Annotated in this window: 41 protein-coding genes and 4 tRNA genes; 31 read left to right on the plus strand and 14 right to left on the minus strand. The window is 69.9% G+C overall.

Annotated elements, in window-relative coordinates:
- The first annotated feature begins 18 nt into the window (after positions 1-18).
- The 8 genes from FNH09_RS16405 (at position 19) to htpX (ending at position 8,840) form a co-directional block, all read left to right on the plus strand.
- Positions 19-987 (plus strand): NADH-quinone oxidoreductase subunit H, encoded by a 969-nt coding sequence (locus FNH09_RS16405; RefSeq protein WP_162468675.1) that lies wholly within the window; start codon positions 19-21, stop codon positions 985-987.
- The gene (locus FNH09_RS16410; RefSeq protein WP_152888514.1) at positions 987-1,547 is read left to right on the plus strand and encodes a NuoI/complex I 23 kDa subunit family protein; all 561 of its coding nucleotides are present in this window, start codon (positions 987-989) and stop codon (positions 1,545-1,547) included. Before FNH09_RS16405 ends, FNH09_RS16410 begins: the two co-directional genes overlap by 1 nt.
- Positions 1,544-2,194, plus strand: coding sequence for an NADH-quinone oxidoreductase subunit J family protein (locus tag FNH09_RS16415; RefSeq protein ID WP_338017588.1), 651 nt, complete (start codon positions 1,544-1,546; stop codon positions 2,192-2,194). Before FNH09_RS16410 ends, FNH09_RS16415 begins: the two co-directional genes overlap by 4 nt.
- On the plus strand, positions 2,194-2,598 hold the full coding sequence (gene nuoK, locus FNH09_RS16420) for an NADH-quinone oxidoreductase subunit NuoK (protein ID WP_152888516.1): 405 nt from the start codon (positions 2,194-2,196) through the stop codon (positions 2,596-2,598). The genes FNH09_RS16415 and nuoK overlap by 1 nt, the downstream gene beginning before the upstream one ends.
- Positions 2,595-4,628, plus strand: coding sequence for an NADH-quinone oxidoreductase subunit L (locus FNH09_RS16425; protein WP_162468676.1), 2,034 nt, complete (start codon positions 2,595-2,597; stop codon positions 4,626-4,628). Before nuoK ends, FNH09_RS16425 begins: the two co-directional genes overlap by 4 nt.
- Positions 4,629-4,634: 6 nt before the next feature.
- Positions 4,635-6,218 carry an NADH-quinone oxidoreductase subunit M gene (locus tag FNH09_RS16430; protein WP_162468677.1) on the plus strand — a complete coding sequence of 528 codons (1,584 nt, stop codon included), beginning with the start codon at positions 4,635-4,637 and terminating at the stop codon, positions 6,216-6,218.
- The gene (locus tag FNH09_RS16435; RefSeq protein WP_152888518.1) at positions 6,215-7,786 is read left to right on the plus strand and encodes an NADH-quinone oxidoreductase subunit N; all 1,572 of its coding nucleotides are present in this window, start codon (positions 6,215-6,217) and stop codon (positions 7,784-7,786) included. The genes FNH09_RS16430 and FNH09_RS16435 overlap by 4 nt, the downstream gene beginning before the upstream one ends.
- 190 nt (positions 7,787-7,976) lie before the next feature.
- Positions 7,977-8,840 carry a zinc metalloprotease HtpX gene (gene htpX / locus FNH09_RS16440; protein ID WP_162468678.1) on the plus strand — a complete coding sequence of 288 codons (864 nt, stop codon included), beginning with the start codon at positions 7,977-7,979 and terminating at the stop codon, positions 8,838-8,840.
- Positions 8,841-8,873: 33 nt separating this feature from the next.
- Here htpX and FNH09_RS16445 read toward each other — a convergent pair whose 3' ends face one another.
- A complete protein-coding gene (locus FNH09_RS16445) occupies positions 8,874-9,275 on the minus strand; it encodes a YccF domain-containing protein (RefSeq protein WP_152888520.1) in 402 nt (133 codons plus the stop codon).
- Between the two features lie 187 nt (positions 9,276-9,462).
- Positions 9,463-10,701: an APC family permease gene (locus tag FNH09_RS16450; RefSeq protein ID WP_152888522.1), complete on the minus strand. Its 1,239-nt coding sequence runs from the start codon at positions 10,699-10,701 to the stop codon at positions 9,463-9,465.
- Between the two features lie 165 nt (positions 10,702-10,866).
- Here FNH09_RS16450 and FNH09_RS16455 point away from each other — a divergent pair, with 165 nt between their 5' ends.
- On the plus strand, positions 10,867-11,133 hold the full coding sequence (locus FNH09_RS16455; RefSeq protein WP_152888524.1) for a GlsB/YeaQ/YmgE family stress response membrane protein: 267 nt from the start codon (positions 10,867-10,869) through the stop codon (positions 11,131-11,133).
- 89 nt (positions 11,134-11,222) lie between these two features.
- Here the strand turns inward: FNH09_RS16455 and FNH09_RS16460 are convergent, their stop codons facing one another.
- The gene (locus FNH09_RS16460; protein ID WP_152888526.1) at positions 11,223-11,711 is read right to left on the minus strand and encodes a YajQ family cyclic di-GMP-binding protein; all 489 of its coding nucleotides are present in this window, start codon (positions 11,709-11,711) and stop codon (positions 11,223-11,225) included.
- A gap of 234 nt (positions 11,712-11,945) precedes the next feature.
- Between FNH09_RS16460 and FNH09_RS16465 the strand changes: the two genes are divergently transcribed.
- Positions 11,946-12,027 (plus strand) — tRNA-Tyr (locus FNH09_RS16465).
- Between the two features lie 174 nt (positions 12,028-12,201).
- On the opposite strand, the gene FNH09_RS48550 is transcribed toward FNH09_RS16465, so the two are convergent.
- From FNH09_RS48550 to FNH09_RS16485, 5 genes are all read right to left on the minus strand, one after another.
- Positions 12,202-12,369, minus strand: a complete 168-nt coding sequence (locus tag FNH09_RS48550; RefSeq protein ID WP_238426711.1) for a hypothetical protein — start codon at positions 12,367-12,369, stop codon at positions 12,202-12,204.
- 1 nt (position 12,370) lies between these two features.
- Positions 12,371-12,877, minus strand: a complete 507-nt coding sequence (locus FNH09_RS16470) for a hypothetical protein (protein ID WP_238426712.1) — start codon at positions 12,875-12,877, stop codon at positions 12,371-12,373.
- 1,476 nt (positions 12,878-14,353) lie between these two features.
- Positions 14,354-14,482 (minus strand): hypothetical protein, encoded by a 129-nt coding sequence (locus FNH09_RS49505; RefSeq protein ID WP_274390233.1) that lies wholly within the window; start codon positions 14,480-14,482, stop codon positions 14,354-14,356.
- A gap of 454 nt (positions 14,483-14,936) precedes the next feature.
- Positions 14,937-15,635, minus strand: a complete 699-nt coding sequence (locus FNH09_RS16480) for a hypothetical protein (RefSeq protein ID WP_152888530.1) — start codon at positions 15,633-15,635, stop codon at positions 14,937-14,939.
- Positions 15,636-16,162: 527 nt separating this feature from the next.
- Positions 16,163-16,477, minus strand: a complete 315-nt coding sequence (locus FNH09_RS16485) for a hypothetical protein (RefSeq protein WP_162468679.1) — start codon at positions 16,475-16,477, stop codon at positions 16,163-16,165.
- A 128-nt stretch (positions 16,478-16,605) separates the two neighbouring features.
- Here FNH09_RS16485 and FNH09_RS16490 point away from each other — a divergent pair, with 128 nt between their 5' ends.
- Complete coding sequence (locus FNH09_RS16490; RefSeq protein ID WP_152888533.1) at positions 16,606-16,818, plus strand: hypothetical protein; 213 nt, start codon at positions 16,606-16,608, stop codon at positions 16,816-16,818.
- A 95-nt stretch (positions 16,819-16,913) separates the two neighbouring features.
- On the opposite strand, the gene FNH09_RS16495 is transcribed toward FNH09_RS16490, so the two are convergent.
- Both FNH09_RS16495 and FNH09_RS16500 read right to left on the minus strand, forming a co-directional pair.
- On the minus strand, positions 16,914-17,570 hold the full coding sequence (locus FNH09_RS16495; RefSeq protein ID WP_152888535.1) for an NAD(P)H-binding protein: 657 nt from the start codon (positions 17,568-17,570) through the stop codon (positions 16,914-16,916).
- A 134-nt stretch (positions 17,571-17,704) separates the two neighbouring features.
- On the minus strand, positions 17,705-19,018 hold the full coding sequence (locus FNH09_RS16500; protein WP_152888537.1) for an amidohydrolase family protein: 1,314 nt from the start codon (positions 19,016-19,018) through the stop codon (positions 17,705-17,707).
- A 404-nt stretch (positions 19,019-19,422) separates the two neighbouring features.
- Here FNH09_RS16500 and FNH09_RS16505 point away from each other — a divergent pair.
- From FNH09_RS16505 to FNH09_RS16540, 8 genes are all read left to right on the plus strand, one after another.
- A tRNA-Thr gene (locus FNH09_RS16505) sits at positions 19,423-19,495 on the plus strand.
- A 46-nt stretch (positions 19,496-19,541) separates the two neighbouring features.
- Positions 19,542-19,614 (plus strand) — tRNA-Met (locus tag FNH09_RS16510).
- Between the two features lie 90 nt (positions 19,615-19,704).
- Positions 19,705-19,869, plus strand: a complete 165-nt coding sequence (gene rpmG, locus FNH09_RS16515) for a 50S ribosomal protein L33 (RefSeq protein ID WP_003948671.1) — start codon at positions 19,705-19,707, stop codon at positions 19,867-19,869.
- 129 nt (positions 19,870-19,998) lie between these two features.
- Entirely contained in the window at positions 19,999-20,451 is a 453-nt protein-coding gene (locus tag FNH09_RS16520; protein WP_152888539.1) for a MaoC family dehydratase N-terminal domain-containing protein, read from the plus strand.
- A 7-nt stretch (positions 20,452-20,458) separates the two neighbouring features.
- Complete coding sequence (locus FNH09_RS16525; RefSeq protein WP_152888541.1) at positions 20,459-20,887, plus strand: MaoC family dehydratase; 429 nt, start codon at positions 20,459-20,461, stop codon at positions 20,885-20,887.
- Between the two features lie 180 nt (positions 20,888-21,067).
- Positions 21,068-21,637: a TetR/AcrR family transcriptional regulator gene (locus FNH09_RS16530; protein WP_338017589.1), complete on the plus strand. Its 570-nt coding sequence runs from the start codon at positions 21,068-21,070 to the stop codon at positions 21,635-21,637.
- Positions 21,638-21,784: 147 nt separating this feature from the next.
- Positions 21,785-23,278, plus strand: a complete 1,494-nt coding sequence (locus FNH09_RS16535) for an MFS transporter (protein WP_152888545.1) — start codon at positions 21,785-21,787, stop codon at positions 23,276-23,278.
- Between the two features lie 168 nt (positions 23,279-23,446).
- A complete protein-coding gene (locus FNH09_RS16540) occupies positions 23,447-24,502 on the plus strand; it encodes a UDP-N-acetylmuramate dehydrogenase (RefSeq protein WP_162468680.1) in 1,056 nt (351 codons plus the stop codon).
- A 237-nt stretch (positions 24,503-24,739) separates the two neighbouring features.
- Here the strand turns inward: FNH09_RS16540 and FNH09_RS16545 are convergent, their stop codons facing one another.
- Complete coding sequence (locus FNH09_RS16545) at positions 24,740-25,372, minus strand: NAD(P)-dependent oxidoreductase (RefSeq protein WP_152888548.1); 633 nt, start codon at positions 25,370-25,372, stop codon at positions 24,740-24,742.
- Between the two features lie 136 nt (positions 25,373-25,508).
- Between FNH09_RS16545 and FNH09_RS16550 the strand changes: the two genes are divergently transcribed.
- Complete coding sequence (locus FNH09_RS16550) at positions 25,509-26,138, plus strand: TetR/AcrR family transcriptional regulator (protein ID WP_152888550.1); 630 nt, start codon at positions 25,509-25,511, stop codon at positions 26,136-26,138.
- Between the two features lie 114 nt (positions 26,139-26,252).
- On the opposite strand, the gene FNH09_RS16555 is transcribed toward FNH09_RS16550, so the two are convergent.
- Positions 26,253-27,284: an adenosine deaminase gene (locus FNH09_RS16555; RefSeq protein WP_152888552.1), complete on the minus strand. Its 1,032-nt coding sequence runs from the start codon at positions 27,282-27,284 to the stop codon at positions 26,253-26,255.
- 132 nt (positions 27,285-27,416) lie between these two features.
- Positions 27,417-28,643, minus strand: a complete 1,227-nt coding sequence (locus tag FNH09_RS16560; RefSeq protein ID WP_152888554.1) for a pyridoxal phosphate-dependent aminotransferase — start codon at positions 28,641-28,643, stop codon at positions 27,417-27,419.
- 282 nt (positions 28,644-28,925) lie between these two features.
- Between FNH09_RS16560 and FNH09_RS16565 the strand changes: the two genes are divergently transcribed.
- From FNH09_RS16565 to FNH09_RS16620, 11 genes are all read left to right on the plus strand, one after another.
- Positions 28,926-28,998 (plus strand) — tRNA-Trp (locus FNH09_RS16565).
- Positions 28,999-29,109: 111 nt separating this feature from the next.
- A complete protein-coding gene (gene secE / locus FNH09_RS16570; protein ID WP_152888556.1) occupies positions 29,110-29,397 on the plus strand; it encodes a preprotein translocase subunit SecE in 288 nt (95 codons plus the stop codon).
- Between the two features lie 81 nt (positions 29,398-29,478).
- Positions 29,479-30,357, plus strand: a complete 879-nt coding sequence (gene nusG, locus FNH09_RS16575; RefSeq protein ID WP_162468681.1) for a transcription termination/antitermination protein NusG — start codon at positions 29,479-29,481, stop codon at positions 30,355-30,357.
- A gap of 42 nt (positions 30,358-30,399) precedes the next feature.
- Complete coding sequence (locus tag FNH09_RS16580) at positions 30,400-30,915, plus strand: hypothetical protein (RefSeq protein WP_152888558.1); 516 nt, start codon at positions 30,400-30,402, stop codon at positions 30,913-30,915.
- A gap of 111 nt (positions 30,916-31,026) precedes the next feature.
- A complete protein-coding gene (rplK, locus tag FNH09_RS16585; protein WP_037627044.1) occupies positions 31,027-31,461 on the plus strand; it encodes a 50S ribosomal protein L11 in 435 nt (144 codons plus the stop codon).
- 86 nt (positions 31,462-31,547) lie between these two features.
- Positions 31,548-32,273, plus strand: coding sequence for a 50S ribosomal protein L1 (gene rplA, locus FNH09_RS16590; RefSeq protein ID WP_162468682.1), 726 nt, complete (start codon positions 31,548-31,550; stop codon positions 32,271-32,273).
- A gap of 138 nt (positions 32,274-32,411) precedes the next feature.
- Positions 32,412-33,284: an SCO4651 family lipoprotein gene (locus FNH09_RS16595; RefSeq protein WP_152888560.1), complete on the plus strand. Its 873-nt coding sequence runs from the start codon at positions 32,412-32,414 to the stop codon at positions 33,282-33,284.
- 304 nt (positions 33,285-33,588) lie between these two features.
- On the plus strand, positions 33,589-34,119 hold the full coding sequence (gene rplJ / locus FNH09_RS16600) for a 50S ribosomal protein L10 (protein ID WP_152888562.1): 531 nt from the start codon (positions 33,589-33,591) through the stop codon (positions 34,117-34,119).
- A 121-nt stretch (positions 34,120-34,240) separates the two neighbouring features.
- Positions 34,241-34,621, plus strand: a complete 381-nt coding sequence (gene rplL / locus FNH09_RS16605) for a 50S ribosomal protein L7/L12 (RefSeq protein ID WP_338017590.1) — start codon at positions 34,241-34,243, stop codon at positions 34,619-34,621.
- 608 nt (positions 34,622-35,229) lie between these two features.
- Positions 35,230-38,715 (plus strand): DNA-directed RNA polymerase subunit beta, encoded by a 3,486-nt coding sequence (gene rpoB, locus FNH09_RS16615; protein ID WP_152888566.1) that lies wholly within the window; start codon positions 35,230-35,232, stop codon positions 38,713-38,715.
- Between the two features lie 94 nt (positions 38,716-38,809).
- The gene (locus tag FNH09_RS16620; RefSeq protein ID WP_162468683.1) at positions 38,810-42,709 is read left to right on the plus strand and encodes a DNA-directed RNA polymerase subunit beta'; all 3,900 of its coding nucleotides are present in this window, start codon (positions 38,810-38,812) and stop codon (positions 42,707-42,709) included.
- 85 nt (positions 42,710-42,794) lie between these two features.
- Here FNH09_RS16620 and FNH09_RS16625 read toward each other — a convergent pair.
- Positions 42,795-43,799: M48 family metalloprotease (locus FNH09_RS16625; RefSeq protein WP_238426713.1), on the minus strand; the 1,005-nt coding region annotated here is incomplete at its 5' end.

The following is a 43,799-nucleotide window of genomic DNA, read 5'->3' on the forward strand; positions in this document are numbered from 1 at the left end:
CCCCCAAGGAGGCCCGCAGTGAACGACGCGCTGGATGTCGCCCTGCGACTCCTCGTCGTCTTCGGCGTCTTCCTCACCTTCCCGCTGATCGTCGGTCAGACCGAGCACAAGGTGATGGCCCACATGCAGGGCCGCCTCGGCCCGATGTACGCCGGTGGCTTCCACGGCTGGGCCCAGCTGGTCGCGGACGGCGTGAAGTTCGCGCAGAAGGAGGACGTGGTCCCGGCGGGCGCGGACCGCCGTGTCTTCCAGCTGGCCCCCGCCGTGGCCCTGCTGCCCTACCTCCTGGTGCTGCTCGCCATCCCGATCGGCCCGGGGGAGGGCGCGGTCGGCCAGGTCGTCGACGCGGGCATCTTCTTCGTGCTCGCCGTGATGGGCGTGGGCGTCCTCGGCTCCCTCATGGCCGGCTGGGCCTCCGCCAACAAGTTCTCCCTCCTCGGCGGCCTGCGCACCGCCGCCCAGCTCCTCGCCTACGAACTGCCGATGCTGCTCGCCGCCGCCTCGGTGGCGATGGCGGCCGGCACGGTCTCCCTGCCCGGCATCGTGGCCTCCTTCCACTGGTGGTGGCTGCCCTGGCAGCTCACCGGCGCGTTCGTCTTCTTCATCGCCGGCCTCGCCGAACTCCAGCGCCCGCCCTTCGACATGCCCGTCGCCGACTCGGAGATCATCTTCGGCGCGTACACCGAGTACACCGGTCTGCGGTTCGCCCTCTTCCTCCTCGCCGAGTACGCCGGAATCGTCGTCCTGTGCGCGCTGACCACCGTGCTCTTCCTGGGCGGCTGGCACGGCCCGTGGGGCGCCGAGGGCCTCGGCTGGGTCTGGACCCTGCTGAAGACCGCGCTGCTCGCCTTCGTCGTGATCTGGCTCCGCGTCACCTACCCCCGGCTGCGCGAGGACCAGCTCCAGAGGTTCTCCTGGACCCTCCTCGTCCCGCTCTCCCTCGCCCAGATCGCCCTCACCGGCATCGTCAAGGTGGTGATCTCCTAATGGCCCCCTTCCCCGGCTCCGGACTGGCCAAGGGCCTGGCCGTCACCCTGCGCACGATGACGAGGAAGACGGTCACCGAGCAGTACCCGGACGTCCAGCCCGACCTCCCGCCCCGCACCCGCGGTGTGATCGGCCTGTTCGAGGAGAACTGCACGGTCTGCATGCTGTGCGCCCGTGAGTGCCCCGACTGGTGCATCTACATCGACTCCCACAAGGAGACGGTCCCGCCCGCGGCCCCCGGCGGCCGCGAGCGCAGCCGCAACGTCCTCGACCGCTTCGCCATCGACTTCTCCCTGTGCATGTACTGCGGTATCTGCATCGAGGTGTGTCCTTTCGACGCCCTTTTCTGGTCACCGGAGTTCGAGTACGCCGAGACCGACATCCGTGAACTCACCCACGAACGCGACAAGCTCCGCGAGTGGATGTGGACGGTCCCGGCGCCGCCGGCCCTCGACCCGGCGGCGGAGGAACCCAAGGAGATCGCCGCCGCCCGCAAGACCGCCGAGAAACTGGCCGCCGCCCAGGACCGGCCGGACGAGCGGCAGGGGGAGCAGCCGTGACCCTCGCCGCCGCCGTCCCGCACGGCTTCCTCTCCCCGACGGGCGTGGAGATCGCCTTCCTCCTGGTCGGTCTGGTCACCTTCGGCGCCGCGCTCGTCACCGTCACCACCCGGCAACTGGTGCACGCCGCCCTGTGGCTCGTGGTGACCCTCGGCGGTCTGGCCGTCGAGTACCTTCTGCTGACCGCCGAGTTCATCGCCTGGGTGCAGGTCCTCATCTACGTCGGTTCCGTCGTCGTCCTCCTGCTGTTCGGTCTGATGCTCACCAGGGCTCCGATCGGCCGCTCCCCGGACGCCGACTCCGGCAACCGCTGGGCCGCCCTCACGGTGGCCGTTGCCGCGGCGGCCGCTCTGGTCTGGGTCGTCGTCGACGCCTTCCGCGCCACCTGGATCGACCTGGACGGAGAACCTGCCGGCACCACCCGCGTCACCGGCGAGAGCCTCTTCCAGAACTGGGTCCTCCCCTTCGAGGCCCTCTCCGTCCTCCTTCTCGCCGCGCTGGTCGGCGCGATCGTCCTGTCCCGCAAGGCGAAGGCGGACGCGACGGCGGCCGCCTCCCCGCGCACCCCCGGCCCTCGCCCGGACGGTGGCGGCAGCCCGGACCGGGCCCGCGGGGCCGCCGGGGCCGACCAGGAAGGCGCCCGCTGATGCACCTCGTCTATCCCGCCGTGCTCTCCGCCCTCCTCTTCTGCACCGGCCTCTACGGCGTCCTCGCCCGCCGCAACGCGATCCTGGTCCTGATGTCGGTCGAGCTGATGCTCAACGCCGTCAACCTCAACCTGGTCGCCTTCGACGTCTGGCTCAGCAGGACCGCCGAGGAGACCCTGCACTCCGGCCAGGCCCTGACCCTGTTCACCATCGCCATCGCGGCCGCCGAGATCGGCATCGGCCTGGCGATCGTCCTCGCCGTCCACCGCAACCGCGGCACCTCGGACATCGACAAGCTCCGCGACACCGCCGAGGGCCCCGACAAGGACGGCCCCGACAGCGGCGCCCTCGCGGCACGGAAGGCCGACGACCAGGCCGGCGAGAAGGCTGAGGCCACCGCGTGACCACGACAACCCTTGCCGCGCTCGTCCCCCTCCTTCCCTTCCTGGGCGCCGCGGCCGGACTGCTCCTGGGCCGCACGGCCCCCGGCCTCGTCCGCCCGCTCGCCGTGCTGCCGACGCTCGGGGCGCTCGTCCTGGCCGTACTGGTCGCGGTGCGCCAGGGCGGCGGCCCGGCGATCGACGCCGCCACCGAACTCACGCCCACCGGCTCGGTGCCCATCGAACTCGCCCTGCACATCGACGGCTTCGCCGCCCTCGTCGCCATCCTGGTCGGCGTCGTCGCCACCTGCGTGCAGATCTATTCGACGGGCTATCTGCACAACGACCCGCGCTACCCCTCCTACGCCGCCCTCGTCTCCCTGTTCACCTCCGCGATGCTCCTGGTCGTCTACTCCGGCGACCTGATGGTGCTGCTGGTCGGCTGGGAAGTCATGGGCATCTGCTCCTACTTCCTGGTCGGCCACTACTGGGAGACAGCGGAGGCCCGCGCCGCCTCCCTGAAGGCCTTCCTGGTCACCAAGCTCGGCGACGTCCCCTTCCTGATCGGTCTGTTCGCCCTCGCCACCGACGCCGGCTCCTTCCGGATCACCAAGGTCCTCGGCGCCGTCGCGAGCGGCGGCATCCACCATGTGACCCTGGTCGCCCTGCTGCTCCTGGCAGGTGTGGCGGGCAAGTCGGCGCAGTTCCCGCTGCACACCTGGCTCCCCGACGCGATGGCGGGCCCCACCCCCGTCTCGGCGCTGATCCACGCCGCGACCATGGTGGCCGCCGGTGTCTACTTCGTCGCCCGGCTCCTCCCGCTCTTCCAGGCCTCCACGGCGGCCATGGTCGTCCTTGCCGTGATGGCCGCCGTCACCATGACGGGGGCGGCGCTCGCGGCGCTCGCCCAGGACGACATCAAACGCGTCCTCGCCTACTCGACGATCAGTCAGCTCGGCTACATGACCGGCGCCCTCGCCGTCGGCGACCGCGGTGCCGCCGTCTTCCACCTCCTCTCGCACGGCGCCTTCAAGGCGCTGCTGTTCCTCGCCGCCGGCGTGATCATCCACGCCACCGGCACCAACTCGCTCGCCGCCATGTCCCGGATGACGGGCCTGCGGGACCGCGTCCCGGACGCCTACTGGACGATGACCGTGGCGCTGCTCTCCCTGGCCGCGATCCCGCCGTTCAGCGGCTTCTTCTCCAAGGAGTCCGTCCTCGGCGCCGCCGAACACGTCATCACCGGCCACACCGAGCACGCCCCCGCCGCCGCGGGCTGGACCGTCCTCGTCGCCGGCCTGGCCACGGCCCTGCTCACCGCCGGGTACGCGACCCGGCTGTGGCTGCTCGCCTTCCGCGGACAGGGTGCCGAGGTGCCGGGCCTCGCCCGGAGCACCGACCCCGGCCGGACCGAGGAGCACCGGGTCCGCGAGCCCCTCACCATGACCGTCGTGTTGTGGGTGCTCGCCGTCCCGTCCCTCGCCTTCGGCGGGTTCGCCTACGTGTCACTGCCCGCCTGGTTCGACGGCCGCAGCCTGACCCCGACGCTCATGACGTCCATCCTCGGCACGGGCCTCGCCCTGGTCGGCGGACTGGTCACCTACGGCGCCTGGCAGCACGTCACCGCCCTCGCTCCCCGGGTGCCGCTCGGAGCGGTCGCCGCCCACCCCGGCGGCGACGCCGGACTCGTCGAGGCCGAGGCCATCGCCGCCCACGAGCCGGCCTACGGGGACATCGCCCTGGCCCCCGACCCGGCCGACCCCGGCCGCCTCCTGCTCGGCCCGCTGCACCGCCACGCGGCCGCCGGCTTCCACCTGGACGCCCTGTACGGCGTGCTGTTCGTCCGCCCGGTCCAGGCCGGAGCGAGCCTCGTGCAGTTCCTCGACCGCGAGGTCGTCGACACCTACGTACGCGGCGCGGGCGCCCTACCCCGCTGGCTCGGTGCCGCCGTACGACGGGCCCAGACCGGCAATGTGCAGACCTATGTGAGCGCGCTGCTCGCCGGCGCCGTCGTCCTGACGGTCGCCGCCGTCCTCGTCGCCACGGGAGCGTGAGCAGGCGTGATCGATATCAACGAGTCCGTGATGCAGTTCCTTCTGGCGTTCGTCGTCGTCGGCCCGCTCCTCGGTGCCGCCGCCGCCCTGCTGCCGGCCCCGCCCGGACTGAAGGGGAAGTCGCCCGAGCAGGCCGTGCTGCGGCACGGCGTGACCGTCACCGGCGTCGTCCTGCTGGCCGCGATCGTCCTGGCGCTCGGCTTCGACCACGACCACCCGTCGAAGATGCAGGCCAGTACGGACATCAGCTGGATCCCCGCGCTCGACGTGCGGATCCACCTCGGCGTGGACGGCATCTCCCTCCCCCTTCTGGTCCTGAGCGCGCTGCTGACCTTCCTGTGCGCGCTGTACTCCTACTTCAAGCCGCCCGCGGGCCCGACCCCGAAGGCGTTCGTCGCACTGCTGCTCGTCCTGGAGTCCGGCACCCTCGCCACCTTCGCCGTCCTCGACCTGCTGCTGTTCTTCCTCGCCTTCGAGACGGTCCTGATCCCGATGTACTTCCTCATCGCCCGCTGGGGCGGTGCCGGGCGGGCCCAGGCGGCCTGGAAGTTCATCCTCTTCACGCTGCTCGGTTCGGTCGTCATGCTGCTCGGCCTGCTCCTGATCGGAATCAAGGCGGGCACGTTCGACATGGTGGCACTCGCCACTGACAACGGCCGGTCGTTGACCACATCCGTGCAGGTCATCGCCGCTCTGGCGATCGGGATCGGGCTCGCGGTGAAGACGCCGATGTGGCCGCTGCACAGCTGGCTGCCCGACGCCCACACCGCCGCGCCGACCGTCGGCTCGGTCCTGCTGGCCGGCGTGCTGCTGAAGATGGGCACGTACGGGTTCGTGCGCATCCTCCTGCCGATCACGCCCGACGGCATGAGCACCTTCGCGCCCTACCTCGCCGCCTTCGCCGTCGTCGGGATCGTCTACGGATCCCTGGCCTGCCTCGCCCTCGCCAAACAGGGCGCGAAGGGCGACCTCAAGCGGCTGATCGCCTACTCCTCCGTCGGCCACATGGGCTTCGTCCTGCTCGGCATCGCGACGATGACCCCGACCGGCGTGAACGGCGCCCTGTTCGCCAACATCGCCCACGGCCTCATCACCGGCCTGCTCTTCTTCCTGGTCGGCGCCCTGAAGGACCGCACCGGCAGCACCGACCTCGACACCCTCGCCGAGGGCACCGGCGCAGCGCTCTACGGCCGGGCCCCGCGCCTGGGCGGCCTGCTCGCCTTCGCCGCGGTCGCCTCGCTGGGCCTGCCCGGCCTCGCCGGGTTCTGGGGCGAGATGCTGGCGCTGTTCGGCGCGTTCGACCCCGCCGCGGGACTCAGCCGGCCCGCCTTCCTCACCTTCATGGCGATCGCCGCGTTCGGCACGCTGCTCACGGCCGCGTACATGCTCATCGTGGTCCGGCGCGTCTGCATGGGTGCCGTCCCGTCGGACCCGCAGCGGACCGGGCGGCTCGCCGACGTCCAGAGCTACGAGTTCGCGGCCTGGACCCCGCTCGTCGTCCTCACCGTCCTGGCCGGGCTGTGGCCGCGGGCCCTTCTCGGCCTGACCGACCCGGCCGTGCAGCAGCTCCTCGCAGGAGGCACCCGATGAGCGTCCCGGCCCTGACCGCGGCCCAGCCCCTGGCCGAGTCCACGGCACAGTCCGCCGCCCAGTCCCTGGTCCAGTCCGTCGACTGGCTCGCCATCGCGCCGCCCACCCTCGTGGCCGTGGTGGGACTCGCCGTCCTCGTCGCCGACCTGTTCCTGCCCGAGGCCAGGAAGGCCGTGCTCGGCTGGGTCTCGGTCGCGGGACTCGCCGCGGCCGCGCTCCTGCTGCTGCCCCTGCGCGACGGCGACCGTTCCACCTTCTGCCTCACCGGCCAGCCGGCGGTGTGCAGCTACACCGTGGACCGCTTCACCCTCGTCGTGCAGCTCCTGGTCCTCGGCGGCGCCCTCCTCGCGGCGCTCCTGTCCGTCACCACCCTGAAGGACGCCGACAAGGGACTGCCCGAGGGGGAGTACTGGTTCCTGCTGCTGTCCTCCGCCGCGGGCGCCGCCCTGCTGCCCGCCTCCCGCGACCTCGCCACCCTCGTCGTCGCCCTGGAGGTCGCCTCCCTGCCCGCGTTCGCCCTGGTCGGCATCCGGCACGGCGACCGGAAGTCGTCCGAGGCGGCGCTGAAGTTCTTCCTGTCCTCGGTGACCGCGACCGCGGTCAGCCTGATGGGCATCAGCTTCGTGTACGCCTGCACCGGCAGCCTCTACCTCACCCAGGTCGCCGACCGCATCCAGCACGTCGACGGCCGCCTCCACACCCTCGCCGCGGCCGGCGTCGTCCTCACCCTCGTCGGGTTCGCCTTCAAGACGGCCGCCGTCCCCTTCCACTTCTGGGTGCCCGACACCTACGTGGGAGCACCCCTGCCCATCGCCGCCTATCTGTCGGTGGTCGGCAAGGCGGTCGGCTTCTCCGGGCTGATCCTCGTCACCGTCGTCGCCCTCCCGTCGTACGCCGACGCCTGGGGCCCGGCGCTGGCCGGGCTGGCCGCACTCACCATGACCGTCGGCAACGTCGGCGCGCTGCGCCAGCAGGCCACGCGCGCGTACAGCGCGGTACGGCTGCTCGCGTGGTCGTCGGTCGGCCAGGCCGGCTACCTCCTCGTGCCGATCGCCGCCGCCGCGTACTCCGACGATCCGCAGAAGTCGGTCGGCTCCACGCTCGCGTACGCACTGATGTACGCGGCCGTGAACCTGGGCGCCTTCGCGGTGGCCGCCCTGGTCGGCCGCAGGAGCCCCCTGAACCGCCTCACGGACTATCGCGGCCTCTACGCCTCGAACCCCCTGGCCGCCCTGCTCCTGGCCTTCTTCCTGCTCTGCCTCGCCGGACTGCCGCCGGGCGTCATCGGCCTGTTCGCGAAGGTCACCGTGTTCTCGGCGGCCGTCGACGCGGGCCTGGGCTGGCTCGCCGTGGTGATGGCCGTCAACGTGGTGATCGCGCTCTTCTACTACCTCCAGTGGACGACGCTGCTGTTCCGCGCGCCCGAGGGCGCGCCCGAGGGCGAGCCCGAGCGGCATCGCGTCCCGGCTCCCCTCACCGCCGCCATCGCCCTGACCGGCGTCCTGGGCATCGCCCTGTCCGGCGCGCCGCAGCTGGTCCTGCGCTTCGCCGCCACCGGGCTGTTCTGAGACCGGCGCGGCAAGAGCTCCGAGCCCGTCACCCGGACGGCGGAGGCGCCCGGTCGCGGGCACAAGGGAACTCGGCGCTCCCGCCTGGCGTTGTCGAGAGCGGGAGGGTCCACTGGACGTGACACGACACCAGTGGCATCGGAGACAGCAAGCAAAGGGTTCCCCTGCTGCACCACTTGGAGGGCGTACCGTGCACCGCCGGCACAACGGGCTCAGGACCGCAGTCCTCCTCGGGGGACTGTCCGCACTCATCATCCTGATCGGCAGCTTCTTCGGCCGTACGGGCCTGATCGTCGCGGTCGTCGTCGCACTCGGCACCAACGCGTACGCGTACTGGAACAGCGACAAACTGGCGCTACGCGCGATGCGTGCCCGCCCGGTCAGCGAGTTCGAGGCCCCGGCGCTGTACCGCATGGTCCGCGAGCTCTCCACCCAGGCCCGCCAGCCCATGCCGCGCCTGTATATCTCCCCGACGGAGGCCCCGAACGCCTTCGCGACCGGCCGCAACCCGCGCAACGCCGCCGTGTGCTGCACCGAGGGGATCCTGCGCATCCTGGACGAGCGCGAACTGCGCGGGGTCATCGGCCACGAGCTCAGCCACGTCTACAACCGCGACATCCTGATCTCGTCCGTCGCCGGCGCCCTCGCGTCGGTGATCATGTTCCTGGTCAACTTCGCCTGGCTCATCCCGGTCGGCCGCTCGGACGACGACGACGGCCCCGGCTTCCTGGGCCTGCTGCTGATCATGATCCTGGGCCCGTTGGCGGCCTCCGTCATCCAACTGGCCATCAGCCGCTCCAGGGAGTACGAGGCGGACGCCTCCGGCGCCCAGCTCACCGGCGACCCGATAGCGCTCGCCGGCGCCCTGCGCAAACTCGACGCCGGCACCAAGCAGCTGCCGCTGCCTCCGGAGCCGCGCATCGAGACCGCGAGCCACATGATGATCGCGAACCCGTTCCGGCCCGGCCAGGGGCTGTCGAAGATGTTCTCCACCCACCCGCCGATGGCGGAGCGCATCGCCCGCCTGGAGCGCATGGCGGGCCGCCAAGCGTAGGGCCAGTCGGCGGCCGCCGCACGTAACCGTCGGTCAGCGGCCGCCGAACCGCTCGTCCGTCGACACCACTTCGCGACCCAGCGGCATCAGGGAGATCGGGATCAGCTTCAGGTTGGCCCAGCCGAACGGGATGCCGATGATCGACACGAAGAGCGGGATGCTGGTGACCAGGTGCGCCAGGGCCAGCCACCAGCCCGCGAAGATCACCCAGATCACGTTGCCGATGAACGACGCGGCTCCGGCGCCCGGCCGTTCCACCGTGGTCCGGCCGAACGGCCACAGCACGAACCCGGCGATGCGCAGCGACGCGATCCCGAACGGGATCGTGATGATCAGTACGAAACAGATCAGGGCGGCGATCGTGTACGCGATGGCCATCCAGATGCCGCAGAAGACCAGCCACACGATGTTCAGCAACAGGTTGAACAGCTTCATGATCAGTACCTCTCCCCAGGTGGCTGCGCGGACACCGTCCGTCCCGGACAAGTATGAGCGGGTGGAGCGCCCGACCGTGAGCTGCGGCGACCTTGTGGCGTGATCGGGAACATCCGGAGACGAACATCCCCGGAATCCACGTAGCGCCACACCTCACCGCACCGCCGCACGGTCGCCGTCGTCATCCTCACCGCCGCCACTGCCGTACGCCGTACAGGACGATCCCCGCGGCCAGCACGCCCGCGCCCACCGCCACCGATGCCCAGGGCAGCGCGAACGCCAGCACCACGCAGCCCAGCAGCCCCGCCACCGGCACCACCCGGGCCGTCGGGGCCGGGTCGAGGGTCCAGGCCGAGGCGTTGGCGACCGCGTAGTACGTCAGCACGCCGAAGGAGGAGAAGCCGATCGCGCCGCGCAGGTCCACCGTGGCGGCGAGCACCGCGACCACAGCCCCCACGGCCAGCTCGGCCCGGTGCGGTACCCGGAACCGCGGATGCACGGCCGCCAGCGCGCCCGGCAGATGCCGGTCCCGGGCCATGGCCAGCGTGGTCCGCGAGACACCGAGGATCAGCGCGAGCAGCGACCCCAGAGCGGCCAGGGCCGCCCCGGCCCGGACCACCGGCACCAGCGCGGGCGCCCCGGCCGCCCGTACCGCGTCCGCCAGCGGCGCCGCCGCGCGCGCGAGCCCGTCCGGCCCCAGCACGGACAGGACGGCCACCGCCACGCACGCGTACACCACCAGCGTGATCCCCAGGGCCAGCGGGACCGCCCGCGGAATGGTGCGCGCCGGATCCCGTACCTCCTCGCCGAGGGTCGCGATGCGCGCGTACCCGGCGAACGCGAAGAACAGCAGCCCGGCGGCCTGGAGCACCCCGCCCACGCCCCCGGAGGCCCCGGCGCCCAGCCGTCCGGCGCCGGACGCCCCGGACCCCAGGCACACGACCACCACGGCGGCGAGCACGGCCAGCACCACCGCCACGATCGACCGCGTCAGCCACGCCGACTTCTGGACACCGCCGTAGTTCACCGCGGTCAGCGCCACCACGGCCGCCACCGCCACCGCATGTGCCTGTTCCGGCCAGAGGTACGTGCCCACCGTCAGCGCCATCGCCGCGCACGAGGCGGTCTTGCCGACCACGAACGACCAGCCCGCGAGATACCCCCAGAACGCCCCGAGCCGCTCGCGCCCGTACACGTACGTGCCGCCCGAGGCGGGATAGCGGGCCGCGAGCCGGGCGGACGAGGTGGCGTTGCAGTACGCGACCACCGCGGCCAGGGCGAGCCCGAGCAGCAGCCCGGAGCCGGCGGCCCGCGCCGCGGGCCCCAGCGCCGCGAAGACGCCTGCGCCGATCATCGAGCCGAGACCGATGACGACGGCGTCGCCCAGGCCCAGCGTCCGCCGCAGTTCAGAGCCGGACTGTGTCATGGGCGGCACCCTACTGACCGCCGCAACCGCCGGGAGGCGCGGTGGCGTCCTCCTGACCGACACGCCATGAACGGGCGTGACGAGAACAGCGGAACACGGTCCGGCCGGAAGAAAGTCACAGCGCCGGGACAGTGCAAGCACGACCTGGAGGGGCAGGTTCACGGCATGAGCATCATCAGCTGGATCATCCTGGGGCTGTTGGCCGGAGCCATCGCCAAGTTCCTGCTGCCGGGCCGTGACCCGGGCGGCTTCATCGGTACGACCGTGATCGGCATCGTGGGCGCGTTCCTCGGCGGCTGGATATCGGCCCGCTGGCTGGACCACCCGGTCACGAAGAACTTCTACGACGGCGCCACCTGGGTGGCGGCGATCGGCGGGGCGCTCGTGCTCCTGATCGCCTACCGCCTGCTGTTCGGCAACTCGCGCGATTGATCCCGACGCACGCGAGGGAGGGGTGGGCACCGTCGGCGCCCACCCCTCCCTCGCGTCCGCCCGACGCCGACGCGCCCGACGCGCCGGAACTACCGGTAGTTCACGAACTGAAGCGCGAATTCGAGGTCCTTGCCCTTCAGCAAGGCGATGATGGCCTGGAGGTCGTCACGGCTCTTGGAGCTGACGCGCAGTTCGTCGCCCTGCACCTGGGCCTTCACACCCTTCGGGCCCTCGTCGCGGATGATCTTCGCCACCTTCTTGGCGTTCTCCTGGGAGATGCCCTCCTCGATGGTGGCGAAGATCTTGTACTCCTTGCCGGAGAGCTGCGGCTCGCCCGCGTCCAGCGCCTTGAGCGAGATGCCTCGCTTGACCAGCTTGGTCTCGAAGACGTCGAGGACGGCCTTCACGCGGTCCTCGGAGTTCGCCTCCATCAGGATCTTCTCGCCGGACCACGAGATCGAGGCACCCACGCCCTTGAAGTCGTAGCGCTGCGAGATCTCCTTGGCGGTCTGGTTGAGGGCGTTGTCGACCTCCTGCCGCTCGACCTTCGAGACGATGTCGAAACTGGAGTCGGCCATGTCCTGTGGCTCCTTGTATCTGAGGGCGAATCGGGTCCGTACCGGCTGTGCACCGGCGTACACGGGGCTGCCGCCGAGCCCGCCGGGGATCGGGGCCGCATCCGCACAAGCCTAGCCACCCCGCCCCTCGCGGGTGGCGATCAATCGAGTGGCGAAGCACCCCTCCTCATCGGGTATTGTTTACGTCGTTGCCAGGGAACACCGCCGACAGGGGGTGTGAAGGGCAGCAACCCCGGCGGTGTGCCCGAGCGGCCAAAGGGAGCAGACTGTAAATCTGCCGGCTTAGCCTTCCCAGGTTCGAATCCTGGCGCCGCCACCCGGAGGGAAACCCCCTCTGATCAGGTCAAGTACCTGATCAGAGGGGGTTTCTCGTTGTCCCGCCCTGTTCGATTCGGCGTGGACGGGGCGTGGACGTGTCTCACCTAGTACCGCCCATATCCCACCTTCGATCAGCGCGTGTCCCCCAGGTGTCCCCCAAGGGTGGGCATGATCACTCCGGCTCGTTCCGCACCCGAAGGGCGGCGTCGATCCGGCTGTTCGCGTGGTCCCGCGTCTGATCGAGCACCTTGGCGTACACCTTGTGCAGTACCGCGACGCTGTGCCCGGCGCGGCGGGCGCACTCCATCGCGTCCACACCGGAACTGAGCCAGAACGACATTTCAGCGTGCCGCAGGTCGTAGGCGACGGGTCGGCGGCGAGGCCGTCTCCGCTTCGCTCAGCACGTCCCGGCGGGCTCTTGCCCGTACCTCCCCCAGCCGGTCTCCTGTAGCAGGCCGTTGCGGTTCGTGGAAGAGGTGGCCGTCCGGCGCCGTGCCGTGCGTGGCGATGTGCTGCCGCAGCATGTGGACGAAGTGCGACGGGATGGGGACCGGCCGGGAATGCTTCTCGGCGCGGGCCTTGAGGTGGCGCGTCTCGTGTGCCGTCCTGTCGTTCGTCCAGCTCCGTCCGGCCCGGACGATGCCCTGCCGCAGGGTGAGTATGCCCCATCCCGTTTCCGGGAGGTGGCACTGGTCCGCGCGCAGTCCAGCGGCTTCGGCCGGCCGCATGGCCGGGTAGTACAGGTAGCCGAAGAATGCCTCCAGGTGTCGGCCGCGGGGCCTCTGCTCGCGGACTCCCGCCAGGAGTGCCCGCACCCGACGTGGGTTGGCGACGCTCTCGGGGGCCACTGCCTCTACCGCTTCGGCGCGGTCCACTTCACGGCCGCGAGCGGGTTGATCGGGTGTGTGAAGTCCATTCACGACCTGCTGCGCTGGCAGGTGCGGGAGATGGCACGCCGGAAGGCGGACCCGAGTCTGGTGGTGCTCGACACCCAGAGCCTGCACGCGGCGGTCGGAGTGCCCGCTGAGTCGACGGGGCGTGACGCGGCAAAAAAGTACCGGGCCGCAAGCGTGGCCTGGCCGTTGATGTTCTGGGGCCGGTGGTCGCGGTGGTCGCGGTGGTCGTGGTGGCTGTGTCGGCGTACGAGAGCGCTGTCGGTATCGCGCTGCTGGACAGCTCGCCGCCGACGCCGACACCGTGGAGAAGGCCCTGGTCGACCAGGGCTTCGAGAACGTCGCCGTCGCGCACGGGGAGAAGGTGGGCATCGGGGCGGAGGTCGTGGAGCGCAATCCCGCGCAGAGCGGGTTCGTTCCCCAGGCCAAGCGGTGGGTCGTGGAACGCGCCTACGGGATCTTGATGTTGTACCGCAGGCTGGTGTGTGACTACGTGCATCTGCCCCGCAGTTCGGAATCGCGGGTGTACTGGGCGATGGCGGCGGTAATACGCCGTCGACCACCCGCTGCGGGCCCGGCGGGTGTGCGAGGCGATGGACCTGCCGGTCGTGCCCAACACCATCAACAACGTCCGTCTCGAGCTCAAGCGGCTGGCAGACCGAGGGATCCTGGCCGAGACCGAGCCAGGCCTGTTCACCCAGCCCAGGCCATAGCCGACCGACGGCGTCACGACCTGCCAGCTTGTCCCGCACGAAACGAAAATTGGGCATCAAGTCTCATACCGCCCTCTGACGTAGAGACACTGTTGTAGCCGCCTTGGAGTGGCGGTGCGTCGACGGCTTCACTGGCCGACTCGTGACGAAGGGTGCTGCTCCGCGTCCGGGGGCGGTGTTTTCGTGGATGCAGTGGCAGGTCCGAGGTCCGTTGCCTGACTTGGGGCCGAGACCGCGCTCGCCGGTTTTGGCTGACAGACGAGACTCTTCGGGTGAAAAAGCCGGAGCAAGGCCGCCTGACCGGCGGTTCGTTGGTGGTCCCACGGTGTCTGCAAACCATACGTTCAGCTTCAGCGCTCACAGCGGCGGCGCTCTAGTGCACAGAGTTCGTTCGCACCTTCCGACAGACCGCGAAGCCGAGAGGACCAGTTATGCGTCTGACCCGCTGCGCTCTCGCTGCTGCAACGGTGGCGGCGTCCGCCTCAGCCGTGGCCCTGCCGTCCTTCCACATGCACTGGACGTCCCGTAGTTCCGATGTCGCGCAGGTCCGCATGGTCAGCGCCGTCGACGCCTCGCGGAGCGGAGCCAAGTCGCCCGAGCCGTCCGTCATGGATACGGTCCCGCAGGCATCGGCACGCCCCTGCCACAGTTACGGCGGCCCCTACTGCGGCTGGGTGGAGGAGTACCGGGGCGGCTGTGACTGGGTGTGGGGTCTGAGCTACGGAATCAACAACCCTGATGTGCTCTGCCCCCACGACCCCCGCCCGAGCCCGTCGGCCGCAGCCAGTTCCTCGGCCGCACCCAGCCACTCGGAGTCGACGGCGTCGTCCGGAAGCGGCGGTGCCACCAGGGGCTCCTCCGGAATCGGCGGAACCACGGCCGGGCTCGGCCGCTTAGCCGGCCCGAAGCACAAGCACCCGGCCGAGCCCCACTGCTCGGCCGCCTCAAGCCCCACAGCTCTGCCCAGCGCCACGGCCACATCCGCCCCTGTCGGCCCCCGCCCACAGCGCCAGTCCTTCCCGACCGGTCCCGCCAGGACGCCTTCGACGACCAGCAGCACCGGAGATGTGCACGCGCCGGCGGTCGAACCGCAGGTGCTGCCAGGAGAAGGCCCCGACACAGCGAGCCTTCTGCAAGCCGTGCACACCGCTGCGGAGGGCTACGTCTTCCCTTATGTCCTTCCCTTCCCGGAGGTCGGCCCTTTGCCCATCGGCACAGCTGATGCGGCAGCACCGCTGGTCCCCTGACCCAACCTGACGTCAGGGGACCAGAGGTCCTCAGGGGCATGGTCCGGCCGGCTGTCACTCGGCGGAACGACGTCGGCGAAGCCAGGCCGCAGCGAGCAGTCCCAGAACCACCAGCAGAACGCCGGTGGCGATCACGATGCGCTTCACGCTCAGCAGGCTGCCGCTCCAGCCGGCAGCCTTGCTGTCCTGCGAGGGAACGGTGCGCCCGGGGGCGCCCTTCTGGGGCGACGGGGAGTTGGACGAACCGTTCCCGTCGACAACCGCACCGTCCTGCGGACCAGCGCCGTCCCCGCGGTCACCGTCGTCCCGGTTGCTGCGGCAGTGAGTGGCCGGGAAGGGGAAGACTTGCTTGTGGACGCCGAAGGCCCTCACCACGAAGAGCGGATGCACCCGGAAGAACTCACGAATCGCGAACTGGTACTGGCCGGAGGACTGGGTGGGATAGTCCACGTTCGCATAGGTCGAGACAGTGAAGGTGTCCCACGGCGCCGTCGGCGAGGAGGATGATGCCGAGCTGCCCTGGATGACGAGCGCCTCCGGCCCACGCGGGCCATTGGTCAGAATCCCCCTCAGACCCTTGTCGATGAGCACGACGACTCGGCCGCTGTGGCAGTCGCGGTAGGGATTGCGGTGGCGGTGGTGCCCGTCGCCTTCGTACCGCACGGGCGTCTGCGCGGCAATGCCGGCCGACGGAGACACGAGGACGATGGCCGCACCCGCCAGCGGTGCTGCAACCCAGGGGCGAAGATTCATCCGAGGACCTCCATGGGGGGCGGACAGAGGCGACCACCTGCCCGGTCGGCACACCCGAATCTGTGAAGAAGCTAAGAGAAATCAGCGCGCTACAGCGTGAACGTCCTCGGGGAGCCGTACTACTCGTGACCGGTTGTCACTCAAGCGCAGCAGCATCGGGCGGACGGAGCAGGTCGCCTGAGGTCCTCGCCCCGGCGTACGACGTCACCCGGCTCGGTCGGCAGCTCGCCACCCTCGTCCAGGGGCCCATGGCCACGGACCGGGATTTCTTCCCACCCTCGATGCCACCCATCACCGAGGCAGAGCTCGCCTTCCGTCTCCACCACGCCACCGCTCGCCCGCATCTGGCAGCCGAATTCGCCACCGCAGCTTTCACCGCAGCCTCCACCACACAGCTCAGTACGGCCCACGTCCGCGACCTCACCCTGGACCCCTCCACTCAGCCGATCTGGCGGTCGCAGGCAAGCGCCCGGGACCTGCGCGACAGCAGGTCACGGGCCCTTCGGCGGGCGGTCGGCGAGGCGGGGTCAGCCGTCCGTTCGGCCGGCCTTGCCGTGCTCCTCCAGGGTCTCCTCGGGCTCGGGGCCCGCCGCCTGCTTCACGTCCGCCTCGACGTCGTTGCGCGACCTGCCCTCGTCCTTTGCGTAGTCGGTCACGGAGGCCTGTACGTCCCGTGCCAGGTCACGCCAGGCCCGCCAGGCGGTCTCGTACGTCTCGGTCTGCTGCTGCGTCCACGACGCGGTCGTCGGGGCGCCGTAGGTGTCCCGCAGTTGCAGGACCCTCAGATGCGCCTCGTTCACGGCGCGCTGTTTCTCCACGAGTTCCTCGAAGGTGTCTGCCACGTGCCGGAGCCTAGGTACGCGAGCGGGTTTCCGCGCGTCGGCGCCCACGACCCGCGCGAGCTCCGCCGGTACGGCCGTATCCGCGGAGCGGTTGTGCCGTCAGGACCCGTGCAGGGCACACTGATTCCATGTCCTCCCGCCGCAGAAGCTGCCCCGAGTGCCGTCGCGAGATCGCCGTGGTCGCGGGCCGGTACGCCCGGCACGACCCGCCCGGGGCTCGGGAGAACGGCGCGCTCACCTCATGTCCCGGCTCGCGCCGGGCCGCCTCGCTGGGCGCGGCCCAGCCCACGCTGGACGGGTACGCCGTGCCGGAGTTCCCCGGCCAGATGCCGCTGTTCTAGAACGCGGAACGCATTACCGCATCAGCCGGTGCCGCTGTGGAACGCGCCTGTGCCGTACGGCCGTTCGGGGGACCGGAGCGGTGTCCCCGGTGTGCTCAGTTGCCCGCCACCGACTTCACCGCGACCGCCACCGGTGTCGACCCGCCGATCAGCTCCAGGACCAGACCGGCCGTCGCCGGAGTGTCCACCAACTCCGCCAGCACGGTGGCGACGTCGTCCCGGGTCACGGAGCCACGCCCGGTGTGCGCCTCCAGGCGGACCAGGCCGGTACCGGCGTCGTCCGTCAGCGAACCGGGGCGCAGGATCGTCCAGTCCAGCGCCTTGAGGTTCCGCACGTACGCGTCGGCCGCGCCCTTGGCGCGCAGATAGACGTCGAAGACGTCGTCGCCCTCGTGGGCCGGGTCCGCCCCCATCGAGGAGACGACCACGAAGCGCCGTACCCTCGCCCGGACCGCCGCGTCCGCGAACAGCACTGCCGCGGCCTTGTCCACCGTGCCCTTGCGGGCCGCTCCGCTGCCCGGACCGGCACCCGCCGCGAACACCGCCGCGTCCGCGCCCTGGAGGTGCGCCGCGACCTCCTCGACCGAGACCGACTCCAGGTCGAGCAGGACCGGTTCGGCACCGGCCTCCCGCAGATCGTCGCCCTGTTCGGCCTTACGGATGATTCCCGCGACCTCTTCCCCGCGCGCGGACAGCAGCCGCTCCAGCCGCAGCGCGATCTGACCATGACCACCAGCGATGACAATGCGCATGTCTTCGACCGTACGCCCGGACAGGCGGGACCGCCGCACGGCTTCGGCCGTGTCGCCCGCACCCGGCGGCGGCGCCGACGGCCTCCGGCCGCGTCGACGGCCGCACGCCCTCAGGCACGCCCTCAGACACGCCCTCAGGACACCCCGCCGCGCCCCTGCCGCGGCAGGCCCGGCTCCGTCGCCGCAGCCGGGTTGAAGTACTCCCGTACCGCGCTCGTCCGGGTCACCACCCGTCCCTGGTGCACCACGATCCGGCTGTACGCCGGCGACAGCGCCTCCGTCAGCCGGTTGCCGCGCACGGCCAGCAGATCGGCCGGGAAGCCTGCCTCCACCCGGACCTCGGGCAGGCCCAGGGCGGCTCGCGCGGACGCGCTCACGGTGTCGTACGCGTCCTCGGGGTGCAGCCCGTGCCTGGAGGCCAGCAGGTAGGCGGCCTCCAGGGGGTCGCCGCGGCCCACGGGGTTCGAGACGTCCCGCAGCGCGCCGCTCCCGGCGGCGACGCGCACGCCGGCCGCGCGCAGCAGCCGTACCGGAGCGGTACCCCGCCGGTCGACACCGCCGCAGCCGCCCTGCGGCAGGCACACCACCGTCACCCCGGCCGCCGCCAGCTGGTCCGCGACGCGCGAGACCGCCTCGACGGGCAGTCGGCCCAGGCCGCCGCAGGGGCCGAGGGTCACCCCGGGCCGCAGTCCGCCCGCCATCGCCGCGAGCCGGGCGAGGCGGGCCGGGTCGGCCGCGTCGGTGTGCAGGTCGACCGGGCAGCCGTGCTCCGAGGCGACCTCCAGCACGGCCTCGACGTAGCCGGTCGGATCCACGTCCAGGTCCGGGCAGCCGCCCACCACGGAGGCGCCCATCTTCATCGCGTCCCGCAGCACGGCCAGGCCGTCGGCCCCGGCCACCCCGGTCAGCATCCGCGGCATCGCCACCGTCGTCAGCGCGGTCAGTCCGCGCAGCGAGCGCCGCGCCTGGAGGACGGCGGCCAGCGCGCTCAGCCCCTGGACGTCGCCCACGCGCACGTGCGCCCGCAGCGCGGTGGCCCCGTGCCCCAGTTGCAGCAGCGCGGCCTCCGTCGCCCGGCGCTGGACGTCCCGGGGGTCGTGCGAGACCGGTCCGCCCTCGTCCGCCGAGAGCGCGGTGTCGGCGTGGGCGTGCGGTTCGGCCGGGGCCGGCAGGAGCAGATAGCCGTCGAGGTCCACCCGGGCGGCGCATCCGCGGGCCGCCTCCGCCGCCAGGCTCCCGGCGGTGCCGACCGCCTCGATACGTCCGCCGCCCAGCCGTACGTCCACGATCCGGCCGTCCGTGAGCCGCGCCCCGCACAGCAGCAGGGGAGCCGGGTCGGCCTGTTCCGGACGTCCCGAACATCCCGGCTGTCCCGAGGACCCCGAGGGCAGGGAGGAGGACGAGGAGGAAGACGACGAGTGGGGCTGCTGCGGCTGGCTGTCGGGCATCGCGCTCCAAGGACTCGGGGATCGGGGCCGGCTCAGGGCCGCGCACGGACGACTGGGCGCAAGATCACGCAGAGTGAGTCGAGCCTAGGGCGGCCGTCAGCCCGCGTCGGGGAGGAGCGCAATAGTCGTACCGGTGTGGCCCCGGGCGCCGTTTCGCTGTGATCCTGCTTACAGAAACCCGACGTGAGCGGGCTGGAAGCGAATCGGGAGGGTCGCATGGGGTCCGTGAGCGGAACTCTCGAATCCACCCCGATCCCGCTCCGGCTCCCGCGTCGAATCCGTGCTGAACCGCTCCAGGACCCGGCCCGCACCCGCCCCGGCACAGGGCTCCGTCCGGGTCCCGCGGGCCGGAGCGAAACGGATTTGGGCGAACGGCGGCGGACCGTGTAATGTCTTCATCGCTCGCCCCAATAGCTCAGTCGGCAGAGCGTCTCCATGGTAAGGAGAAGGTCTACGGTTCGATTCCGTATTGGGGCTCTGGTGGGAGAGGTCCCCGTCGCAAGACGGGGTCCGATCGCATCAAAGCGGTGTAGCTCAGTCGGTAGAGCAAGCGGCTCATAATCGCTGTGTCACCGGTTCAAGTCCGGTCACCGCTACTGACAGTAGCCGATTGTGGGGTCGGTCCTTCGATCGGCTACTCTTTCTTGCGTTAAATCAGTCCTATCCGTTCGTCAAGGAGCACTCACGTGGCTGCCACCGACGTCCGCCCGAAGATCACGCTGGCCTGCGTGGAGTGCAAGGAGCGGAACTACATCACCAAGAAGAACCGGCGTAACAACCCGGACCGACTGGAGATGAAGAAGCACTGCCCGCGTTGCAACGCGCACACCGCGCACCGCGAAACGCGATAAATCAGGCTCGTACACGAGGCCGCCCCCGCAGTCAGGGGGCGGCCTCGTGTCGTTTCGGCGGTCCGCCAGGACACTCAGGACACTGCCGATCACAGCAGTCGACAGCACATCAGCAGGAGGTGCCGGGCCATGGCGCTCGATCAGTCCTTCGTGGGGCGGACCTATCCGCCCACCGAGCCCTACGAGGTGGGGCGGGAGAAGATCCGAGAGTTCGCGGAGGCGGTGGGGGACACCAATCCGGCGTACACGGACCCGGAGGCCGCCAAGGCGTTCGGCCACCCCGATGTGATCGCCCCGCCGACCTTCGTCTTCGCGATCAGTTTCAAGGCCGCGGGCCAGGTCGTCGAGGACCCGCAGCTGGGGCTGGACTACAGCCGGGTGGTGCACGGCGACCAGAAGTTCGCCTACACCCGCCCGGTACGGGCCGGCGACCGGCTGAGCGTCACCTCCACCATCGAGGCGATCAAGTCCCTGGCCGGCAACGACATCCTGGACATCCGTGGCGAGGTCCACGACGAGGCGGGCGAGCATGTCGTGACCGCCTGGACCAAGCTGGTGGCCCGTGCGGCCGAGGGGGCGTGAGGAACCGATGACGGCGAAGATCGCTTACGACGACGTCGAGGTCGGCACCGAGCTGCCCGCGCAGACCTTCCCGGTGACCCGCGCCGACCTGGTCCGGTACGCGGGAGCCTCCGGCGACTTCAACCCGATCCACTGGAACGAGAAGTTCGCCAAGGAGGTCGGCCTCCCGGACGTGATCGCGCACGGCATGTTCACCATGGCCGAGGCGATCCGGGTGGTCACCGACTGGGCCGGCGACCCGGGCGCGGTCGTCGAGTACGGCGTCCGGTTCACCAAGCCCGTGGTCGTCCCGAACGACGATGAGGGCGCCACCGTCGAGGTCGGGGCCAAGGTCGCGGCCAAGCTCGACGACAACACCGTGCGCGTGGACCTGACGGCCATGTGCGCCGGGCAGAAGGTGCTGGGCATGTCCCGGGCGGTCGTGCGGCTGGCCTGACGGCGGGCAGACGTCCGGCGGACGGCGATCGACTGACGGCGGTCGACGGACGGTGTACATGCGGCAAGGGGCGCACTCGACAGCGAGGCGCCCCTTGCGCATGCGGGGCGGCGACCGGACACACGGGTCCCGCCACCGACCCCTTGACTAAGTTAGTGATTGAGTACTAACTTCATGTCCGTGGTCAGGATGAGTGCAGAAGAGAGGCGCGAGAGCGTCATCCGCGCGGCGACGGCCGAGTTCGCGACGGGCGGCTACTACGGCACGTCCACCGAGGCGATCGCCAAGCGCGTCGGTGTCTCGCAGCCGTATCTCTTCCGGCTCTTCCCGAGCAAGAAGGCGATCTTCCTCGCGGCCGTGGAGCGCTGTACGGCGGACGTGACGCGCACCTTCGGGGAGGCGGCCGAGGGGCTGGAGGGCGAGGAGGCCCTGCGGGCCATGGCGAACGCCTATACGGCGCTCATCACCGAGCGGCCCGAGCAGCTGCAGATGCAGATGCAGATGTTCGTCGCGGTGGCCGCCGCGGAACAGGCCGGCGATCACGAACTCGGCGAGTCCGTACGGACCGGCTGGATGCGCCTGTGGGACACGGTGCACCTGTCGCTGGGCGCGGAGATCGGCGAGACGACCACCTTCATGGCGTACGGCATGCTCATCAACTGCCTGGTGGCCATGGGGTTTCCGCCCGAGCACCGGGTGTGGGAAGGGCTCTATCCGGAGGCCCGCCTCAAGGGCCGGCTGGAGAAGTGACGGATGGGGCGGCACGGGTGGGGAAGCGGCGGGTGGACGGGAAGGCCGATCGCAGGGCTTTCTCATGGGCATGAAAGTTAGTCAGCAATAACTAATTTCCAGCACGCCTCGACTGTCGGGAACGAAAAAGGACGCTCTGGGGGAGCGATGTCACAGCAGAACGCGACACAGCAGACGGCGCCCGGCGCACGTCGCGGGGGAACCGTGTGGGCCCTCGTCATCACCAGCGTCGCCGGATTCATGGCGGCCCTCGACAACCTCGTCGTCACCACCGCCCTGCCCTCCATCCGGGAGGACCTCGGGGGCGCGCTGGGTGACCTGGAATGGACCGTGAGCGCCTACACGCTCACCTTCGCCGTCCTGCTGATGTTCGGCGCGGCGCTCGGCGACCGCTTCGGACGGCGCCGGATGTTCCTGGCCGGGCTCGCCGTCTTCACCGCCGCGTCCGCCGCCGCGGCCATGTCGTCCGGCATCGGCGCCCTCATCGCCGCCCGCGCCGTGCAGGGCGTCGGCGCGGCGATCATGATGCCGCTGACGCTGACCCTGCTGACGGCGGCCGTGCCCGCCGCCAAGCGCGGGATGGCGTACGGCATCTGGGGCGCCGTCAACGGGCTCGCCGTCGCCTCCGGGCCGCTCGTCGGCGGCAGCCTCACCGAGCACATCTCCTGGCACTGGATCTTCTGGCTGAACGTCCCGCTGGGCCTGGCCCTGCTCCCGCTCGCCCGTCTGCGCCTCGCCGAGTCCTACGGCACCGGCGCCCCGCTCGACGCCCCCGGCACCCTGCTCGCCAGCGGCGGCCTCTTCGGCATCGTCTACGGCCTGGTCCGCGGGCCCTCCGACGGCTGGACCAGCTCCCTCGTCCTGACCGGTCTGATCGCGGGCGGTGCGCTGCTGGCCGGGTTCGTGCTGCACGGCAGCCGCGCCGCGAACCCGATGCTCCCGATGCGGCTGTTCCGCTCCCGTGCCTTCGCCGGGATCAACGCCGCGAGCATGCTGATGTTCCTCGGGATGTTCGGTTCGATCTTCCTGCTCAGCCAGTACATGCAGGGCGTGCTGGGCTACTCGCCCACCGAGGCCGGTCTGAGGATGCTGCCGTGGACCGGCATGCCGATGCTCGTCGCGCCGATCGCCGGGATCCTCTCCGACCGCATCGGCGGCCGTCCGGTCGTCGCCACCGGCCTCTTCTTCCAGGCCGCCGGCCTCGGCTACCTGGCCTCCGTGGTCACCACCGACGTCTCCTACGCGGTCCAGCTGCCCGGCCTGATCATGAGCGGCATCGGGATGGCCCTCTACTTCGCCCCGGCCGCCAACCTGGTGATGTCCAGCGTCCGGCCCAAGGAACAGGGCATCGCCTCCGGCGCCAACAACGCCCTGCGCGAGGTCGGCGGTGCGCTCGGCATCGCCGTCATGGCCTCGATCTTCTCGGCCCAGGGCGGCTACGAGTCCGCCGAGTCCTTCGTCGACGGCCTGCGGCCCGCCCTGGTCACCGGCTCCGGCGTGGTGGTCCTGGCCGGCCTCGCGGCGCTGCTGATCCCGGCCGGACGGCGGACGGCCCCGACGGCGGCGCCGGACGGGGCCCCGGTCGCGGCGGACGGTACGGCGGCGCGTCCCGTCGAGGCTCTGGAGCCCACCTCGCGCTGAGACCGACCCGCGCGGGTACGACGACCGCGTACGGCCCCGTCCACGGCGACGGGGCCGTACGCGTGCGTGCCCGGCGGCAGGAGGCACGCACGCGTGCGCCGTGGAACCGGCGGCGGTCTCGGCGGCGGGTGGGCCGGGCTGTCGGTGCCGTCTCGTAGTCTTGGGCGCGTGCAGGAACTCCACGACGCCCCCCTCGCCCCGCTGACCACCTTCCGGCTGGGCGGTCCCGCGACCCGGCTGGTCACCGCGACGACCGACGCCGAGGTGATCGAGGCCGTCCGCGAGGCCGACGACAGCGGCACGCCGCTGCTGGTCATCGGCGGCGGGTCGAACCTCGTCATCGGCGACAAGGGCTTCGCCGGGACCGCCCTGCGCATCGCCACCCGCGGGTTCGAGCTGCGCGGGACGACGCTGGAGCTGGCCGCGGGCGAGATCTGGACCGACGCCGTCGCCCGGGTGGTGGAAGCCGGGCTCGCCGGGATCGAGTGCCTCGCCGGCATCCCCGGATCGGCGGGCGCGACCCCGATCCAGAACGTGGGGGCGTACGGGCAGGAGGTCTCCTCGACGATCACCGAGGTCATCGCCTACGACCGCCGGGCCGGCGAGACGGTCGCCCTCACGAACGCCGACTGCGCCTTCTCGTACCGGCACAGCCGCTTCAAGGCCGACCCGCAGCGGTATGTCGTGCTGCGTGTGCGTTTCGAGCTGGAGGACGCGGACGGACTGTCCGCGCCCCTGCGCTACGCCGAGACCGCCCGCGCGCTGGGCGTGGCACCCGGCGACCGCGTACCGCTGGCCCGCGCCCGCGAGACCGTGCTGAAGCTGCGCGCGGGCAAGGGCATGGTCCTGGACCCCGAGGACCACGACACCTGGTCCGCCGGGTCCTTCTTCACCAACCCGATCCTCACCGACACCGACTTCGCCGTGTTCCGGGCGCGGGTGCGCGAGCGCCTGGGCGAGGACGTGGAGGCGCCCGCCTACCCGGCGGGGGAGGGGCACACCAAGACCTCCGCGGCCTGGCTGATCGACAAGGCCGGTTTCGCCAAGGGCTACGGCACCGGGCCCGCCCGCATCTCCACCAAGCACACGCTCGCCCTCACCAACCGCGGCACCGCCACCGCCGAGGACCTGCTGGCGCTCGCCCGCGAGGTGATCGCGGGGGTGCGCGAGGCCTTCGGGATCACGCTCGTCAACGAACCGGTGATGGTGGGAACCAGCCTGTAGAAGGCCGCCTCGGCCGACCCGGGCCCGAACCGGCCGGGCGCAGGCCGCCCCTGGGGACGGGCCCTAGGCCCTGTCGTCAAATTCCCGTCTGTCCCACGACGCCTGGCACGCACTCTCGCCGCACCGGGCGAAAGCCCGAGTACGTCCAGTACGAGGACTTCCGCCCGGCACGCCGAGAGCACGCACCAGACGCCGCGGGCCGCCCTCCGGGCGACGACGGGAATTTGACGACAGGGCCTAGTACGCCAGGCCCACCCCCTGCTTCACCGTGGCCGGGTCACCGATCATCGCCAGCATCGCGTGGGCCACGTCGGCGCGGGCGATGAAGCGACCGCCGGGCGGGAAGCCGCCGACCACCGTCCGGTACCTCCCGGTGAGCGGTTTGTTCTGGAGCCGGGGCGGCCGTACGACCGTCCAGTCCGTGGCGCTGCCCGTCAGCTCCGCCTCCATGGCGCGCAGATCGGCGTACACGTCCTTGAGGGCCGCCGAGACCAGGCCGCGCATGGTGCGGTCGAGGAAGCCGTCGCCCTCGGGCTCGGGGCCGACCGGACCCGCGCTCACCACGAGCAGCCGCCGTGCCCCCTCCGCCTCCATCGCCGCCAGCACCGTGCGGGTCAGCCGGGCCGCGACCCCGGCGTCCTTACGGCTGCGGGCTCCGAGGCCGGAGAGCACCGCGTCCCGGCCGGCCACCGCGGGCCGCAGCTCCGCCGGGTCCGACAGGTCCGTACGGAACACCTCCAGGCCCGCGCCGGTGACCGTCAGCCGGGCGGGGTCACGGACGACGGCCGTGACCCGGTGTCCCGACGCCAGCGCCTGGCGGACGATTTCCTGACCGATGCCTCCGGTGGCACCGAGAACGGTGAGGTTCATGACCGTCTCCCGTACTGTTCCAGATAGGTGGGTGAGCGTTCACTCACCCTTGTTCCCCCAGGGTGAGCAAGTACTCACCCACTAGTCAAGACCTGGCCGGGGCCGGGAAGGGCGCGTCGTGAAATCCTTGGGTCCCATGCAGCAGAAACAGGCCGTACCGGCCCGGGTCCGGATTCTCGACGCCGCGCACGAACTGATGCTCACGCTCGGACTGGCCCGCGCCACGACGAAGGAGATCGCCAGGGCGGCCGGCTGCTCCGAGGCGGCCCTGTACAAGTACTTCCCGAGCAAGGAGGACCTGTTCATCCGTGTGCTCGCGGAACGGCTGCCCCGGCTGACCCCGCTGCTGGGCGCCCTGACCGCCGACCCCGGCCGGCGCAGTCTGGAGGAGAACCTCACCGAGATCGCCCGCCAGGCGGCCCTGTTCTACGAGCAGAGCTTCCCGATCGCGGCCTCCCTGTACGCGGAGACCCAGCTCAAGAGGCGGCACGACCAGGCGATGCGGGAGATGGGCACGGGACCGCACCGGCCGATCGAGGGTCTGGACGCCTACCTCCGCGCCGAGCAGGACGCCGGGCGGGTCGGCCCCGACGCCGACACCCGCACCGCCGCGTCCTTGCTGCTGGGCGCGTGCGCCCAGCGCGCGTTCGCCTACGACGCGACGCCCGACGGAGCCCGTCCGCCGCTGGACGACTTCGCCCGGCGCCTGGCCCGCACCCTCCTGGCCGGAATCGCCCCCTCGACGGAGCGGGCCGGGACGGCCTGAGGCCGATCGGGGCCGCCCGAGGCCGGCCGCTTCAAGCCCTCCTCAAGCCCTGAGGCCCTCACACCGCGCAGGCCCACAGTTCCCGGCCCGTCGGCCCGTCGGCCCGTCGGCCCGTCAGGCGGTCAGCCAGTCGTCGACCCCCGACAGCAGCCGCTGCTTCACGTCCTGCGGCGCCGCCGAACCCCGTACGGACTGCCGGGCCAGTTCCGCGAGCTCCGCGTCCGTGAAGGCGTGGTGACGGCGGGCGATGTCGTACTGGGCGGCCAGCCGGGAGCCGAACAGCAACGGGTCGTCGGCGCCCAGCGCCATCGGGACGCCCGCCTCGAACAGGGTGCGCAGCGGGACGTCCTCCGGCTTCTCGTAGACGCCGAGTGCCACGTTCGAGGCCGGGCACACCTCGCAGGTCACCCCGCGGTCGGCGAGCCGCTTCAGCAGCCGCGGGTCCTCCGCCGCGCGCACCCCGTGCCCGATGCGGGTGGCCTCCAGGTCGTCCAGACAGTCGCGCACCGAGGCCGGGCCGGTCAGCTCGCCGCCGTGCGGCGCCGCCAGCAGGCCGCCCTCGCGGGCGATGGCGAACGCGCGGTCGAAGTCCCGGGCCATGCCCCGGCGTTCGTCGTTCGACAGGCCGAATCCGACGATCCCCCGGTCCGCGTAGCGCACCGCCAGCCGGGCCAGCGTACGGGCGTCCAGCGGGTGCTTCATCCGGTTGGCGGCCACCAGGACCCGCATCCCGAGCCCGGTCTCCCGCGACGCGGTGTCCACCGCGTCCAGGATGATCTCCAGCGCCGGGATCAGCCCGCCCAGACGCGGTGCGTACGAGGTCGGGTCGACCTGGATCTCCAGCCAGCCCGAGCCGTCCCGCACGTCCTCCTCGGCCGCCTCCCGGACCAGCCGCTGGATGTCCTCCGGCCGCCGCAGGCACGAGCGGGCCGCGTCGTACAGGCGCTGGAAGCGGAACCAGCCCCGCTCGTCGGTCGCCCGCAGTCTCGGCGGCTCCCCGCTCGTCAGCGCCTCGGTCAGCGTCTCGGGCAGCCGCACCCCGTACTTATCGGCGAGCTCCAGCACGGTGCCGGGCCGCATCGACCCGGTGAAGTGCAGATGCAGATGGGCTTTCGGCAGCTCAGAGACATCACGTACACGCTCCATCCAAAGATCCTGCCGTACGTTCCCGCCGTCCCGGTAGCGGTTTCCCCGATCGTGGTCTTGCTCGCACAAACGCGCAGGGCACCCGGGGACCATGTCCCGGGTGCCCTGCGCGTCGTGTGTCGGCCCGGGAACTCAGTCCCGCGCCTCGGCCAGCAGCTTCTGGATCCGGCTGACGCCCTCGACGAGGTCCTCGTCGCCGAGCGCGTACGACAGCCGCAGGTAGCCCGGCGTGCCGAAGGCCTCGCCCGGGACGACCGCGACCTCCGCCTCCTCCAGGATCAGCGCGGCCAGCTCCACGCTGTCCTGCGGGCGCTTGCCGCGGATCTCCTTGCCCAGCAGGGCCTTCACCGACGGGTAGGCGTAGAACGCGCCCTCGGGCTCGGGGCAGAGCACGCCGTCGATCTCGTTCAGCATCCGCACGATCGTCTTGCGGCGCCGGTCGAAGGCCTCGCGCATCTCGGCGACGGCCGACAGGTCGCCGGAGACGGCGGCCAGGGCGGCCACCTGGGCCACGTTGGAGACGTTCGAGGTGGCGTGCGACTGGAGGTTGGTGGCCGCCTTGACGATGTCCTTCGGGCCGATGACCCAGCCCACGCGCCAGCCCGTCATGGCGTACGTCTTGGCGACACCGTTGACCACGATGCACTTGTCGGCCAGCTCGGGCACGACCACCGGCAGGGAGTGGAACTCCGCGTCGCCGTAGACGAGGTGCTCGTAGATCTCGTCGGTCAGGACCCACAGGCCCTTCTCGGCGGCCCAGCGGCCGATCTCCTCGATCTGCTCGCGGGTGTAGACCGCGCCGGTCGGGTTGGAGGGGGAGACGAACAGCAGCACCTTGGTGTTCTCGGTGCGGGCCGCCTCCAGCTGCTCCACCGAGACCCGGTAACCGGTCGTTTCGTCGGCGACGACGTCGACCGGGACACCGCCGGCCAGCCGGATCGACTCCGGGTAGGTGGTCCAGTACGGCGCCGGGACGATGACCTCGTCGCCCGGGTCGAGGATCGCGGCGAACGCCTCGTAGATCGCCTGCTTTCCGCCGTTGGTCACCAGGATCTGGGACGCGTCGACCTCGTAGCCGGAGTCGCGCAGCGTCTTCGCGGCGATGGCGGTCTTCAGCTCGGGCAGGCCGCCGGCGGGCGTGTAGCGGTGGTACTTCGGGTTCTTGCAGGCCTCGACGGCCGCCTCGACGATGTAGCCGGGAGTCGGGAAGTCGGGTTCGCCGGCGCCGAATCCGATCACCGGACGCCCGGCGGCCTTCAGGGCCTTGGCCTTGGCGTCCACGGCGAGGGTGGCGGACTCGGAGATCGCGCCGATGCGGGCGGAGACCCGGCGCTCGGTGGGAGGGGTTGCAGCGCTCATGGACCCCATCGTTTCAGACCGGAAACGCCCCCGGCACGCTGGTTTCACAGACTGAACAGGACCGGGCGCACTCCTGAACATCAGTCCGGAATCCCGCGGTGGCCTGGGTGATCTTCCGTCAGCTCTCCGGTGATCTTCCGTCCACGGCGCCCCAACGGGCACTTTCTGTTCGACGACCGGCCCCGGACCACGTACACTCTCACCTCGTTGGCCTTCAGCGGCCCGCACTCATCGGGTGCACACCGAGCACCCGTCCGGATGCGGTACGTTGGGGACACACAAAGGGTCGTAGCTCAATTGGTAGAGCACCGGTCTCCAAAACCGGCGGTTGGGGGTTCAAGTCCCTCCGGCCCTGCTACACACACCATTCGCCAAGTGATGTGTGCGCATGTACGTACAGAAATGCACCGCCGTGCGGCTCAGACCGGGCGCGGCACGGCCACGACCCGGAATCAGGTGAGGACGAATGGCGGACGCCGTGGGCTCCATCGACATGCCTGATGCCCAGGACGAGGCGCTGGAGTCGAAGAAGAAGCCCCGCAAGGGCGGCAAGCGGGCCAAGAAGGGCCCGCTGAAGCGACTCGCCCTCTTCTATCGGCAGATCGTCGCCGAGCTGCGCAAGGTCGTCTGGCCGACACGCAACCAGCTGACGTCGTACACCACCGTGGTGATCTTCTTCGTTGCGATCATGATCGCTCTGGTCACCGTGATTGACTATGGGCTCAGCCATGGAGCCAAGTACGTCTTCGGCTGAGCCGACCAGCGAAGGGCGCCGCGGTTACCGGCGTCCCTTTCGCGCGTTCCACCCCTATGTATCCAGGAAGAAGCAGCCACAGTGCCTGACGCCAACCTGAACGACGACGCCATCGAGCCGGACGAGTCCGTGGACGACGAGCTCGACATCGTCGAGGGCGCGGACGAACAGGACGAGTTCGAGGCTGCGGAAGCCGAGACGGACGAGCCGGCCGAGGAAGCCGCGCTGCACGCCCTGGACGAGGACGAGACCGCCGAGGACGAGTCCGAGGAAGACGAGTCCGACGAGGACGACTCCGAGGAGGCCGTCGAGGACGAGGCCGCCGAGGAGGAGGCCGAGCCCGTCGACCCCGTCGAGGCCCTCCGTCAGGAGCTGCGCTCCCTGCCCGGCGAGTGGTACGTGATCCACACCTACGCCGGCTACGAGAACCGCGTGAAGACCAACCTGGAGCAGCGCGCCGTCTCGCTGAACGTCGAGGACTACATCTTCCAGGCCGAGGTGCCGCAGGAAGAGGTCGTCCAGATCAAGAACGGCGACCGCAAGACCATCCGCCAGAACAAGCTCCCCGGCTACGTGCTGGTGCGCATGGACCTGACGAACGAGTCCTGGGGCGTCGTCCGCAACACCCCCGGCGTCACCGGCTTCGTGGGCAACGCCTACGACCCGTACCCGCTGACCCTGGACGAGATCGTCAAGATGCTCGCCCCGGAGGCGGAGGAGAAGGCGGCCCGCGAGGCCGCCGAGGCCGAGGGCAAGCCGGCGCCGCAGCGCAAGGTCGAGGTCCAGGTCCTGGACTTCGAGGTCGGCGACTCGGTCACCGTCACCGACGGCCCGTTCGCCACGCTCCAGGCGACCATCAACGAGATCAACCCCGACTCCAAGAAGGTCAAGGGCCTGGTGGAGATCTTCGGCCGCGAGACGCCGGTCGAGCTCTCCTTCGACCAGATCCAGAAGAACTGAACCGTCCTCGAGGAACACCGACCGGGATCGGGGGATCCGGTTTTGACGAGTGACATAGCGGCCGAGGGCGCCTCGGACCGTGCGGGACAGCCCGCGCGGTCCGGGCGCCCTCGGCCCTTTCTCGTGGCCGGTGTGTTCCTGCTGCTGGGCGCCGCGCTGCTCGCCTGCGCGGCCTGGGTGGGATGGACGCAGTGGGCGCGGATCACGTCCATCCAGAAGGACGGTGTCCGCGCGGTCGGGGTCTTCCATGACGACGGCGCGGAGAACTGCTGGCGGCACCGCTGCTGGGCCGAGATCGAGGTCGACGGGCGGAAGGTGGAGGCGGAGCTGCCGCCGCTGACCTACACCAAGGTGCATCACCACGAGGTCCGGGACGGCCGGTCCATCGTCGTCCGGTACCTGCCCTCGGACCCGACGACGGCCGTGGAGGACCAGGGGCTGGGCCAGGTCGGCCAAGTGGTCTCGGTCATCGGGATGTTCGGCGGGATCTTCCTGGTCGTGGGGCTGGCGAGGGCGGTGCTCGTGGTGCGGCGTCGTACCCCCGCAGAGCCCGCCTGACCAGCTCGATTTCTTGTGCCGGGTGGCCATCGGCTACCGTAGTGCGGTATGCCTCCATCCGGATTAAGCGGACGGAGGCTGAAAACTCTCACTAGGACCCGGAGAGAGCACATGCCTCCCAAGAAGAAGAAGGTCACGGGGCTTATCAAGCTCCAGATCAACGCCGGCGCGGCGAACCCGGCTCCGCCGGTCGGCCCCGCGCTCGGTCAGCACGGCGTCAACATCATGGAGTTCTGCAAGGCCTACAACGCCGCGACCGAGTCGCAGCGTGGCTGGGTCATCCCGGTGGAGATCACGGTCTACGAGGACCGTTCCTTCACCTTCGTGACCAAGACTCCGCCGGCCGCGAAGATGATCCTCAAGGCCGCGGGTGTCGAGAAGGGCTCCGGCGAGCCGCACAAGACCAAGGTCGCCAAGATCACCGAGGCGCAGGTCCGCGAGATCGCCACGACCAAGATGCCCGACCTCAACGCCAACGACCTGGACGCCGCCGCGAAGATCATCGCCGGCACCGCCCGTTCCATGGGCATCACGGTCGAAGGCTGAACCCCAGCCCCGTAGCACCTTCGTAGAACCGTGGCGGGGCCTGCTCGGCCCGTACCACGACTCCTCAAGAACACACAGGAGCAGTAGTGAGCAAGCGCAGCAAGTCTCTCCGCGCTGCGGACGCCAAGATCGACCGGGACAAGCTCTACGCCCCGCTCGAGGCCGTCCGTCTCGCCAAGGAGACCTCCACCAGCAAGTTCGACGGCACCGTCGAGGTCGCCTTCCGCCTGGGTGTCGACCCGCGCAAGGCCGACCAGATGGTCCGTGGCACCGTGAACCTGCCGCACGGCACCGGCAAGACCGCCCGGGTCCTGGTCTTCGCGACCGGTGACCGTGCTGCGGCCGCAGAGGCTGCGGGCGCCGACATCGTCGGCTCCGACGAACTGATCGACGAGGTTGCGAAGGGCCGTCTGGACTTCGACGCCGTCGTCGCCACCCCCGACCTCATGGGCAAGGTCGGCCGCCTCGGCCGCGTCCTCGGCCCCCGTGGTCTCATGCCGAACCCCAAGACCGGCACCGTCACCCCGGACGTCGTCAAGGCTGTCAACGACATCAAGGGCGGCAAGATCGAGTTCCGCGTCGACAAGCACTCGAACCTGCACTTCATCATCGGCAAGGTGTCCTTCGACGACACCAAGCTGGTGGAGAACTACGGTGCCGCGCTGGACGAGATCCTTCGTCTGAAGCCGTCGGCCGCCAAGGGTCGTTACGTCAAGAAGGCCGCGATCAGCACCACGATCGGCCCCGGCATCCCGGTCGACCCGAACCGCACCCGCAACCTCCTCGTCGAGGAGGACCCGGCGGCGGTCTGAGCCTGAGGCTCACCCCAGTCGGTCACGGGCCCCGCACCTCTTCCAGGTGCGGGGCCCGTCCCTGTTTCCGCGCGCACCCGTGCCCTTTCCGCGGCGCCGGGTTAGCGTGAAGATCACGGGGGTCACGAGGGGGTACGGATGAGGGACAGACTCGTCGTCGGGCGCGGTGTCCTCCCATGGCTCCTCACGGCCGCGCTGGCCGCCCTCGCCGGCTGCACCGCCGACCGGGCCGGCGACGCGGGGCCCACGCAGTCCGACGACGCCCCGCACCGCCCCGACGCCCGTACGGCGGCCGCGCTGCGCGCCGTGGAGACGGCCACCGTCCGGGCCGGCTCCGCGCGGATCACCTCGGCCACGGTCATGGGCGCCATGCTCTCCACCCGGACCGAGGGCACCCTGGACTGGGCCGGCGACTCCACCGGCACCCTGCGCATCACGTACACCGGCGGCGAACTGGCCACGACCATGCGCAGGCTGGGCACCACCACGATGGAGGCCAGGCTGCTGCCCGACGCGTACTACGCGCAGGTCGGCACCCGCTTCGCGCGGCAGATGGGCGGCCGGCACTGGATCAGATACGACTACGAGGACCTGGACGCCCTGCCCGGCGACTCGGGCCGGTATCTGAAGGACCAGCTCCGCAACACCGCCCCCATCCCTCCGGTCAGGCTCCTGCTGGCCTCCGGGAACGTCCGCGCGGCCGGGGAGGAGACGGTGGACGGCGTACGCACCCGGCACTACTCGGGCACGGTGGAGGTGGCCGCTCTCACCGACCGCGCCCTGCGCGAGCAGCTCACCGCGGCCGGGGTCACCGGCGAGACCCTGGACATCTGGGTCGACGACCGCGACCTGCTGGTGAAGAAGGTGGAGGAGGCGCGGATGTCGACGGGCCTGATGACCCAGACCGCCCACTACCGCGACTACGGCGTACGGCTCTCGGTGCGCCGCCCGCCGGCCGCGGACACCCGGGACTTCGAGGACCTGGTCAAGCAGCAGAGCAGCACCCCCTGACCCTGCGGTCGGGGCCGTGGAGGAGCCCCGTACGGGCGGATTTGCCTGACGGTCGCCCGCTCACGTACTCTCTTGCCGAAGCCAAAGACCGCTGGTCGTTGCCGTGTGCTCGCGAGAGGGCGCGGTGGCCGAAGGATCCGCTGACAGTGGACGACCCGCGCAGGTGACCGTGGAAATGCTCCCGGAGTTCATGGTTCGCGCCATGTACGCCCGGTCGAGCTACGCCCCGTGCGCCTGCGCCGGGGCGTTTCGTTTGTTCAGCCCCTTCTGAGCGGTCCTCATCACCCGGAAGGAGGCCACGCTCATGGCAAGGCCCGACAAGGCTGCCGCGGTAGCCGAGCTCGCGGACCAGTTCCGCAGCTCGAACGCTGCTGTGCTGACCGAGTACCGGGGTCTCACCGTGGCGCAGCTCAAGACGCTGCGCCGTTCGCTCGGTGAAGACGCCCAGTACGCCGTGGTGAAGAACACGCTGACCAAGATTGCGGCCAACGAGGCCGGGATCGACACGCTCGACGACCTGTTCAACGGTCCGACGGCGGTCGCCTTCATCACCGGTGACCCGGTGACGTCGGCGAAGGGTCTTCGTGACTTCGCCAAGGACAACCCGAACCTCGTCATCAAGGGCGGTGTCCTTGACGGCAAGGCGCTGTCCGCCGACGAGATCAAGAAGCTTGCGGACCTCGAGTCCCGCGAGGTTCTGCTCGCCAAGCTGGCGGGCGCCCTGAAGGGCAAGCAGACGCAGGCTGCACAGCTCTTCCAGGCGCTTCCCTCGAAGCTCGTCCGCACCGTGGACGCGCTCCGTGCCAAGGTCGACGAGCAGGGCGGTGCCGAGTAACTCGGCTCGCGAAATGACCGCCGCCTGAGGCTCCCCGCCCAGGGCGGAGGTCGTAGCGGGCCGAACGTACGCCCGCCTTACATGTACATCCGGCACCAGCCGATTTAGTGGAAGGAAAGCCATCATGGCTCTCACCCAGGACGAACTGCTCGCCGAGTTCGAGGGCATGACCCTCATCCAGCTCTCCGAGTTCGTGAAGGCGTTCGAGGAGAAGTTCGACGTCACCGCCGCTGCCGCGGTCGCCGCTGCCCCGGCCGGCCCCGCCGCCGCCGTTGAGGCCGAGGAGGAGAAGGACGAGTTCGACGTCATCCTCACCGGTGCGGGCGACAAGAAGATCCAGGTCATCAAGGTCGTGCGTGAGCTGACCTCCCTGGGTCTGAAGGAGGCCAAGGACCTCGTGGACGGCGCCCCGAAGCCCGTCCTCGAGAAGGTCGCCAAGGACGCCGCCGAGAAGGCCGCCGAGTCCCTCAAGGGCGCCGGCGCCTCCGTCGAGGTCAAGTAACACCCCGAGGTCCCCTGGACCTCGTCTGCACGCTGATTACGCCCTTCTGGGGCTGTAACGCGAACGCACCGAAGAGCGATCATCCATCTGGGTGGTCGCTCTTCGGCGTTCGAGGGGCCGGGTGGCGGCCTCCTTGCACCGGTGGGTCCGGCGAGTATGGTGATCTTCATCGTGCCTGCGAAACCCCCGGTGGCAGGCGGCAAGTGACGAGCGCGGCAGCCGGTTCGGGCCAGGGGGCCTTGACGAACCGCACGCAGCGCGCAATTCTCAGGACGCGTCGTCACAACGATCCGAATCCGAGGCATGGATCGACGGCGTGGAGGGCAGTATCAACGTGCATTGAGGGCGTGGGCTTGCGCAGGTGGCGAGAACAACGAGGGTCTCGAAAAACCCGCACTGGACATCAGTGTGCCAAGTGGCTACACTGTCCCTTTGCGCTGCCTGTTAGCTGTCCCCTGCCCGTCACCAGGGGCATGCCTTCACTCGAGCATCACTGACCGGAACTCCCTGACCTGGCCTTTTGGCCGGAGCTGGAACCTCCTGTCCTGATGCGTGAGCGAGGGACCGGTACGCGCGTAGTGAGTCCGAGCCCTCGGAAGGACCCCCTCTTGGCCGCCTCGCGCACTGCCTCGACCGCGAATACGAACAACGCTGCCAGCACCGCCCCGCTGCGCATCTCCTTTGCAAAGATCAAGGAGCCTCTCGAGGTTCCCAACCTGCTCGCGCTGCAGACCGAGAGCTTCGACTGGCTGCTCGGCAACACCGCTTGGCAGAGTCGGGTCGAGGAGGCTCTGGAGAGCGGTCAGGACGTCCCCACCAAGTCCGGTCTGGAGGAGATCTTCGAGGAGATCTCCCCGATCGAGGACTTCTCCGGGTCGATGTCCCTGACCTTCCGCGACCACCGTTTCGAACCGCCGAAGAACAGCATCGACGAGTGCAAGGACCGTGACTTCACGTACGCGGCCCCGCTCTTCGTCACGGCTGAGTTCACCAACAACGAGACCGGCGAGATCAAGTCCCAGACGGTCTTCATGGGCGACTTCCCGCTCATGACCAACAAGGGCACCTTCGTCATCAACGGCACCGAGCGTGTCGTGGTGTCGCAGCTGGTCCGTTCGCCGGGTGTCTACTTCGACTCCTCCATCGACAAGACGTCCGACAAGGACATCTTCTCCGCCAAGATCATCCCGTCCCGGGGTGCCTGGCTGGAGATGGAGATCGACAAGCGCGACATGGTCGGTGTGCGTATCGACCGCAAGCGCAAGCAGTCCGTCACCGTCCTCCTGAAGGCGCTCGGCTGGACCACCGAGCAGATCCTCGAGGAGTTCGGCGAGTACGAGTCGATGCGCGCCACCCTGGAGAAGGACCACACCCAGGGCCAGGACGACGCGCTGCTCGACATCTACCGCAAGCTGCGTCCGGGCGAGCCCCCCACGCGTGAGGCCGCGCAGACGCTTCTTGAGAACCTGTACTTCAACCCGAAGCGCTACGACCTGGCCAAGGTCGGCCGCTACAAGGTCAACAAGAAGCTGGGTGCGGAGGCTCCGCTCGACGCGGGCGTCCTGACCGTCGAGGACGTCATCTCGACGATCAAGTACCTGGTGAAGCTGCACGCGGGCGAGACCGAGACGGTCGCCGACAGCGGCCAGTCGATCGTCGTCGAGACCGACGACATCGACCACTTCGGCAACCGTCGTCTGCGCAGCGTCGGCGAGCTCATCCAGAACCAGGTCCGTACGGGTCTGGCGCGTATGGAGCGCGTCGTGCGCGAGCGCATGACGACCCAGGACGTCGAGGCGATCACGCCGCAGACCCTGATCAACATCCGGCCGGTCGTCGCCTCCATCAAGGAGTTCTTCGGCACCAGCCAGCTGTCGCAGTTCATGGACCAGAACAACCCGCTGTCGGGTCTCACCCACAAGCGCCGTCTGTCGGCTCTTGGCCCGGGTGGTCTCTCCCGTGAGCGGGCCGGCTTCGAGGTCCGTGACGTGCACCCCTCGCACTACGGCCGCATGTGCCCGATCGAGACCCCCGAAGGCCCGAACATCGGTCTGATCGGCTCGCTCGCCTCCTACGGCCGCGTCAACGCGTTCGGCTTCGTGGAGACGCCGTACCGCAAGGTCGTCGACGGTGTCGTCACCGACGAGGTCGACTACCTGACGGCCGACGAGGAGGACCGCTTCGTCATCGCGCAGGCCAACGCCACGCTCGACGACGACCTGCGATTCACCGAGAACCGCGTCCTGGTCCGCCGCCGTGGCGGCGAGGTCGACTACGTCCCCGGTGACGACGTCGACTACATGGACGTCTCGCCGCGCCAGATGGTGTCGGTCGCGACCGCCATGATCCCGTTCCTCGAGCACGACGACGCCAACCGTGCCCTCATGGGCGCGAACATGATGCGCCAGGCCGTGCCGCTGATCAAGTCCGAGGCTCCGCTCGTCGGCACCGGCATGGAGTACCGCTCCGCCGTCGACGCCGGCGACGTGGTCAAGGCCGAGAAGGCGGGTGTCGTCCAGGAGGTCTCCGCGGACTACATCACCACCGCCAACGACGACGGCACGTACATCACGTACCGCCTGGCCAAGTTCGCCCGCTCCAACCAGGGCACCTCGGTCAACCAGAAGGTCATCGTCAACGAGGGCGACCGGATCATCGAGGGCCAGGTCCTCGCCGACGGTCCGGCCACCGAGAACGGCGAGATGGCCCTGGGCAAGAACCTGCTCGTGGCGTTCATGCCGTGGGAGGGTCACAACTACGAGGACGCGATCATCCTGTCGCAGCGCCTCGTGCAGGACGACGTCCTCTCCTCGATCCACATCGAGGAGCACGAGGTCGACGCCCGTGACACCAAGCTCGGCCCCGAGGAGATCACCCGGGACATCCCGAACGTCTCCGAGGAGGTCCTCGCCGACCTCGACGAGCGCGGCATCATCCGGATCGGTGCCGAGGTCGTCGCCGGCGACATCCTCGTCGGCAAGGTCACGCCCAAGGGTGAGACCGAGCTGACGCCGGAGGAGCGCCTGCTGCGCGCGATCTTCGGTGAGAAGGCCCGTGAGGTCCGTGACACCTCGCTGAAGGTCCCGCACGGCGAGATCGGCAAGGTCATCGGCGTCCGCGTCTTCGACCGCGAAGAGGGCGACGAGCTGCCGCCGGGCGTGAACCAGCTGGTCCGCGTCTACGTCGCGCAGAAGCGCAAGATCACCGACGGTGACAAGCTGGCCGGCCGTCACGGCAACAAGGGTGTCATCTCCAAGATCCTGCCGATCGAGGACATGCCGTTCCTGGAGGACGGCACCGCGGTCGACATCATCCTCAACCCGCTCGGCGTCCCGTCCCGAATGAACCCGGGACAGGTGCTGGAGATCCACCTCGGCTGGCTCGCCAGCCGCGGCTGGGACGTCTCCGGTCTCGCCGAGGAGTGGGCCCAGCGTCTTCAGGTCATCGGTGCCGACCAGGTCGCCCCGGGCACCAACGTCGCCACCCCGGTCTTCGACGGTGCGCGTGAGGACGAGCTCGCGGGTCTGCTCCAGCACACCATCCCGAACCGCGACGGCGAGCGCATGGTGCTCCCGACCGGTAAGGCACGGCTGTTCGACGGCCGCTCCGGCGAGCCGTTCCCGGACCCGATCTCGGTCGGGTACATGTACATCCTGAAGCTGCACCACCTGGTCGACGACAAGCTGCACGCCCGGTCGACCGGTCCGTACTCGATGATCACCCAGCAGCCGCTGGGTGGTAAGGCCCAGTTCGGTGGCCAGCGCTTCGGTGAGATGGAGGTGTGGGCGCTGGAGGCTTACGGCGCCGCGTACGCCCTCCAGGAGCTGCTGACCATCAAGTCCGACGACGTCACCGGCCGCGTGAAGGTCTACGAGGCCATCGTCAAGGGCGAGAACATCCCCGAGCCCGGCATCCCCGAGTCCTTCAAGGTGCTCATCAAGGAGATGCAGTCCCTGTGCCTCAACGTGGAGGTGCTGTCCTCGGACGGCATGTCCATCGAGATGCGCGACACCGACGAGGACGTCTTCCGCGCGGCGGAGGAGCTTGGCATCGACCTGTCCCGGCGCGAGCCGAGCAGCGTCGAAGAGGTCTGACGGGAGTTCGGCCGGGCTCACCATGAGCCCGGCCGGCCCCAGGACCCCCGTATCAGACCCCATGACTTACAACCCTGAGAGGGATTGACGCATAGTGCTCGACGTCAACTTCTTCGACGAGCTCCGGATCGGTCTGGCCACCGCTGACGACATCCGTCAGTGGAGCCACGGCGAGGTCAAGAAGCCCGAGACCATCAACTACCGCACCCTGAAGCCCGAAAAGGACGGACTCTTCTGCGAGAAGATCTTCGGTCCGACCCGGGACTGGGAGTGCTACTGCGGCAAGTACAAGCGCGTCCGCTTCAAGGGCATCATCTGTGAGCGCTGTGGCGTCGAGGTCACTCGCGCCAAGGTGCGCCGTGAGCGGATGGGCCACATCGAACTGGCCGCTCCCGTCACCCACATCTGGTACTTCAAGGGCGTCCCGTCGCGCCTGGGCTACCTGCTGGACCTGGCGCCGAAGGACCTCGAGAAGGTCATCTACTTCGCCGCGTACATGATCACGTTCGTGGACGAGGAGCGCCGCACCCGCGACCTGCCCTCGCTGGAGGCCCACGTCTCCGTCGAGCGTCAGCAGATCGAGAACCGTCGCGACGCCGACCTCGAGGCCCGCGCCAAGAAGCTCGAGACCGACCTGGCCGAGCTCGAGGCCGAGGGTGCCAAGGCCGACGTGCGCCGCAAGGTGCGCGAGGGCGCCGAGCGTGAGATGAAGCAGCTGCGCGACCGTTCGCAGCGCGAGATCGACCGCCTCGACGAGGTGTGGACCCGGTTCAAGAACCTCAAGGTCCAGGACCTGGAGGGCGACGAGCTCCTCTACCGCGAGCTGCGCGACCGCTTCGGCACGTACTTCGACGGTTCGATGGGTGCCGCGGCGCTTCAGAAGCGCCTGGAGTCCTTCGACCTCGACGAGGAGGCCGAGAAGCTCCGCGAGATCATCCGCACCGGCAAGGGCCAGAAGAAGACCCGTGCGCTCAAGCGCCTGAAGGTCGTCTCCGCGTTCCTCCAGACCAGCAACAGCCCCAAGGGCATGGTGCTGGACTGCGTGCCGGTCATCCCGCCGGACCTTCGCCCGATGGTGCAGCTGGACGGTGGCCGCTTCGCGACCTCCGACCTCAACGACCTGTACCGCCGTGTGATCAACCGCAACAACCGCCTGAAGCGGCTTCTCGACCTCGGCGCGCCCGAGATCATCGTGAACAACGAGAAGCGCATGCTCCAGGAGGCCGTCGACGCGCTGTTCGACAACGGCCGTCGTGGTCGCCCGGTCACGGGCCCCGGCAACCGTCCGCTGAAGTCCCTCAGCGACATGCTGAAGGGCAAGCAGGGTCGATTCCGTCAGAACCTGCTCGGCAAGCGTGTGGACTACTCCGCGCGTTCCGTGATCGTCGTCGGTCCGCAGCTGAAGCTGCACCAGTGCGGTCTGCCCAAGGCCATGGCGCTGGAGCTCTTCAAGCCGTTCGTGATGAAGCGCCTGGTCGACCTGAACCACGCGCAGAACATCAAGAGCGCCAAGCGGATGGTCGAGCGCGGCCGCACGGTCGTGTACGACGTCCTCGAAGAGGTCATCGCCGAGCACCCGGTTCTGCTGAACCGTGCGCCCACCCTGCACCGCCTCGGCATCCAGGCCTTCGAGCCGCAGCTGGTCGAGGGCAAGGCCATCCAGATCCACCCGCTCGTCTGCACCGCGTTCAACGCGGACTTCGACGGTGACCAGATGGCCGTGCACCTGCCGCTGTCCGCGGAGGCGCAGGCCGAGGCCCGCATCCTGATGCTGTCCTCGAACAACATCCTCAAGCCCGCCGACGGCCGTCCGGTGACGATGCCGACCCAGGACATGGTCCTCGGTCTGTTCTTCCTGACGACCGACGGTGAGCTGCGCGACACCAAGGGCGAGGGTCGCGCGTTCGGCTCCACGGCCGAGGCGATCATGGCGTTCGACGCCGGCGAGCTCGCGCTCCAGTCGGCGATCGACATCCGCTTCCCGGTGGGCACCATCCCGCCGCGCGGCTGGACCCCGCCGGCGCAGGAGGAGGGCGAGCCGGAGTGGCAGCAGGGTGACACCTTCCGCCTGCGGACGACCCTGGGCCGCGCGCTCTTCAACGAGCTGCTGCCCGAGGACTACCCGTTCGTCGACTACTCGGTGGGCAAGAAGCAGCTCGGCGAGATCGTCAACGACCTGGCGGAGCGCTACCCCAAGGTCATCGTGGCGGCGACGCTCGACAACCTGAAGTCGGCCGGCTTCTACTGGGGCACCCGCTCCGGTGTCACCGTGGCCATCTCCGACGTCGTCGTCCCCGAGGCCAAGAAGGCCATCGTCGCGGGCTACGAGGCGCAGGACGAGAAGGTCCAGAAGCAGTACGAGCGCGGTCTGATCACCAAGGAAGAGCGCACTCAGGAGCTCATCGCGATCTGGACCAAGGCGACCAACGAGGTCGCCGAGGCGATGAACGCGAACTTCCCCAAGACGAACCCCATCTTCATGATGGTTGACTCGGGTGCCCGAGGAAACATGATGCAGATGCGGCAGATCGCCGGTATGCGTGGTCTGGTGTCGAACGCCAAGAACGAGACCATCCCGCGTCCGATCAAGGCGTCCTTCCGTGAGGGCCTGTCCGTGCTGGAGTACTTCATCTCCACGCACGGTGCCCGTAAGGGTCTGGCGGACACCGCCCTGCGTACCGCCGACTCGGGTTACCTGACCCGTCGTCTGGTGGACGTCTCGCAGGACGTCATCATCCGCGAGGAGGACTGCGGCACCGAGCGCGGCCTCAAGCTGGCCTTCGCCGAGCGTGGCGCCGACGGCGTCCTGCGCAAGGCGGACAACGCCGAGACCAGCGTGTACGCGCGCTGCCTCGCCGAGGACATCGTCGTCGACGGCAAGGTGCTCGCCCCGGCGGGCGTCGACCTCGGTGACGTCCTCATCGACCAGCTGGTCGCCGCGGGCATCGAGACGGTCAAGACCCGCTCGGTCCTGACCTGTGAGTCCGCCGTCGGCACCTGCGCGATGTGCTACGGCCGCTCGCTGGCCACCGGCAAGCTGGTCGACATCGGTGAGGCGGTCGGCATCATCGCCGCCCAGTCCATCGGTGAGCCCGGCACCCAGCTGACGATGCGTACCTTCCACACCGGTGGTGTGGCCGGTGACGACATCACCCAGGGTCTGCCGCGTGTCGTCGAGCTCTTCGAGGCCCGTACCCCGAAGGGTGTCGCCCCGATCTCCGAGGCCATGGGCCGCGTGCGGATCGAGGAGACCGAGAAGACCAAGAAGATCGTCATCACGCCGGACGACGGCAGCGACGAGACGGCGTTCCCGATCTCGAAGCGCGCCCGACTCCTGGTCAGCGAGGGTGAGCACGTCGAGGTGGGCCAGAAGCTCACCGTGGGTGCCACCAACCCGCACGACGTGCTGCGCATCCTGGGCCAGCGTGCCGTCCAGGTCCACCTGGTCGGCGAGGTCCAGAAGGTCTACAACTCGCAGGGTGTGTCGATCCACGACAAGCACATCGAGATCATCATCCGGCAGATGCTGCGCCGTGTGACGATCATCGAGTCCGGCGACGCCGAGCTGCTGCCCGGCGAGCTGGTCGAGCGCTCGAAGTTCGAGACCGAGAACCGTCGTGTGGTCCAGGAGGGTGGTCACCCGGCTTCGGGTCGTCCGCAGCTCATGGGTATCACCAAGGCCTCGCTGGCGACGGAGTCCTGGCTGTCGGCCGCCTCCTTCCAGGAGACGACCCGAGTTCTGACGGACGCGGCGATCAACGCCAAGTCCGACAGCCTCATCGGCCTCAAGGAGAACGTCATCATCGGTAAGCTCATCCCGGCCGGTACGGGTCTGTCCCGCTACCGCAACATCCGGGTCGAGCCGACCGAGGAGGCCAAGGCCGCGATGTACTCGGCCGTCGGCTACGACGACATCGACTACTCGCCGTTCGGCACCGGCTCCGGCCAGGCCGTTCCGCTGGAGGACTACGACTACGGTCCGTACAACCAGTAAGGCGCAGGTCGTCTGAAGCACTGAAGGGCGGTCACCCCACGGGGTGGCCGCCCTTCGGCGTTTCCGCACCGGGTCCCGGTGCGGCTCAGCGCGGCTGCTGCGGCTGGAGGTACGGCTGGAGGTGGTGCAGCCGGGTGTAGTAGTCCGGGTGGGAGGAGAGCAGCTTGCTCAGCGCGCTCTCCTCGACGGGAACACCGCCGTTCTGGGCGGTGGCCTGGGCCTCGGCCTGCTGTTCCTGCTGGTGCAGCTTGCCCAGTACGGCGGCCAGCATCGGGGCGAAGCCGAGCGCGGCGGCGTGCTCGTCGGCCCGCAGTTCGGCGCGGCGGCCGACGGCGGCGAGCGCGTACGGCACGCCCAGGATCAGCAGCGGCAGCCCGTACAGCGTGCTGATCGTGGCCATCGCGATACCGCCGATGAACAGCACCACGAAGACGACGCCGAAGCAGCCGAAGGCCTTCGACACCCGGAAGACGAAGGTGGAGAACGCCTTCAGGAAGCGCCAGGCGAGCCGGCCCGGCAGCGCGTACCAGTAGCCGAGCAGGCCGGACCAGGCGTGACCGCCGACGTGGTGACCCAGCTCGTGGGCCATGACGGCGGCGAGTTCGCCGTTGGGGAGCTCGTTCATGGCGAAGCGGGTGACGCCGACGATGTGGCCGGCCGCGGCGACCGCGTTGAGGCCGTCGCTGTCCTCGACCCACAGCTCGTAGTTGCGCCCCTCGACACCGGCGCGGGCCGTGACCTCCCGCCAGACCGGTTCGATTTTGGCTCGTTCTTGTGGAGTGGGGTGGCGCAGATGAAGCAGACGGCGTGCGAGGGCGCTTTCCGTCGGGCGGTGGAAGACGAGTGCGCCACTGGCGATCCAGAGCAGGATCACCACGAACGCGAGATCGCCGAAGAGCGCGGAGACCAGGCCGACGACACACAGGCTGCACAGGAAGTTCGGCACATAGAGCAGCAGGTTGCCGACCGCGGTGGCGTCGGTGCGGCGCTGCTGGTTGGAGAGGTGGACCCGGCGGGCCTCGGTGCTGATGTGGTGCGGATGGGCGGGGTCGTCGGCGGCCGCGGCCGCGCCGGGAGCCGAGGGAGGGGC

It is taken from the genome of Streptomyces adustus, assembly GCF_009377175.1.
Taxonomy (GTDB): Bacteria; Actinomycetota; Actinomycetes; order Streptomycetales; family Streptomycetaceae; genus Streptomyces; species Streptomyces adustus.

What these genes read in the sequence shown, in the direction of transcription:
- FNH09_RS16550 (WP_152888550.1), top strand. Translation starts at nt 25,509, where the DNA reads ATGCAGCAGAAACAGGCCGTACCGGCCCGGGTCCGGATTCTCGACGCC.
- nuoK (WP_152888516.1), top strand. Translation starts at nt 2,194, where the DNA reads ATGCACCTCGTCTATCCCGCCGTGCTCTCCGCCCTCCTCTTCTGCACC.
- FNH09_RS16535 (WP_152888545.1), top strand. Translation starts at nt 21,785, where the DNA reads ATGTCACAGCAGAACGCGACACAGCAGACGGCGCCCGGCGCACGTCGC.
- FNH09_RS16460 (WP_152888526.1), bottom strand. Translation starts at nt 11,711, where the DNA reads ATGGCCGACTCCAGTTTCGACATCGTCTCGAAGGTCGAGCGGCAGGAG.
- FNH09_RS16435 (WP_152888518.1), top strand. Translation starts at nt 6,215, where the DNA reads ATGAGCGTCCCGGCCCTGACCGCGGCCCAGCCCCTGGCCGAGTCCACG.
- FNH09_RS16555 (WP_152888552.1), bottom strand. Translation starts at nt 27,284, where the DNA reads ATGGAGCGTGTACGTGATGTCTCTGAGCTGCCGAAAGCCCATCTGCAT.
- FNH09_RS16495 (WP_152888535.1), bottom strand. Translation starts at nt 17,570, where the DNA reads ATGCGCATTGTCATCGCTGGTGGTCATGGTCAGATCGCGCTGCGGCTG.
- FNH09_RS16490 (WP_152888533.1), top strand. Translation starts at nt 16,606, where the DNA reads ATGTCCTCCCGCCGCAGAAGCTGCCCCGAGTGCCGTCGCGAGATCGCC.
- FNH09_RS16500 (WP_152888537.1), bottom strand. Translation starts at nt 19,018, where the DNA reads ATGCCCGACAGCCAGCCGCAGCAGCCCCACTCGTCGTCTTCCTCCTCG.
- FNH09_RS16595 (WP_152888560.1), top strand. Translation starts at nt 32,412, where the DNA reads ATGAGGGACAGACTCGTCGTCGGGCGCGGTGTCCTCCCATGGCTCCTC.
- FNH09_RS16455 (WP_152888524.1), top strand. Translation starts at nt 10,867, where the DNA reads ATGAGCATCATCAGCTGGATCATCCTGGGGCTGTTGGCCGGAGCCATC.
- FNH09_RS48550 (WP_238426711.1), bottom strand. Translation starts at nt 12,369, where the DNA reads ATGTCGTTCTGGCTCAGTTCCGGTGTGGACGCGATGGAGTGCGCCCGC.
- rplJ (WP_152888562.1), top strand. Translation starts at nt 33,589, where the DNA reads ATGGCAAGGCCCGACAAGGCTGCCGCGGTAGCCGAGCTCGCGGACCAG.
- FNH09_RS16480 (WP_152888530.1), bottom strand. Translation starts at nt 15,635, where the DNA reads ATGAATCTTCGCCCCTGGGTTGCAGCACCGCTGGCGGGTGCGGCCATC.
- FNH09_RS16450 (WP_152888522.1), bottom strand. Translation starts at nt 10,701, where the DNA reads ATGACACAGTCCGGCTCTGAACTGCGGCGGACGCTGGGCCTGGGCGAC.
- FNH09_RS16445 (WP_152888520.1), bottom strand. Translation starts at nt 9,275, where the DNA reads ATGAAGCTGTTCAACCTGTTGCTGAACATCGTGTGGCTGGTCTTCTGC.
- FNH09_RS16410 (WP_152888514.1), top strand. Translation starts at nt 987, where the DNA reads ATGGCCCCCTTCCCCGGCTCCGGACTGGCCAAGGGCCTGGCCGTCACC.
- FNH09_RS16545 (WP_152888548.1), bottom strand. Translation starts at nt 25,372, where the DNA reads ATGAACCTCACCGTTCTCGGTGCCACCGGAGGCATCGGTCAGGAAATC.
- FNH09_RS16560 (WP_152888554.1), bottom strand. Translation starts at nt 28,643, where the DNA reads ATGAGCGCTGCAACCCCTCCCACCGAGCGCCGGGTCTCCGCCCGCATC.
- secE (WP_152888556.1), top strand. Translation starts at nt 29,110, where the DNA reads ATGGCGGACGCCGTGGGCTCCATCGACATGCCTGATGCCCAGGACGAG.
- FNH09_RS16525 (WP_152888541.1), top strand. Translation starts at nt 20,459, where the DNA reads ATGACGGCGAAGATCGCTTACGACGACGTCGAGGTCGGCACCGAGCTG.
- FNH09_RS16520 (WP_152888539.1), top strand. Translation starts at nt 19,999, where the DNA reads ATGGCGCTCGATCAGTCCTTCGTGGGGCGGACCTATCCGCCCACCGAG.
- rplK (WP_037627044.1), top strand. Translation starts at nt 31,027, where the DNA reads ATGCCTCCCAAGAAGAAGAAGGTCACGGGGCTTATCAAGCTCCAGATC.